The sequence below is a fragment of the Terriglobales bacterium genome, from assembly GCA_035567895.1.
Lineage (GTDB): Bacteria > Acidobacteriota > Terriglobia > Terriglobales > Acidobacteriaceae > Gp1-AA112.
Genome location: DATMPC010000006.1, coordinates 1 through 57,671, shown reverse-complemented (window position 1 = coordinate 57,671; position 57,671 = coordinate 1). Strand labels below are relative to the sequence as shown.

Sequence of the window (57,671 nt, the reverse complement as noted above, 5' to 3'; positions counted from 1 at the left end):
AACCGATTAAGATCAAAGCCAAGACCGTCGTGAAGTTCCGCGTCGCCAAGGCTGCAAAGGACTCCATCGCTCCCAAGAAGGGCTAGTTTCGAGTCTGTGAAAAAACAAAGGCCGGCAGCATGCCGGCCTTTTGCATCGCTCCGTCATTCCGACCCGGTATCCGCCGCAGTAAAGAATTCCTACACAGTAGTGCTCCAAACCACTCACGAGGCATCCGTCAAGTATCATGGAGTCAATAGAGATTCCTCTCTCCGCGTATGTCCGCGGCGGCGGATTGTACGCTCCGCTCGGAATGACAAAGAAGGCAAATGGATCGTCAGTACATCCGAAATTTCGCGATCATCGCGCATATCGATCATGGAAAATCCACGCTTTCCGATCGCCTGCTTGAGTTGACTGGCTCCCTCACCGAACGCGAGATGCAGGCGCAGGTGCTCGACGCAATGGATCTCGAGCGCGAGCGCGGCATCACCATCAAGGCTCATGCTGTCCGCATGATGTACACCGCCAAGGACGGCAAGCTATACCAACTCAACCTGATCGATACGCCCGGCCACGTGGACTTTAGCTACGAAGTCTCGCGCTCCCTGGCTTCCTGCGAAGGCACCCTGCTCATCGTCGATGCCTCGCAGGGGGTCGAGGCCCAGACTCTGGCTAATGCGTACCTGGCGATTCACAACGGACTAGAGATCATTCCTGTCATCAACAAGATCGATCTGCCCAGCGCCGACATTCCTCGGGTCAAGGAGATGATCGAGCATGCCGTTGGCCTCGATGCTTCCAACGCTCTGCTGGTTAGCGCCAAGACCGGCGAAGGCGTTCCCGACGTGCTCGAAGCCATCGTGAAGCGCCTTCCTCCGCCCAAAGGTCCCGCCGATGCTCCTCTGCAGGGCCTGATTTTCGATTCCTGGTTCGATCCCTATCGCGGCGTCATTGTGCTCACGAGAATCGTCGCGGGAACGCTGCGCAAAGGAATGAAGATCCGCCTCTGGTCGAACGGCGAAGTCTTCGACGTGGAACAGTTGGGCGTACTTACGCCGAAGCCGGTAGAGATCGATCAGCTCGAAGCCGGCGAAGTCGGCTTCCTGATGGCCAACATCAAGAATGTGGCGCACCCCAAGATCGGCGACACCATCACCGAGGACGCCCATCCCGCAATCGAAGCTTTGCCAGGATTCGAAGAACTCAAGCCGATGGTCTTCGCCGGCCTCTATACCGTCGACGCCCATGAGCACACGCTCTTGCGCGATGCTCTCGAAAAACTTCGCCTGAACGATTCATCCTTTTTCTTTGAGCCCGAAAGCTCGGCCGCGCTCGGTTTCGGATTCCGCTGCGGATTCCTCGGCCTGCTGCACATGGAGATCATCCAGGAGCGGCTGGAGCGCGAGTTTAATCTCGATCTCATCACGACTGCGCCAAGCGTGCGCTATCGCGTAACGAAGACAGACGGCACGGTGGTGGAGGTCGATAATCCATCAAAGTGGATCTCCCAGAGCGAAATTGCCAAGGTCGAAGAGCCAGTGATCACTGCAATGATCATGACCAACGAAGAGTACGTTGGCGGCATTCTCAAGCTTGTGGAAGAGAAGCGGGGCAAGCAAAAGAACTTTGAATACGTGAGCTCCAATCGGGTAATGCTCACCTATGAGCTGCCTCTCAACGAAATCGTGCTCGACTTTTATGACCGTCTGAAATCAGTTTCGCGAGGATACGCTTCACTCGACTATCACCTCTCGGGTACGTGGGAGTCGCCGGTAGTGAAACTCGATATTTTGATCTCTGGCGATCCGGTTGATGCTCTTTCGATCATCGTGCACCGCGACAGCGCTTACGAGCGCGGACGCGCTCTCGCCTCCAAAATGAAGGAGCTGATTCCACGGCAGATGTTTGAAGTTGCGATTCAAGCCGCCATTGGCGGCAAAGTCATCGCTCGCGAAACTGTTGCGGCAATTCGCAAGAACGTACTGGCAAAATGCTATGGTGGCGATATTACGCGCAAGCGCAAACTCCTCGAGAAACAGAAAGAGGGCAAGAAGCGTATGAAGCGCATCGGTCGCGTAGATATCCCGCAAGAGGCATTCTTGGCGGTACTGAAGGTCGGAGAATAAGGGAAGTACGGATCTTGTGGCACAGGCGCCCTCGCCTGTGTTGGCTTTGAGCAGAGCCACAGCCGAGGGCGGCGGTGCCACAAGTCCTGAATAGACTTTGGTTCATGAATAATCTGGTCGGCACTTCCACGTCGAAAATACTGCTGCACTGCGCCTTCCTCTTTGCTTCCGCACTGCCGCTGATGTGTCAAACGGGGAACAACACAGCATCCTTGAGTTGCTGGGAAGGCAAGGACCGCAGCAACTTCCAATCGCGCCGGGCGAAGACACCCACCGCAAAGTCGAGTGGAGGCTTTGCCTATGCCGAGGCGATCGCTGAAGCTACGAAAGACATGGGTGATGCGCAGTTTTGCAAGAACAAGGTGCAGCTCTTCTACTCCAAAGACGGAAGCGACTACAAAGTTGTTTATGAAAAGGCCGGGCTCGAAGATCAAGGTGTCGGCATACGTGTCCTTGGCTGGTCGCACACGGGAAACCAACTCCTGATCGAAGTTGCAGTGTGGGGCTACGACCGTGACGTCGATGTTGTGAAGTCAGCTCTGGCGCTTGATTCCACAACCGGCAAAGTGCGCGAGTTGCCACTGCCCGACGCGTTTGAGCGAGTGCTGGGCAAGGACTGCGAGTACGACTCTTCCGTAGTGGGGTGGGGAAGCGATGACAGCGTTCTGGTTCGTGTCGGAAAGACACCAACGACTACGCGGTACAACCAGACGTTTTGCGTCGACAAGCCGACTGTGTACGCTTTCAACCTGCAAAGCGGCAATTTGCAGCGAAGCGGACCGTGATCGCTGGGGCGCAACGATTTTGAAGCCGTGCTCCTTCCAAAATCGCTTCTGAGATAATCTCAGCCTTTACCATTCGATATGAGCCTCGAACCTCTCCTCGTCGTGATTCTTGGGCCGACTGCAAGCGGTAAGACCGCGCTGTCGCTGAGAATTGCCGAGCAATTCGGCGGCGAGATCGTAAGCTGCGACTCGGTAGCGGTATACCGCGAATTCGACATTGGAACAGCGAAGCCAAGCAAGGCGGAGCGTCAACGGGTTCGCCACCACTTGATCGATGTAGCATCGCCCATCGAAGAGTTTACTGCCGGCGATTATGCGCGTTTGGCTCGGAAGACGATCGCGGATATCCACAGTCGGGAGTGCTTACCGATCGTGGTTGGGGGTACGGGACTCTACTTGCGGGCCTTGCTTGAAGGGCTGTTCGAAGGCCCGGCCCGCTCAGAACAGCTGCGCATTCGCCTGCGGCGCCGGGCCGACCAGCGGACGATCGAACATCTGCATCGCATTTTGTCGCGACTGGATCCCGAAGCCGCAGCCAGGATTCATCCTAATGACACCCCTAAACTGATTCGAGCTATTGAGGTTTGCTTGCTGGCGGGTGAACGACTTACGGTGATGTGGGACAAGGGACGCGATCCACTAACGGGATTTCGCATTCTGCGCATTGGTCTGGAACCAGAACGGAACGTGCTATACGAGCGCATCAATACTCGTTGTGCTGGAATGTTCGAAGCGGGACTGATTGAGGAGACGCGGCGATTGCTCACCGCCTATCAGTCGCCGGATGCCACACACGACTCCGACCCGCGTCCCGTCGCTCGTCCTCTGGCGTCGTTGGGATATCGTCAGGCAACGCAGCACTTGCGGGGCGAGCTTACCGCAGATGTTGCTCTCCTGGCGGCTCAGCAAGCACACCGCAATTACGCAAAGCGCCAGCTCACGTGGTTTCGCCGCGAGCCGGACGTGAGTTGGTTTCCTGCGTTCGGCGACGATCCAGAGGTCCAGCAAGAAGTTCTTAAAATGATCGCGCGCGAGGTAGAGCAAACAAGTCGCCAGTCGCAGCAAGTCACATCCGAATCCCCGATGAGCTCGCAAGCACGAACCGACATTCTCGAGAAGCTTAAGATTTTCTAATGGTAGCCTTGAGATCGCGGAGTCTAGGGGCCTTCGTTCCACGCCGTCCCTGCCTATTCTTCTGATATCTTCGCTGCATGCTGAATCCCAGGCTGCGTGCCATCATCATCGCCCTCTTGTTTGTGCTTCCTGCTTTCGCAAAAGAAGAAAAATTCTCCAAGGCAGGACCCGTTCAACTGACCCTCGACGGAAACAAATGGGCGGAAAAAACGCTGAAGAAGATGTCGGTCGAAGAGAAGATTGGGCAGATGATCCAGATTCGCGCGTACGCGGATTTTCTCAACGAAGAGAGCGACGCATACCGGCAAGTCAGCGACGCTATTAAGAAGTACCACCTCGGCTCGATCATTCTGACGGTCCGCGTTTACGACGGACTCCTGCTGAAAGATCTTCCGTATGAGGCTGCCGCGATCACGAATCTTTTTCAGAAAGAATCGAAGTTGCCACTGCTGGTCGCGGCCGACTTTGAGCGGGGACTCTCCATGCGTCTGAACGAGACTCCGGCCTTTCCGCATGCGATGGCGTTCGGGGCCACACAGAATCCGGAGCTCGAGCAAAGATTCGCCGCGATCACCGCCCAGGAATCACGGGCCATCGGAGTGCACTGGAATTTCTTTCCTGTTGCTGACGTAAACATCAACCCTAAGAATCCCATCATCAACACGCGTTCATTCGGCGAGGACCCTCAGGCCGTTGCGGCCATGGTCGCAGCCTACATAAAAGGGTCGCGTGAGAATGGAATGCTGAGCACGGCCAAGCACTTTCCTGGACACGGAGACACTGCCACCGATTCCCATCTTGGCGTTGCTACGGTCTCCGGAGACACCCAGCGGCTTGAATCAGTCGAGCTCCCGCCCTTCCAGAAAGCTGTGGAGGCCGGAGTGGATTCCATCATGGTTGCGCACGTTACGATTCCTGCTTTGGAGCCCGATGCGGACAAGGTTGCGACTACGTCACACAAGATCGTGACGGACTTGCTAAGAGACAAGATGCATTTTCGGGGTCTCATCGTGACCGATGCCCTTGAGATGCATGGATTGACGCGTCTCTATCCCGAGAATGGACCCAATCCCGCCGGACGCGCCGCAGTGGATGCCGTGAAGGCTGGAAACGATATGGTTCTACTGCCCTCTGATCTCGAAGGGGCTTTCAAAGGTCTGGTTGAAGCAGTGAGGAGCAAAGAGATTTCGCAGCAGCAGATTGATGCCTCGGTGCTCAAAATTCTGCGTGCGAAGGCATCGCTTGGATTGCATAAGGCCAGGCGAGTAGATCTGGAAAATGTCGCGCGCGTCGTGAGCCTCCCGCAGAGCATCGATTTCGCACAGCAGGTTGCCGACTCGGCTGCAACTCTGGTCCGAGACAATCGACAAGTGCTCCCTCTGCCGCTTTCGACGCAACAGATTCCCGGAACCAGCGGGACGGGAGGCGCGTATCGTTCTCCAAGCGCCGGAATGGCATTGGTTGGCGTAGTGATCACCGACGACGTGCGCAGTGAGTACGGCCGGGTATTTGAAATTGAACTGCGGCGCCGAGCCCGTGGGACCAAAGTCTATGTTGTAGATGGGTCCATCGCGCGCGGAATGACGCCGGAAATCCTTGATGCCGTCAAGCAAGCTGAGAAGGTGGTAGTTGCGGCTTATGTGGTACCCACCGCAGCTAAGCAAACGATTGTCAACGGACAACTAACTAACACCGTCGGATTAAACGACGCCACAGGGAATCTGATGCAGCAGTTGTTGGACGTTGCGGGGCAAAAGACAGCTGTAATTGCCATGGGGAATCCATATCTAGCGTCCAACTTTCCCAGCGTGCAGACGTATATTTGCACATACTCGAATGCGCCGACTGCGGAACGCAGCGCAGTGAAGCTGCTTTTCGGCGAGATGCAACTCAAGGGTAAGCTTCCGGTTAGTCTGCCGGGCATCGCTGAACGTGGTTTCGGTTTGGAACTCAAGCCCGAAGAACTGCGCGTTGCCCAGCGCCCGTAAAGTCCACATCAGGAGCAGCTCAAATCGAATGAATTCGCGCATAGATGTAGTCTCTGGCTTCTTGTTGTTGAGTGCCGTGCTGGCGTTGAGCGCCTGCGTAAATGTCAAGAAGAGCGACAACGGCGATAACGTCGACGTGAAAACCCCCTTCGGTTCCGTGAGTGTTCGTACCGACCAGGTAAAGCCGGAGGAAACTGGATTGAGTGTTTATCCTGGCTCCCGGTTGGTTCCCAAGCGCGGTCACGATCACGACCAGGCGAATGTGAACATCGCAAGCCCATGGGGACAGTTGAAGGTAATCGCTCTCAACTACCACTCCGATGATGCTCCCGAGAAGGTCCTCGACTGGTACCGCAAGGATCTTCAGCAGAAATATGGCAAGTTTCTCGAGTGTAAGGGCGGAGATGTTTCGCTGCATGGTCGCAATGAGGATCAGGGGAATCAGCTCACATGCGGCAGTGAACGGAGCAACGGAAAGGACTTTACCTACTCTTCAGGCGACAGAAACACTCTTGAGCTGAAGACCGGCACCAACGACAAGCAGCACATCGTCGCCGTAAAACCGGAAGACGGCGGCAGCAACATCGCGCTGGTCTACGTACAGAAGCACGGCGAGAAAGATTCGATCTAAAGAAAAAGTATTGAATTTGCCCATAATGAGTAATGGGAGTTCGATCTTGCCGACGCCTGATTACCGACAACGGACTAGTCTCTTCCGCTTGCACACTCTTAAGCCACTGATTTAAGTTCGACGAGTGGAACAAACCTGCCATCGTTGCGGTGCCGTTTTGAGTGCCGATACTGCTTTTTGTAGCCAGTGCGGCGCCCCTCAGGTCCGTGTTCCGGAAGTCGCGATCTCAACTTCACCCACGGGCAATCCCGAGTCGGCAGCTTCGGACGCGCTACCACAGGGCTCCGGTCTATCGATGAACTGGAAGCACGCACTGCCCTCCGCCAGCACCGCCGGATTAGTAATGGCGATCGGCTCGATGCTACCCGTAGTAAGTGCGTTGTTCCCGTTATGGATGCTTGGTGGTGGCTGGCTGGCTGTGGTCCTATATCGACGGCGATCTCCATTGGTACTGTTGTCATCGACGATCGGTGGAAAGATCGGCGCTCTCGCCGGACTTCTGGGGTTTCTGTTCTTCGCAGTATTTACGTCGTCATACCTGGCCATCGCGACGCTGGTGATGCATCAAGGTGAGCAGATTCGCGCATTGCTGCGCAGCTCGCTGGATCAGGCCGCCGCGAACAATCACGATGTGCAGGCGATTTCCCAATGGGCCCAGACTCCCGAAGGACTCGCCGTGCTGGTTGTCTTCGGAATGTTTCTGTTTCTCATTGCCTTCCTGTTGCTCTCGACCGCCGGCGGTGTATTTGCCGCATCCCTCGGACGCCGGAAGCTCCCCTAGCGTGCCGCTCCGAGTGCAAGTTACTCAATGCTCCCAATGGACAGGTAGCGCAGTTGGCTGAACGATGTTAGAAATGTTGTTTAGTAACTCGCAGAGGTGACCGTCCTCCCCAGCCATGCCGATCCAAGATCGAGTTGCCGCCGCCCGACGTGTTGACGAAGTCCTGCGCAATACCATTCAGCTAGCTGGATTTCGCTTGAAGTATCGCATCAGCGCGAATCCTCCAGTGAATACTGACCTGGGAGAGAGTCCTGAAATCGTAGTCGATTTCGCCGGCCCGGATAGCCCGCTGCTCCTTGAGCGCAATGGCGAGCTCTTGCGCGCGCTGGAGCATGTCTCATTGAAAGTGCTACGCCTGGAGTCGGAGGAGCATGACAAGCTCAGCTTCGACTGCATGAACTTCAAAACGCTGCGCGCACAGGAGCTGAAACTGGCCGCGGAAGTCGCCGCCGAACGCGTGCGCAAGACCGGTCAACCCTATCAATTTGCTCCAATGTCCGCGCGCGAACGGCGCATGCTTCACCTAGCCATGCGCGACCAGGCCGACCTCCGAACCGAAAGCTCGGGGGAAGCCGAGCGCCGCTTCGTTGTCGTGTACCCGAGAGATTACAAGGGAGCTGCGCCAGTGCCGATGATGCGAGGACGTGGGAGACGATAGACAAGTTTTCAGTGGTCAGTTCAACGATTCAAACCAGGGAAACGCGGCCGTTTACCTGGAGCATGCTTTTGTCTCTACCATGCCGTCCGTGGAGGCGTGGCCGGAGGCGGAACTTACCAACGTAATCGTTAACGCGGTTACTAGTGATGATCGCGTGCTCATTTACGCTCAGAATCGAGCTAGAAGCCAAGTTATGTTAGGGCGACCTTGGTCCAGCCATGAGCAGCGATACCACCCCCACGCCTGTCAAGGAAACCGTCTACGACGGTCCTGAAATAGACCTCTTTAAGCCGAAGCATCCGAACGCCGGCGGAGCCTCCGTGAAGGAGACGGTTCATGGCGGCGATATTCCCGAGCACATCACCCGGAAGTACTCGGCGGCGCAGCTAACGCAACTCGGCAAGCCACAAACTGAGACAGTTCATGAAGGCGCCATTCCGGAGATGTTCGCCAAGCTAGGCCGCATTGCGCATGACCTGATCATGCCGGACAGGGAGACGATTTATCAAGGTCCCAACCTCAGGATCAAGAACGTAGAGGACGTCACTTATCTTGAGAAGAAGGCTGCAGAGACCTCCAAGGAAGAAGAGCCTCAAAAAGAAACTGTATTCAACGAGACTACTTTCATAGCCAAGAAAGTTGATACTTCGGCGTCTCGAAGCCTGGTCACGCGATTGGTTCAACGCGCTTCAGCGCGCTTCTTTGCAGTTGCTGCTCTGTCGCTCTTCGAAACCTATTTCAGCAGAGAGAATTTGCCGGTCGCCATCAGCTCGGGAATCGTTTTTGTCGCGTTCGCGATTGTCGGGGTGTACACCTATAAGTTGAACCTTAAGGCGTTGCTGTTCGCCATCGGCTTGTACACATGCAGGACCATATTCATTGTGGTAACCGCCATGATGGGCGACGGCATCTTTATGATGCTTCTGCCCCTGTTCTTACAGGGCTTCATGATATATAACCTGCTGAGGACGTACGGACTGCTCGTCGATCTGCATCTCCTCGAAGCGGAAATCTATTAAGGCGAGCGGTTGGTCTGCTCGCTATGATCTACGCTCTCGTTCGCTGGCTGTTAATGTCCCTGAGTCTGCTGATCGTTTCCTACGTCGTCCCCGGCTTTTCTGTGAACGGGCTCGGAGCGGCGTTAATCGGCGCACTGGTCTTTGGCTTCCTCAACGCCACGCTCGGACTCGTGCTCAAGGTCCTCACGTTCCCATTCACGATCCTCACGCTTGGACTCTTCTGGTTCGTGATCAACGCGATCATCCTGAAGATCACCTCGGCAATAGTGCCTGGATTCTTTATCCGGTCTTTCGGCTCTGCCCTTGTTGGCGCCATTCTGCTGACGCTCGTGAACATGCTGCTGAAGGCTTTGATCGGCAAGGCGGAACGGGCAAAGTAACAGGCTTCGATGCTGCACGGAGAGACGAATCCAGTTACCGCTTGTCGAAATTAACTGATGGGTGAGCTCCGAAGTTGGATTTTGCTCCGAATAGAACCTCGGTGGAACTGCCGTCACCATGCCGCCTCACGAGCAAAACTCGCTTTTTTGCTTGATCCCCAAATCCAAAGGACTTAGCGGATGGAATCCCCGAGGTATCCCCGGGGATTCGGGGATCAATCCCCGGGATGATCCCCGGCAACTTCGGGAATGATCCCCGAGAATCCCCGACGCCTCCGGGGATTGTTCGGGGATTCTTCGAAACCGAAGCGCCTGCCAGACAGCCATCAGGCCTGCTGCCGGTGATCGAGGAGGTCTTTACCAACAACCTGGGCATTCCTAAATTGGAATTCACACGCACCTCCGCATGATGCCGCAGGCAAGGAGGAAAAATCAATCTTCATCCGTTGCTCTATCACTTTTTCGCTTCAATCTGCTCAACAGCTTAGAAGCAAGCCAAGAAATATTTTCGCTATCCGTTGCTCTAACTAAAAAAGAAAAAGGCGCGATCACATCATGCCGCGTCTCTACTTCACCTTAGTCGCCGTCACCTCAAGCTGTAAGCGCCTGGTCCCGTCCACTTCGTCCGCGCTGGTGAGAAGCACTTGCTTCCCTACCGGGACGATGCTCTCAACTTGGATTTTCGATTGTCGAACTACTGGGTTGCCGACGCGATTCGCGTCTGTGAGGCTGGTCACCTCTGCGTTGGTAAAGAGATCGATTCCTGAATCGAGTTCTTCTGCGATGCGGCAATCGAGGTTGACGCCAATATCCATATATTGAACCTGGTTGCCGCTCCCGTCCTTTGCCGCTCCGACGGCCACCGGAATGCGGCTGCCAAGGCGGATGCTGCCGCGCTCGCGAACTCGAACAAGGGTGCTGTAGCTGCGGGCATTTACTTTCTTTCCGTCCTGGTTCTCTGAGAAGACGTAATCGAGCTTATAGGTACTCGTTGGCTGTGGTGCTCTTGGCTCTTGCGCAAAAAGCCCAGTGCCGACAAGAAAGATAATGAGACAGATTGCATATCTACCGACGTTCTTGTGAAGCATCTTTCCTCCCAAATTGGTCTGGTTGGACCAGGTCCGGCGGAGTTCCTTCCATCGGATCGACTTTCAATTCCGGAATCGATAGTTCTTTTAGGGGCGACGAATCAGTTGAGGCACTCGCGACCTCAACGATCTCTGGCTGTCCGGCAAGTTGCGCCAGCAGGCGTTCCTGCCTGGTCTCGGGACGCGGAGCAGGAAAGCTGGCTAGCTTCGGCAATGGTTCGGGTTCGCTGCGAACTGCGGGCGGCGTGTTCTTCGCCACCATCCTTTTGGAGACGCAGCATGCTGCGTCTCTAACGCTGGCGGCATGCGCTTGTGTCGCGGATTGCCGTTGCTCCGGTGTTAGCTCATTACGTCTCGTTTTGTGCTCCGGCGATACCGTCGGCGGTTGCTCATTAGCAACCTGATCATGGCGGCGCGGATAACTCAGCGCGAGCGTAAGAACGATCACGAAAATTGCCGCGGCAGCAGCCCACACTTGCCACCGGGCGAACTGTTGCTTCCGCGGCTGGGTGGCGAGCCGCGTCAGCACGCGCTCTTCAAGACCGCTTCGCGGTTCCGCATTCGCTCGCTCCCGTAGAGCAAGATTCAACCAGTGATCTAGGTCTTCGGATTCAGGCTTTCGGTTCTCACCGCCCATACTTCGTTCCTGCTACTTTCTGCAATTTTTCCGCGAGTTTCTGGCGGGCGCGAAATACTCGCGCACGGATGGATGTCTCGGTCGTGCCCAGCACCGTGGCAGCTTCAGCGCTGCTCATCTCTTCCACGGATGTGAGCAACAATGCATCACGTTCTTTTTTGGGCAGCACGGCTATCATGCGATCCAGCAAAGCCAGCATTTCCCGCGAGATGGTTTCCTGCTCGGTTCCTGACAGACGAGTGTGTGAAGCGTGAACCCGCTCGTCGAACTCCTCCTGATTCCTCCGGTCAAATTGCCGATAGCGATCTACAGAAGCGCGCCAGGCAATGCGCGAGATCCAGGCTTTTGTGTCCGCGATGCCGGCAGTTCCATGCTTTGCCACGCGCAGGAAAACCTCTTGCACCACATCCTCAGCGTCAGCATGATTGCGAACCACGGAATAGGCGATGCGAAAGACCAATCGAGAATGCTCCCGAACAAGCGCTTCGATCTCTGGAGCAACTGCATTATCCGCCATGCAGTCAGGCTCCCTTTCAGTGAGTTCGAAGACCATCGGACCGGGCATGTATCGCTCAAAGCCACCCATGCTACGTCTCATGACTGAAGAACGGGCTGTTTGGGAAATCGTTCAGAAATTTTGTGGTTGTCATTCCGAACCGCTGAAGTTGCGGTGAGGAATCCCTATGAACACGAGACTGGTGGGAGGAGGCAGGGATTCCTCGCTTCGCTTCGGAATGACAACAAAAAACTATTCGAGCTTGCGGGAGAGGATCTCGTTCACGAGAGCCGGATTCGCCTGTCCCTTGGAGGCTTTCATTACTTGCCCAACGAAGAAGTCTGCGACGGTCTTTTTTCCGGCGCGATACTGCTCCACCTGCTTGGGATTGGCAGCGATTACCTCATCGATCATCTTCTCGATTGCGGTGGTGTCAGTGATCTGTTGCGGCTTTTCCTGTTCGTAGACGGCGGGAAAATCTTGATTGCGCTCGAAAGCCAGGTCGTAGAGGTCTTTGAGCATTTTGCCTGAGATCGCGCCGCTGTCTACGAGATCGGCGGACATAGCAATGCCTTTCATGCTGATGGGCGACTGCTCAATTTCCAGGCCCCGGGCTTTGAGTCGCCCCATGATTTCGCTTTGTACGAGATTAGCCACCCGCTTGGGATTCTTTGCCGACTGAGCAGCTTGTTCGAACTGATCGGCGAGCGACTGCGTTGCCGTTAACACGCCAGCGTCGTAAGGCGTGATGCCGTATTCGGCGATTAGTCGTTGGCGGCGAGCCTCAGGCAATTCGGGAAGTGACGACCGAATCTGCGCCTGCCACTGCGCATCGACAACCAGCGGCATCAGGTCTGGCTCGGGAAAGTAGCGGTAGTCGTGCGCTTCTTCCTTCGAGCGCATGCTGTAGGTCTTGCTTTCGCTGGGGTTATACAGCCGCGTTTCCTGAACAACTTTTTCGCCTGACTCCACAACCTCGATCTGGCGCTCGATTTCGTATTCGAGAGCTTCCCGGATAAAACGGAAGGAATTTACGTTCTTTACCTCAGCCTTGGTGCCGAACTTCTGCTGGCCACGAGGACGCACGCTTACGTTGGCGTCGCAGCGCAACGAGCCCTCCTCCATGTTGCAGTCGCTCACGCCGGTATAAAGAATGATCTCCTTGAGGCGCGTGAGGTACTCGTAGGCTTCATCGGGAGAGCGCATGTCGGGCTCGCTGACGATCTCTACCAGCGGCACGCCCGAGCGGTTTAGATCGACGTAAGTATAGTGTGCCGAATCGGGAAGACCATCGTGCATGCTCTTGCCGGCATCTTCTTCGAGGTGGAGGCGCGTGATCCCGATCCGTCGCGGGGGGGCGTTTCCTCCTGCCACATCGATGTAACCATGCTCCGCGACTGGCTTGTCGTACTGTGAAATCTGGTAGCCCTTGGGAAGGTCAGGATAGAAGTAGTTCTTGCGGGCGAAGATTGAGGTCTCGCGGATCTCGCAATTCAGCGCCATGGCTGCACGAACCGCGTACTCCACTGCTTTACGATTCAAAACCGGCAGCGCCCCCGGAAGTCCCAGGCACACCGGACAGACATTCGCATTTGGAGGCGCACCAAATTTCGCAGAACATCCGCAGAATGCCTTTGTCACGGTAAGCAGCTGGACGTGGACTTCCAGCCCGATTACCGCTTCGTACTTCGTGCGAATGTCCGGTGAGACCGCAGTAGCCATCGAGAATGATTATAGAAGCCTGATGTCAGCCCATCCCGGCTTGCTACCATCGATGCAGGCGCCGAAGTCAAAGATCTTGGAGCCTGGAGGTCGCATGTCTGCAAGTGTAGTGCGTCCGGCAACGTCGGAATACGATCCTTACTATCACCGCTACATTTCCCTTGTTCTCGACGATGATGTGCTCGTTGCGCTCGATCAGCAACTTTCTGAGACTCTAATCCTGCTGCGCAACCTCTCTGAGCAACACAGTACCTTCCGCTACGAGCCGGGAAAATGGAGCGTCAAGGAAGTGCTAGGTCACCTCATCGACACTGAACGCGTCATGGCCTACCGTGCCTTGTGCATAGCACGACAAGATCGCACCCCTCTCCCTGGGTTCGAGCAGGATGACTACGTGAAGAACGGCAGCTTTGACCAGCGTAGCGTGGGGAATTTGGGGCGAGAATTCGAGCAAGTGCGGCGCGCAACCATCTCGCTATTTCGCAACCTGGAACCTGGAGCCTGGGAACGAACTGGAATAGCTAACAATGTCGAAGTCAGTGTGCGCGCGCTTGCCTACATCATCGCCGGACACGAACTTCACCACAAAGTGATATTGAAGGATCGGTACGGGCTGGGGATTTGAAAAGTATTCAGTGATCAGTTCTCAGTAACAGCAAGAGCCCGGTAAGCCCGGGCTCTCACCGAAAACTGAATACTGATTACTGAGAACTTCCCCTCATCCGTTTAGCGTCTCGGTGAGCTTGTTAATTAGCCGATTCAGATCTTTGTCGGCACGGCGCTGCTCATCGATCTTCGCGATTGAGTGCATCACGGTGGTGTGATGCTTTCCACCGAATTGCCGACCAATCTCCGGCAACGACGCTTCAGTCATCTGCTTGGCCAGGTACATCGCGATCTGGCGCGGCACCACAATCGATCGCGAGTTGTTCTTCTGCTTGATCTCCGGCGTCCGCAATCCAAATTGCTCGGCGACTGCCTTTTGAATGGCGTCAATGCTGATCTTTCGCGCCTGGGAGTCGATAAAGTTCTTCAGCACCTGCTGTGCGGTGCTCAAAGTAACTTCGGCTCCAGTCAAAGAGCAGTAGGCGATTAAACGAATTAACGCACCTTCGAGCTCGCGGACGTTGGTGCGAACATTCGAGGCGATATAGAGAGCCAGGTCAGTCGGCAGCGCCACACGCTCAGTCTCGCTCTTCTTCTGCAGAATCGCGACCTTTGTCTCGAGGTCCGGCGGCTGAATATCCGCGATCAGTCCCCATTCGAAGCGGCTGCGCAAGCGATCCTCGATTTCGGCCAGCTCTTTCGGCGGACGATCACTGGCGATCACAATCTGCTTCATCGACTCATGCAAGGCGTTAAAGGTATGGAAGAACTCTTCCTGCGTGCGCTCTTTCTGGGCCAGAAACTGAATGTCGTCGATGAGCAGTACATCGACATTGCGGAACTTGTCGCGGAAGCTGGTCATCTTGTCATAGCGCAACGAGTTGATCATCTCGTTGGTGAACTTCTCGCTCGACACATAGCAGATGGAAGCCTCCGGCATACGCTTCTTTACTTCATGTCCGATCGCCTGCATCAAGTGCGTCTTGCCCATTCCCACTCCGCCATACAGGAAGAGCGGGTTGTAGGCCTTTGAGGGACGTTCAGCGACCGCACGCGATGCAGCATGTGCGAATTGGTTCCCACTCCCGATAACGAAAGCCTCAAAGGTGTACTTGGGATTTAGTTGTGCCGCAGTCTCCCAATCAAAGCGCGATTGAGAGGGTCCAACTCCGGCACCCGACCTAAGTGCTGCGCCGCCATTTCCGGGATGATGCCCTGCTGATTGAACTGGAATTGGCTGCGAGGGTGGACGTTGCGCAACAACAGATGGATCCTCATCAACGGTAACGAACTGAAAATCTTCAAACTCCAGGCCCAGGTTGTCGACAGCCTCACAGATGAGGTCGCCGTACTTGTCGCCTATGTGGCGGAACTCCGCAGTCGGCACGCGGACAAACATCACCTTGCCCACGGCGTGACTGAAGCGAGTGGGCTTGAGCCAGGTTTCGTAGGAATGACGATTAATTTTCTTTTCCAGGGCGCCAAGAATTCGCATCCATGGATTCACTTGAGCTGCAGCGGAAGTTGAAAGGGACATTGATGCCTTACCAAAAAATGTCCGCAGTTCGGTCAGAACGGAAATTCCGTCTGGGAACAGCGGCTATTGGCGCCCGAACAGGGGAACGGAGACGCCGAATCAAATTTTTTTGAGCCTGAAAATTCCTTCGCGAATTGCTGTGAAGGTTGGAGGCTGAGCGTTCGTTGCTAAATCGTTAAAGTTTAAAAACTCAACGGATGGTAGCACAAAAAAACTCGATTGTGGAAAACTTCTAGACCCCGCATGTTCATTGTGTTTTGTTGCACTTACAGCGACTCGGGGTAATACCTGAGGTGAAGACCATTTTACGCGCCGATCGCCTCATGGATGGCACCGGCAATCGCCTCAATGTGCCGTTGCATCTTCTCTTGCGACTCAGCCTCAATCATCACTCTCGCCAACGGCTCAGTGCCGGAGTATCGGACCACAACGCGGCCGCTGCCTTCCAAGTCTTGCTCCGCTCGACGGATGGCCGACCTCACTGTATTGATTTCCTCGAGCGGCTGTTTTTCCCGAACTCGCACGTTCTTGATGAGCTGCGGAAAGACTTTCAGGTCGGCCACCAGTTCATCAAGCTGCTTTCCCGTGCGGGAAACGACATCGAGTACTACAAGAGCGGTTAGCAGTCCGTCGCCCGTAGTTGCAATTCGGGAAAAAATGATGTGTCCCGACTGCTCGCCGCCCAGGATCGCTCCGTTCTTCCGCATCTCCTCGAGGACGTACTTATCGCCAACTGGAGCGCGCAACATACGGATGCCAGAGCGTTTCAGAGCGGCCTCCAATCCCATATTGGACATCGTAGTGGCAACCACCATGGCCGCTTCAAGCTCATTCCGAGATTGCAGGTCCCGTGACGCCATCAGCAATACAGCATCCCCATTCACGACATTCCCATGACGATCGGCGAAGAGAGCGCGGTCGGCATCGCCGTCAAAAGTTACGCCCATCACTGCGCCGCGTTTCTTCACCGCCTCGGCCACAACCTGCGGGTAAAGAGCTCCGCAGTGGTCGTTGATGTTCTTGCCGTTGGGATCGTAATGAATGAACTCGGCCTCGATCCCGAGCATGGCAAAAAGCTCGGGAGCGCACGGGCTTGCCGCTCCATTGGCACAGTCAATGACGATCTTTCCCCGAACCTTGGGAACTGGGACGCGAGACTTCAGCCAGGTCTCGTAACGTTTGCGTAGGTCGTGATCTCCCGGCAGAGTCGGAAGTACTTGCGGTCGAGCTTCAGGGCTTCCGCCATTCTCAATGAGGCGAAAGATTTCCTTTTCGATGGAAAGCTCAATCTCATCGGAGAGCTTGTACCCATCGCCGCCGAACACCTTTATTCCGTTGTCGGTCCAGGGATTGTGTGAGGCCGAGATCACCACGCCTGCGTCGAAGCCGAGCTCGCGCGTCAGGTAGGCAATTCCCGGAGTGGTAATCACGCCAGCGGAAGAGACTTCAGCGGTCCAGGAGGCGAGACCGGCGGCAACGGCAGCCGCAATCCATGCGCTCGACTCACGTGTGTCCTGACCAATTACAACTCGCGGGCGTCGATTGCCGCGCGCGAGATGATGTCCGAGGGCCCGCCCGATGGCAAACACCGTGCCACCATCGAGGGGAAATTCGCCGGCAACTCCACGAATTCCATCAGTACCAAAGAGTTTTCTGCTCATGAGCGAAAGGAAAGTCTAAACCACAGAGGACACAGCGGGCACAGAGGACATGTGAGAGCGGCAACAAACGAGCAGGAAACGACAGGGCCGCATCCACTTCGAATTTCAGAATCGCAAAGGCTAAGCCGCAACTCCTCTGTGCCCTCCGTGTCCTGTTAAAAAAGCGGTTGCTGCTTCCTCGGTGCGGCGATCCCGAAATGGTCATAGGCCAATTGGGTAGCCACACGACCGCGTGGCGTGCGATCCAGGAATCCGATTTGGATCAAAAAGGGCTCATAGATATCTTCGATCGCGTCGGCTTCTTCAGCCAAAGCCGCAGCGAGTGTGTTGAGCCCCACCGGGCCACCTTGATACTTTTCGATAATGGCAAGCATTAATCGGCGATCCATTTCGTCGAAGCCGTGCTTGTCGACTTCGAGCATCTGGAGCGCTGCTTGTGCGGTCGGGCGATCGATATGGCCGGCTCCACGCACTTGCGCATAGTCACGACATCTCCGCAGCAAGCGATTTGCGATTCGCGGCGTGCCGCGCGCCCGGCTCGCGATCTCCAGTGCCCCTTCTTGGTCGATCGCTACATCGAGAATCTCCGCGGAGCGCGTAACAATAATTCTCAGGTCTTCGTCGGAATAAAACTCCAGGCGCAGTACGATGCCAAACCGTGAGCGTAACGGCGCAGACAGCAGACCTGCTCGCGTAGTAGCGGCCACGAACGTAAATGGCCTTACGTCGAGGGTATGTGTGCGGGCCGACGGTCCCTGGCCGACGATGATGTCGAGCTTGTAGTCCTCGAGCGCCGAGTACAGGATCTCTTCCAAAGCAGCCTGCAAACGGTGCACTTCGTCGAAGAAAAGAACCTGTTTCTCGCGAACGTTTGTCAGGATGGCGGTGAGGTCGCCCTTAATCTGTAGCGTGGGGCCTGAGGTCTGCTGATAATCGACGCCGAGCTCGTTGGCGATGATGGTTGCCAGTGTGGTCTTCCCTAATCCTGGCGGACCGTAGAGCAGAACGTGGTCAAGGGCTTCACCACGCGATTTTGCAGCTTGGATAGCAACTGCAAGATTATCTTTTACTTTCTTTTGCCCAATGAACTCCTGAAGTCTGCGCGGCCGAAGCTTCAATTCAAACGATGCATCGTCGTCCACCATTCCGGCTGAGACGACTCGCTCACGCATCTCTGAAGTAGTCTTTACGGTGGACACTCAGGGGCGATAGTAAAGCGAAATTCCCGACAACGCAATCAGGAGCATGAGCTCAGAAGAAATTCGCTAGGCTGTTTGCCGCGTTCGTCCGATTTCCGCGATCACATGATGTTCAGCCAGCTTGTTGCCTTCATAGACTGCACGAATCAGCCGAAGACTGTGGTCGCGTTGCCTCGCAACAGCTGAGGCCACATCGAAATCGCGAAACGCCGCCACGAGTTCCCAGCGCGAGTTTCCTGGGATCAGTTTCCAAATCTCGTATTGTTCCCAATGTTCCATGGCAGACCCTTAGATGCAGTTGCTTACCTGCAGGATAACGTGGATCTGGAGCGTCCTTACCCAGGTGTTTGCCTCAATGTTGTAAACGTCGATTCACCTATGGTTGACGGATATGACTCACAGTCTCTGGAGGAACCAAAGTCAAAACCCCGGGGAGGGCCCGCATTCACGTTCTGCGTCTCTACCTGCGAGCTGCCGCCTCTTTTGTCTGCGTCAAGAGCCACTCCCCTGCTCGCCGGACAAAGGTATCGGTAAAACGGACGCGCGCCGTTTGTACTCGGTTCCGATCAATGGGAATCGATTCCTCGCGCTCACCTGTCACGACGGCTCGATCACCATTCACCTGGACTTGCATGTTTTCAGGCTGCCCAAATGTTCCGGCGCGTCCCTTCTGAACGTCGCTGAGAAAATCGAACTTGCTCTCCGAGTCGCCGTTGGCGCTGATGAGTTGGTAGTCGTCGGTCAGAATGCGATTAAGGATCGAGACCTCCTTTTTCGTAATCACATCCGAAATCTCTCGTTCCAGAGACATTAGCGCCTGCTGCACATATTGCGCGGGCTGAGGCGGTGGGTTCACAGGCTGCTGTGGCGTACGCGAACGTTGCGCCGGAGCAGATTGCTGCGGATTTGCCGGCGGTGCGTTGTTCTGAGGACGATCATTCTGAGTGGGATACGACTGTGGCCCAGACTGCGGACTTGCGCTTCCACGTTGGTCGCGCGATTGCTGCGGCTCGTCCGAACCAATTTGTTTGCCGTCAAAAATAATGCGCGACTCGGCGCCGAAGCGCTTGTAGTTGATGTAGTCAACGGTCTCGACTACGTGTATGGAGTCGGTACTGAAATGCAGGTAGTCGTCGGACTTCGTATAAGACGGAAACCAGTACTTGCCGTCTACTAGTTCGCGATATGTAGCGAAGGTGGGAAAGAGGTTCTCGCCATTCTGGTTGTAGATGTCGGGCACGGCTTTCCCTGCGCTCTTCACGATCTGGTATTGGTTGGAATCAACCCAGATGCGGCCCTCGAAATAACGTCTGTTCTCTTCCATCGCCTTCGGAGAGATGTCGAATACGAAAGCGTGTGTTCCGCTCGTCTCTTGTTGGCCACGGTATCTGATGTTGTAATCCGGAATCTCATCAGTCGTGAGCACGAAAGGCAGACGATTGCGCATGTCGTCGATGTCTTCCTCGGTCACACGAATGCGCTTGAGCGTGTCGCGCGGATGGGAAACCTGCTTCGTTACTCGCTCGCCTTGATCGTTGAACGTGACGTCGAAAGTATCGTTGTATTCACCGTCGGGGAAGCCTCTATCGTCGAGCGTTTGCATCCTCACTACCTGGCGGTAGGTGTAGTGCTCGCGGGCTTGCTTGAAGGTCTGCTCCTGCGCAGCGAAGCGCTTGACGATGGACCGGACGGTGACGCCCTCCGGCAAGGACGAATCAAGAGGTCCATCTTCTTTCTCCTGTGGGAATGCAGAGATGACCAGGAGAAACGCCAGCATTACGAAGCAGCACGGCCGTGGAGAACACGGGGTCATCATTGAGCGCCGCCCACTATTCGTACCCATACATTCAGAGAACACGAGGTTTACGGATTAGATGCCCTCGGGGTCTCCGCCAGACCCTTGCTTTCCCCGATCTGGGTGTGAGCCGGCGCCGGCCCTGTGGAGACCGATGGGATGCCACATTCATCTATCTATTTATAATCGTAAGATTCAGGAATTTATAACGACATGGCCATAGCGCAGACGATCGACCGAACGCAGCCCCTAACCACCAACAAACATTTAGTCCGCTGGGTAGAGAAGATGGCGGAGCTGACCCAGCCTATGAACATCCACTGGGTAGATGGTTCCCAGGAGGAATACGAACGGCTGTGCTCGCAGTTGGTCGAGAATGGCACCTTCGTAAAGCTGAATGAGAAACTCTGGCCCGGTTGTTATTACGCGCGCTCCGATGCCAGCGATGTTGCCAGAGTCGAAGATCGCACCTTTATCAGTTCTTTCTCCAAAGACGGCGCCGGTCCCACGAACAACTGGGAAGAGCCTTTCTCGATGCGGCGGAAGCTGAAGGGACTATTTGATGGCTGCATGCGCGGACGCACCATGTACGTCCTGCCCTTCTGCATGGGGCCGATTGATTCGCCGATGTCACAGATCGGTGTCCAGCTCACTGATTCGGCCTACGTGGTCGTCAGCATGCGGATCATGACGCGGATCGGGCTTCCGGTTTTTCGCGAGATCGACAAAGACGTGAAGCGCGTAGTTCCCTGCATGCACAGCGTTGGCGTGCCATTGGCTCCGGGACAGAAAGATGTTCCCTGGCCCTGCAACAAAGAAAAGTACATCGTGCATTTTCCCGAGGGCCGCGAGATCTGGTCGTTTGGCTCCGGATACGGCGGGAACGCTCTGCTGGGAAAGAAGTGCTTCGCTCTTCGCATCGCATCGACCATTGCACGCGACGAAGGCTGGATGGCCGAGCACATGCTCATCCTCGGCGTGGAGTCTCCGCAGGGAGAAAAAACCTTCGTAGCCGCGGCATTTCCCAGTGCCTGCGGAAAGACCAATTTCGCCATGCTGGTCCCGCCCAAAGGCTTCGAGGGCTGGAAGGTTTGGACGGTTGGTGATGACATTGCCTGGATTCGTCCTGACGAAAAAGGTCAGCTGCGCGCTATCAATCCCGAGGCGGGATTCTTCGGCGTCGCTCCCGGAACTTCCTGGGAGACAAATCCAAATGCGATGGCGACGCTGTCGCGCAATACCATCTTCACCAACGTCGCGCTCACGCCGGATGGCGGAGTTTGGTGGGAAGGTATGACGAAAGAGCCGCCCGCCGAGTGTCTGGACTGGCAGGGGAATCGCTGGACTCCGGAGATTGCCAAGCAAACCGGCGCGAAAGCAGCCCATCCGAATGCGCGCTTCACAGCACCGGCATCGCAGTGTCCGACAATCGATCCCCTATGGCAAGACCCGCACGGCGTGCCGATCAGTGCCTTCATCTTTGGCGGCCGCCGCGCCACGGTTATGCCGCTCGTCTACCAGGCTTTCAATTGGAGCGCCGGAGTCTATGCCGGCGCCACGATGGGGTCGGAGATGACTGCAGCGGCAGCCGGCACAATAGGCAAAGTTCGCCGCGATCCCATGGCTATGATCCCGTTCTGCGGATATCACATGGGCGATTATTTCCGTCACTGGCTGAAGATGCAGAAGCACCTCAGCATGACCCCGCGCATCTTCCACGTGAACTGGTTCCGCAAAGACCAGAATGGAAACTTTCTCTGGCCCGGGTACCGCGAGAACATGCGGGTACTGAAGTGGATCGTCGATCGCGTCCATGGATGTGTGGTCGGCCGCGAGACTCCCATCGGCTGGGTGCCGCGCTACGAAGACATCGAATGGCGCGCTCTGGATTTTCCTCGCGAAAAATTCGAAGAGCTGCAGACAGTCGATCGCGAAGCCTGGAAATCAGAGGTAATCGGCCACGAAGAGCTGTTCATCAAATTGCACGATCACCTTCCTCCCGAAATGGTATATGAGAGAGAGCTGCTGATCTGTCGATTGTGAACTAGAGGCAGGCACCGCTCTTCAATCAGAGGCGAATCGCTTTTCTCTACAGCGCCCCGAGCTGAACCTCTCGGGACAGATCAGATGGGGTTTATCCAGGTGGCTTACGTGTCCCGGCGGTCTTTGCAGTTAGTTTGCCACTTCCCTCCCTTACCGTGTTGATCGTGTCTACTTTTGCATCAAAGCTCTCAACCAGGCCGCCGGGCCATCGCACTTCTAGCGAATCGATTCTCGCTGCTGTGCCTAAACCGAAGTGCACGCGCATGTCGTTTGAGGAGTTATAGCTCGAACCGCTGCGTACCTCATCTGCGAAAATCCTCCCACCCGTTTTCACCGTTATGCGCGCGCCGATGCCGTCGCGGTTGGACTTTGTCCCCACGGCCTTTATGGCAATCCAGTGATTGGGATAGCTCATTTGGTTCATCAGCAAGCTGGGAGCCTGTCCCATATTAGTAATCACTGCGGAGATCTTGCCGTTATTCCACAGATCTCCGATGGCCAGCCCACGACCGGACGCTTTGCGCAGGATCGCTGGTCCGGCTGCGCTCGACACGTCTTCGAAGGTCCCCTTGCCGGTGTTGTGATAAAGGATGCGTGGTTCCTGGTAATCCGAACCGAGCTTGTATTTATCGACTTCGGGGTACACATGGCCGTTTACCAGCAGGAGATCCGGCCAGCCATCGTTGTCGAAGTCAAGAAACATTGTCCCCCAGCCCAGGTACTGCGTGTGCAATCCGAGGCCGGATGAGTAGGTCGCATCCGTAAAGGTGCCGTCGCCGTTATTGCGGTACAGCGTGGAGCTGTCGTCGGAGAAATTGGTTTTGAAGATGTCGAGCTTGCCATCGCCATCAAAGTCACCGACCGTGGATCCCATGCCGGCCTGTTCGCGTCCGTCTTCGTTGAAGGCTGCGCCTGCAACGACGGCGACATCGGTAAATGTTCCGTCGTGATTATTGCGGTAGAGAATGCTGGGCGTGCTGTCGCAGGCGACGTAGATGTCGGGCCAGCCGTCGTCATCGAAGTCGATGGTCGAAACGCTGAACGCGTAATGGCCAGAGGTCTTATCGATGCCGGCTTTCTTGCTTACATCCTCAAATTTGCCGTTGCCAAGGTTGTGGTACAGCACATTCGGCGCACTCTTCAAGCCGCGGGGGCCGCACATCACGGGAACGCCTTTCCACATGCATGACGTGCCCTGGCCCGGAGCCGGAGTATTGGCGAGATCGAAATCGACATAGTTGGCGACAACGATGTCGAGAAGCCCATCGCGATCGTAGTCAACGAACGCGCACCCTGTGCCCCACTCTTTGCCCGTTCCTGAAACACCCGCAGCGTCGGCTACTTCCTTGAACGTGCCATTTCCCATGTTGTGATAAAGGCGGTTCTTGCCGTAGTAGGTCACGTACAGGTCGTCGAAGCCGTCATTGTCGTAGTCGCCCGCGCAGACACCCTGTCCCCAGCCACTCGACCGAAGGCCGGCCCTCTCCGTCACGTCGGTGAAGGTTCCATCGTGGTTGTTGTGAAATAAATGGCTGGTAGGCGACGGGCCGTCAGGCTTCGCGTCGAGAGTGGTTCCGTTGACGATGAAGATGTCGGGCCAGCCGTCGTTGTCGTAGTCAATAATCGCGACGCCCGTACCGGTGGTCTCGATAATGTATTTCTTGCTTTCTTTGTCGCCGGAGACGATCTCGAATTTCAGACCAGCTTTCTCGGCGACATCTTGAAAGTCGGCGACAGGCTTCTGCGGCTTGGGCGCTTGTGCCTGGACGGGAGAGAACGATACAAGGAGCAGAAGTGAGCCGATGGTTCGACCGCTAGGAAGCATTCGAGCCATTTTAGCTGCGATTTGTCCTGAGCCAGTTTCAACCCGATGCACAGGGCGGCAGGTCGTGAAGTCTCACGATTGTTCGGTGTGCCTGATAAAGTAGCAGGTATCGCTCCTTCTCCAACTCCGTGCCGGTTCCTAACGCATTCTGCGGTTCCCGACTCCTTCTGACTATCGCCTTTGGGTTAGCTTCAATTTCTTTTGCGCAAAGCCAGACTCACGCGCCTACTCGAGAGAACCACTATCAGAAGGGCTTAACCGCCTGGCGGTCGGGCGATTTCAAGACCGCTCGCTTTGAATTTGAGAGCGCAGTGAAGGTGAACCCACGCGACACGGACGCACAAAACGCACTCGGGCAAATCCTCCTACAGCAAGGAGAGATAGACGCTGCCATTCCTCATCTGAGATCCGTTACGCGCCTGAAACCAGAGCTTGCAATCGGTCACGTGTACCTGGGCCAAGCGCTCTCGTTGCATGGCGAAAAAGATGCTGCCATTGCTGAGTTGAGGACTGGAGTCCAGCTTGCTCCGCAACAGTCTGAGGCGCATGAAGCACTAGCGCGGGTCCTCAGTGCAAACGGTGAATCGCCTGAGGCGCTCGCTGAGATGCAGAGGGCGCTGGAACTTGCCCCGAACCGCCCTGAGCTCCACGATGCGCTTGGTTCGTTGCTGGCGCAGGAGAAGAAGTATCCCGAGGCGGAAAAAGAGTTTCGAGCCGCGCTGGATTTGGACTCGCGATATCAGCCGGCGCTTCTGCACCTGGGAGTCACTTTTCTTGATTCCGGAAAAGCGCAAGAAGCGAAGCCATTTATTTCGCAAGCCGTGCAAATCAATCCTGGAGATGGACTGGCTCATTTTTATTTGGCGACGATCCTGGAGGCGGAACATGACTCAAGAGGCGCGCTCAGCGAATATGCAACCGCGTCCAAGCTTGTTCCGAATGTGGCAATGGTGCAGACGCGCCTTGGATTGCTCGCGCAAAGAGCAGGAGACACGTCACTGGCGATTAGTTCGTTCCGTGCAGCCATTACCCTTCAGCCCAGTGAAGCTGAGGCACACAACAATCTGGGCTTGGCCCTGCTGCAAACCGCACAAGTCGATAACGCAATTCAAGAATTTCAGCAGGCGATCGCTCTTGCTCCGAGCGACAGCAGTTTCAGAAACAATTTGGGAGCGGCATACTTAGGGAAGGCAGACTTTGAAGAGGCCATTCGACAGTATCAAGAGGGATTGAAGATTGCTCCGGCCAATGCCGAGCTTCACTACAATCTAGGACTTGCGTACAAGCTGAAGGACGATATTCCGTCAGCTCTCGAAGAGCTGCGCAAGACGATTGCGCTAAATCCCAACCTTCCCGATCCTCACTACACGATCGGCGTCACGCTTTGGCAGAGCGGCAAGTTCGATGAAGCGGCTAAGGAACTCAACGAAGTCATCCGCCTGAAGCCCGATTATGCCGAGGCGTACTACACGTTGGGAACCGTGTACAAGCAGGCAGGTGATCTGCCCAGGGCGGCCAGTGCGCTGAGGAAAGCGATCGAACTTCAACCTGATTTTGCCGGCGCGCACACCACGCTGGCGGCGGTGCTGAATCAGCAAGGCGACGCGCAAGGTGCCGCTGCGGAGCGCAAGCTCGGCGCCCAACTGACGCAGGAGAAAATGACTCTGCAAACTGCGACTTTCGCGACCAACTCCGGAACCAAGCTCATGAATGCAGGCGATCTGGATGGTGCGATCACTCAGTTTGAATCCGCCATCAAAGCAGATTCTTCCTATGCTCCCGCTCATCAGCAGTTAGCAGTTGCGCTTGATCGCAAGGGGGAAAAAGAGCGGGCGGAGAAGGAACGTGAGGTGTTCAAGAAGCTGCAGGAGGGCGGATCTTTGCGGAAATAGCTGAGACGCGGATCTAATGCTGAGAAACACTCTTGCGTAGCGCCACAATCTCACTTTCTATCGGCACGCCGCGGGTTACTTTTACGTGCAGTACAGCCTCGAACGGTTCTACTTCGCCGGTGGGTGCGACTGACAAGCGCAGCAGCAATTGCTCCACGGAGCTCTGGCGGCAAACGTATTCCACCGCAGCTTGAGTTCCCAGTGTGGTTGTGCCTGCCAGGATGAGGATCGAACGGGAGGGATTCAATCCTCTTGCGAGTGCGATGACGGCGTAGTCATCGATAAGCTGCAAATTGTTGGGTGTTCCGAGAAATTCACCGGGTTCTCCAGCCTGTGAGTGAACGCTGACGATTGCTAAGTCGCCCTTGCGCGGTCCATTTGTGAGTCGCCGAAAGACAAATTCCCTGGTGCCCGGAATGTCGCGCAGGGTGAGGTTCTCTGCAGGAGAACCAACGAAGATCACGTCGTTGTTCTTTACGTCATCCAGAGAGAGCAGGCTGCCGCGCTTCACGCGAAGCTGACGGTGAAGGGTGGCGAATACCCGATCAAGCTCGTGCACGGCCAGAACTTCGCCCACACCCGTATAGTGATCGAGAATTTTAGGCTGCGTGTCCCGGACAGGGTCCAGATATCGCATTCCAGTTTCGGGTCGCCCTACAAACGATGCATTGCTGAAAACGACCCAGGGCTCTTCGCTACCCACGAGGAAGGTCTTCCAAAAGATACGCAAAGCCGGTGGCGAGTAGTTTTCCGCGGCCTCGGCGGCCTTGTTGCCTGTTATGCGCTGGCCGACGATGACAGCTACGGCCAATGCCAAGAGCAGAGAGAGGACCGTAACTGCTATCGCCCAACTTCGTTGACCAAGGACCGACGGACTAGGAGCAACCGTTGGTTCTGTTTCTTTCGCAACGGGCGTGGGAATCGGAGCAGGGTCCCGGCGATGTAATCCGAGTGCGTAGGAGCCCTTCGGCAGCTCGATCAGGATAGAATCGCCGACGCCTTCGGACGCGTAGTACTCGTGAAGCTTCTGGCGAAGGCGCCCAACCTGAACGCGGACGGTCGAATCCATTTGGGGATCGAAGTCGGACGAACGCCCAAAGACCTCAGTCGCGATCTGATATTCCTTGGGATGACCACCAGGATGATCGACCGCGTTTCGGGCTAGGTAGCGCAGCAGCTTGCAGAGGGACTCTGAACCATGCAGCAAACTGCTGCTTGCAATCTTCTCGATTTGGGCTAAATACTGCTCTCTATCGCTCAAGAACGCACTGTTACAAGATGGTTTATCAAGTGAGTAACAAAGCCTAACAGGGGTAGGAAAACACCGCAAGAGCAAGAAACATAAGTACGTAACTGTATCAATCACTGGCGAAACTGCCAGGGTCTTGACTTCGTTAATAAACCTAAACTAACGTCCGCCCCTACGGGCTACTCTGTTCAAAAAAAGCCTGCGCTGGAAGTGCGTAACGTCTCTGCGTCTGCAATCGAGCGGGGGCGAAGATCTTACATTTAGAGTCCACATCCAGGACTCTTTCGATTCGAGAGGTCCCGACCAACGAGGTCCTCCCGGGCAAGTTGAGGTCAAAAAAAATGATCCGTGCGAGATTTGCCTCCCTCCTTATTCTCCTTTGCAGTTTCATGCTGTTGTTACCAGGACAGAGCTTCGGACAGGCGGTATATGGCTCCATTTTTGGAACGGTAAGCGATCCTTCGGGAGCTGTCATCCCGAATGCAAAGGTCACAGTGACCGACGTCCGAAAAGGAACATCGGAGACAGTAACAACTGACGCTGCAGGAAATTACAGCGTCACCCACCTGATTCCCGACATATATCAGGTGAAGGTAGAGTCGCAGGGCTTCCAAACTGCAGTCTCCGACAACCTGCAGGTGTCTGCCGATACCGGGGCGAAATTCGACACCACCCTGAAGACCGGCGCACAGACTGAAACCGTTCAGGTAACCGCGGAAGCGCCACAGCTCAAGACCGACCGAGCGGATGTGGCCACGATCTTCAACGAGAGATCGCTTGAGCAACTTCCCACTTTCAATCGAAATTTCACCAACTTCCTCCTGCTAAGCCCCGGTACTACGAAGATGGGCTGGTCGCATGCCAGCTCGGAGAACCCGCAAGGCAGCCAGCAGATTTTTGTCAACGGTCAGCAGTTCGCGGGAACGGCGTACGAACTCGATGGAACGGATAATCAGGATCCGATTCTTGGAATTATTGTCGTGAATCCCAATCTGGATTCGGTGAGCGAAACCAAAATTACCAGCCAGAACTATGACGCCGAGTTTGGAAAAGCGATAGCAGGCATCGTCACGGCGCAGACTAAGTCAGGCAGCAACAATCTTCATGGCTCCGGCTTTTGGTACCGACGCACTGATGCTTTCCAGGCTCGAGACCCGTTCACACAATTCCAGCCAGATCCAATCACTCATCGTCTCATTCCAGCAGCACTGTGGAACCAGTTCGGCGGATCGGTCGGCGGCCCGATTCTCAAGGACAAGCTGTTCTTTTTCGGCGACTATCAAGGCACCCGCGAGAAGACCGGTAACTCGTTCTTTGAGACCGTGCCGACGAATCTTGTGCGAAGCACTTGTTTAAGCGGAGCGGCCTGCAACCTGAGCGAGTACCTAAACGGTGGTCAAAACCAGATCTATCAACCGGGAACAACTACGCCTTTTGCGGGCAACATCATTCCCGCGAGTCAAATCTCTGCTCAGGCGGTGGCGTTGCTCAAGCAACTACCCGCCCCGACCACGAGCGGAACGCTCAACAACTATGTTGCGAGCGGGTTCGGAGTCTTCAATCGTGACGCGTTCGACGCGCGCGCCGATTACAACACAACTCAAAACCTGCACATATTTGGTAGATACAGCTTCCAGAACTTTAGTTTGAACGGCAAGGGCGCATTCGGCGTCGCTGGCGGCAATGGATTTGGGCCTGGAGGATTTGCCGGTCAATCAAAGACTCGCAACCAGAGCTTGGCTTCAGGCTTTGATTATGTCCTTGGTCCGAGTCTCATCACGGACTTCCGCTTCGCTTATTTCCGATACCACGTGAATGTAAGTCCGAATGATGCCTCCCTCACTCCGATGAAGGATGCGGGTGTCCCGGGCATCAACCTTGGAGATACCTTCACTCAAGGATTCTCTCAGCTTAGCTTTGCCGGCAATGGCGCGAGCGACATTCAGAAGGCTGCGGGCATCAGCGAGTTCGGCGAAGGTCTCGATGTTGGCCGCTGCAATTGCCCCTTGCTTGAAAGTGAGAACCAGATTCAGTTTGTAAACAACTGGACAAAAACCTTCGGCCTCCATTCCTTCAAGTTCGGTGGCGACATTCGATATGCGCTAAATTTGCGCGTGCCGAGCGATCGTCATCGGACGGGCGAGCTTTCCTTCGACAAGGGCTTCACGTCCAATCCGGCTAACACTGCTCAGCCCGGCGGATCAGCACTTGCGACGATGTTGCTGGGCGAGACGACAAGCATTGCGCGCTATGTAAGTAGCACGACAAGCGCTGCCGAGCGCCAGAAGCGGTGGTTCTTTTACGGGCAGGATACCTGGCGAATTAGTCCCAAGCTGACGCTGAATTACGGGTTGCGATGGGAGATTTATTTTCCAGAAACTGTCAATGACAAAGGTAACGGAGGCTTGCTGAATTTGAGTGACGGCAACGTCCATGTTGCCGGCATCGGTGGCGTAGATCTCAATATGGGTGTTGAGAATAGCTTCAAGAATCTTGCTCCCCGTTTGGGACTAGCGTACCAATTCGACGACAAGACGGTCGTACGCATGGGTTACGGCCGTAGCTTCGACATTGGAGTGTTCGGCTCAATCTTCGGCCACACGGTTACCCAAAACTTGCCAGTGCTGGCGAGTCAACAACTCAATGCTCCAAGCTCCACCACAGGCGTGTTCACGCTGGCTCAGGGCCCGCCTGCGCCCACTCCGATCGTTGTTCCGACGAACGGCTTGCTCCGTTTGCCAGACGGGATCAACGGTCGTGCTCGCCCTTTCCGTGTCCGCATTCCCACGCTTGATGCCTACAACCTGACGATTCAGCGCCAACTTTCTAATTCGGTGAGCGCAGAGATCGGCTATGTCGGTAACAAGGGAACCCACGTGTTCGCGGGCAACAATCCGGACATCAATCCAAATGAGCCTAACGTTATCGGCTTCCACCCACAGCTTGCGAATTGCGTAGGCGCAGCAACGACGAACTGCAACGTGGCCAAGAACAATCGCAGGGCTTTCTTTGCGCCCTTCGGTTGGACGCAGGACATCACCTATTTTGCCAATGCTGCCAGCAGTAATTACAACGCTCTGCAGACGAAAATCGAGAAGCGCTTTACGAATGGCTTGCAGATGCTGGCGCATTACACCTGGGCGAAGGCTCTGAATTTCGATCAGGACTACTTCGCCATCCAGCCGCATCACGGGTTGGTCGACTTCAACCGCAAGCACGTGTTTGTTTTGTCCAGTGTGTATGACCTACCGTTTGGACACGGCAAGGCATATGCGTCCAACATCCCAAAGTGGGCTGATTATGTGATTGGCGGTCTTCAGGCGAGTGGAAATCTGACCTGGAGCAGCGGCCTGCCATTCAGCGTGAGTTACAACGAGTGCGGTTCCGATATCGATGCTGGTCCGTGCTGGGCAGCAAAGACCGGAAGCGTGAGCACCAACGTCACCGGATTGCGAACTCCCGCGACTGGAGCCCCCTTCAGACAATTCTTCACTCCAGTGGCAGCGTTCACTACAAATGGGGCGTCTGGCGGTGGATTCACGCGTCCTGCCCAGGATACGTTTGGTAGCCGGAACTCTCTCTACGGACCGCGGTATGCGAACGTTGATTTCTCAATCGCCAAGAACTTTAACATTACGGAACGAGCCAACGCACAGTTCCGCGCCGAGATCTTCAACCTGTTCAACCATCCGCAACTGGGGAATCCTAACTCTTGTATTGATTGCGCTGGCTCAGGCACGATTACCGGTCTCGCCGGTAATATTGCCCAAATGCGCAACATTCAGTTGGGTTTGAGACTCCAGTTCTAAGCGACGTTTCTTAATACTTCTTAACCGGAGAGCGGCATTGCTCTCCGGTTTTTGTTTGTAGGATGTTGCCGGTTGTATTGTTCGGCAAACATCTCACGCCGTCGATTTGCAGCCAGGCTCGGCCTTGTCTTGCTGATCTGGGTTGGCCTCGCTTCAGCCTCTCCTCATGCGCGCGCGGCCGCTACTCGGTCGCTGTCTTCGGACTATGCGAACCAAGATGCACTATGCTCGAAGTGTCACTTCGGGATTGCATCTGCATACGCGAAGACCGCTATGGCTCATGCCAGCGGACCCGCATCCGAGGGACCCATTCAAGGTCATTTTTCTCACAATCGCTCGATAGTCGACTATCGACCGGAGGAGGGAGGTGGCAAACCCCGGCTTGATTTTGACCGCTACGATGGCCACAAGCTAAACGGAAGCCGCGACTAAACTGGGCGTAATCGAGGCTAAAGCAGGACATCTACGGCGTGCGGTCGCTATGGCAGACGGTCTTTAAAGAAGCCCCATGGCGCAGCAGTGTTGGACTCGAGATCGCTCTTGGATACTGCGCCGCGAACCGCTACGATGAAGCCAAGGTCTACGTGAAGCGCGTGCTGGAGTTCGATCCAGACTTTGCCATGGGCAGGTCACTATTAGACCGATTGTCAGCAAACCCGCCTGACTGTTCGCTGAGCCGCTGAGCCGCAAAGTAGATCAGCGGCGTGCGGGAATTCCTCGCTACAAAATGGATGATGCGTAAACGTTTCCTACTTTTGGCGTTCGCGACTGTAGCGTTCTGTGCTGGAAGCTCCGGCGTGCGGGCGCAGACTGCGTCGCCCGCAAATCAGAATGGTTCCCCCGAACCGCGTGCGCCCGATTCGGATTCTCTGTCAGATGCCAAGCGTCTGATCGATGAAGGCAAGCTCGATGACGCTATTCAGAACCTGAACGCCCTTCAGCAGCAACATCCCGAAACCCGCGGTCTTCAGTATCAGCTTGGGCTGGCGTATTACCGCAAGGGCGACTTTGCTCAAGCCCAGTCGGCACTCGGTAAAGCCATGGATCAAGACCCTCAAAATCGTGAGGCCGTGCAACTGCGGGGCTTGAGCCTCGTTCAGATGGGACGCCCAGCAGAGGCAATTCCCTATTTGAAGCAGGTGCAGTCCTGGATGGGCTCGGTGAACGTCGATGCCGTCTATGTCCTCGGGCTCTGCTATGTCCATACGCAGAACTATGACGAGGCTCGCCGGTCCTTTGCCCAGATGTATGGGGTTCCTCCCGACTCGGCACAAGCGCATCTATTTCTCGCGCGCATGCTGCTGCGGCAGGGATATGATCCGGTGGCGGAGCAAAACGCGCAGCGGGCGGCTGCGATGGATCCAAAGTTGCCGCTCGTTCATTACCTGCTCGGCGAGTTTTACCTTTACAAGTCCAACGTTCAGAAAGCCATTGATGAATTCGAGGCAGAGCAAAAGCTCAATCCAGCTTACGCGGGCACATACGATCGTCTTGGCGATTCCTACTCTCGTCTCAGCCGATATGATGATGCGCAGCGCGCTCTACAACGCGCGATCCTTCTCGACGCAACTGCTACCGGTCCATACATCCTCATGGGCAAGGTTCTGATTAAAAAGAAAGACTTCGCGTCTGCCTCGAACTATTTACAAAAAGCATTGCGAATGGATCCTTCGAATTACATGTCTCATCATCTGATGGGGGAAGCGTATCGTGGTTTGGGTCGCACTGCGGATGCGGAACGAGAACTGAAGAAAGCTGAGGAACTGCAGTCAGCACAAGGCTCAAAGCCAGAGTAGTTGAGTGGATCATCAGCGTAGGTTAAAAGGGGAGTAAGCAAGCAAACGGCCTCGGCGATTCCATGCTAAGAACTGTTTTGCTCTCGACATCGTTTTTGGCCGGCGGTCTGGCACTCGCTTATGCATACGCCACGGAAGCTCCGGTTCAGATTACCGTCGAGTGGAGCAGCCCGACTCCGCTGATCTCTCCAACTCCATCCGGGCCTGCTTCAGCCGGAGTATTCAATCCTGCTGCAGTGCGTGTTGATGGCAAGACGATCCTTCTCTACCGCGAACAGGACGCCGCGGGAACATCGCGCATTGGATATGCCTCAAGCGCTGACGGCCTTCACTTCACAATTCGAGAGGAACCGGTTCTGACGCCCGCAACCGACTATGAGAGAGAAGGAGGAGTTGAGGACCCGCGCATACTGAAGATCGCCGACACGTATTACATGACCTACACCGGCTACAACAAGAAAGACGCCCAGCTCTGCCTGGCAACTTCCAAAGACCTGATTCATTGGGAGCGCAAGGGCATCTTGCTTCCCGCGTACAAGGGAAACTGGAATACTGGCTGGACCAAATCGGGAGCCATCGTTCCACAGAAGATCAATGGCAAATGGTGGATGTACTACCTTGGAACTGCGCCTGACAAGCGCGACTATATGGGATTGGCGTCGTCTGACGATCTGCTTCACTGGGCCGATGCCACAACTCGCCCTGTGCTTTCCAGGCGTGCGGGAGCTTTCGATTCGAGAGTAATGGAACCCGGGCCGCCCCCGATCATCACAAGTGCCGGAATTCTCCTCATCTATAACGGAGCCGACGACAATCTCGTTTACACCACAGCTTGGGCGCTCTTCGATAAGAACGACCCAAGCAAACTGCTGGCGCGGGCTGGCGAACCATTCCTGCGCCCCGAAACGGCGTGGCAACGCGTTGGCCAGGTTCCCAATGTGGTCTTCACTGAGGGCATGGTGCACGACAATAACAACCAGTGGTGGATCTACTACGGCGCCGCCGACAAATACATCGGAGCTTCGCGGGTTCGAGTCTCGATCAAACATTGAAATCTTCACGAGCATTCCTCCCGCTGACGAGAACAGCAGATGTCTACTAATTCCGGCAAGCCAGCGATCGTCCTCTCTGCGACGGTGATTTTTGTTTACGGAACGGTCGCTTCGTTACTCGGAACACTTCTACCGAGCCTCTCGGCTCGCTTTCATCTTTCGCCGGAGCAGAATGGCTACATAGCTGCTGTCCAAGCTGTCGGTGTGGCTCTTGCGACTCTGGTCGCGGGACCTCTTATGGATAGCAAGGGCGTAAAGGTCACGCTGGTTGGCGGCCTAGCGTTAATGCTGGTTTCTCTCATAGGGCTGTTGGCGGCTGTCGGGGGGAGCACATTAATCGTTGCCATTCTTATTCTCGGGGTTGGAAGCGGCACAGTGATCGTTGCTGCCAACCATCTCGCTGGACAGGTAGATGAGAGACAACGCGCGTCTGCAGTCAATCTCGCTAACACTTTCTTCGGACTCGGCGGACTGGCAACACCGTTCATCGCAGCAAATCTTCTTTCCGGTAATCCAATTCGGCTCGCCTATCTCGTCGCAGCGCTCACGGCAGGCGCTCTTCTGATGACGTTGAGCGCGCGCACCCCAATCCGCGCAAAGGAAAGCTTCCACATATCTCAGCTAGCGAAGATCGAACCAAAGAACCTCCTCTTGCTTCTTTGCTCAGTGTCTTTCCTCTATGTTGGTTGCGAGATTGCATTTTGGAACTGGCTGCCGAAGTACCTGATGAGTCGCGGCAACGATGCCCGAACTGCACTCAACATCCTGGGATTCGGCTTTGCTTGCGGCATGATCGCCGGGCGTTTGCTCGCGTTGCCGCTGTTGCGCCGGCTTTCGGCTGCTGCAGTATGCATCCTTGCCGGCATCGGAATGGCTGCCGCAACGTTTGCCGTGGTACACATTGCCAGTTCCACTTTGGCATTTGTTGCGGTTTTTCTTTCCGGCGTCGCGATGGGACCAGTCTTTCCCAGCGCTCTTGGGATTACCAGTGACTCATTCCCGCTCATGACAGGCACGTGCATCGGTCTCGTGATTACGGCTGGTTGGTGCGGAGCCGCCATCTCTTCCTGGATTATTGGAAGCATCGCTGGCTCCGATCCCTCCCGCTTGGGGCTTGCCCTCTGCGTAGTGCCGCTCTTTTCGGTGTTAATCGTCGTATTGAGTCTGGCGGTGAGGCGGATGGCGCCGAAGGCAAGAACAATAGTGGCCGAGCCGATAGCGACATAGATGCCGATCTGATTTGTTACCCGCTGATACTGCCTGCCATGCGCTCGAGACTCTGCAAGCCTTCCCCGACGACCTCCTCTACCGTTTTCCCGCTGGTATCGATCGAGGCATCGGCTCTTCGATACAGCTCCTCGCGTTCTTGCAGAATGCGCTCGAGATCTTCCATCGCCTCGGGATTCTGTGCCATCGGGCGCATGTCTCCTTGCGCGATCACGCGCGACATATGCTCGCTCGGAGTAGCCTGAAGCCAGATGGTGTAGCAATTCGCCAACAGCCGCTCGTAAGTGTCGGGCTCCGAAACCAGACTGCCACCAGTGGCGACAACAAATCGCGGTTGTGTGTTCAACAGATCGTCAAGACAGCGGCGCTCAAACCGGCGAAATCCGCTCTGCCCATAGAGGTCGAAGATCATGCTGAGAGAGATGCCACTTGTTTGCTCGATCAGGCGGTCGAGTTCGAAGAACTGTAATTCTAACTTTCTGGCAAGAAGCTTGCCGACAGTCGATTTGCCTGCGCCGCGCAGTCCAATGAGCGCGACTCGCTGATGGCGATCGCTCTCGGTGTACTTGGGGCCAAATCGTTGGAGTAAGAACCCTCGCGCTTCCGTTAATTCAACCGGCTCGAGCCGCTGCAGAAGCTCCACTGCACTCTTCATCTCGGCAGAAGCATCTTGTGCACCAGGCAGCATGGCTTCCAGAGAGAGGCCTAGTGCCTGCGAAATCTGACGCAAAATCAACACTGAAGCGTTCCCAGTCCCACTCTCAAGTTGGGCAAGAAACCGTTCCGAAACGCCAGACTGGCTCGCAAGCATCTTGCGCGTCATGCCACGCCGAGTACGGATCGCGCGAACTGTCTCGCCCAGCAATCGGAGATATTCGGAGTCGCTCGGGCGCGGCCGTTCGTCCGTCTTTCGAGCGGACGTATGGTCAAATGCAGAGCCTGTTCCGTTGTGGGACGATCTCTTCATGGCAGCAGTTCGAAGCGCAGGTCAACGATGATGTCGCGCAGCGGAACCTTCTCCACCTCGGAAAATTGGTAGATTGCGGCCAGAGCATTCCAGCCGGAGGCGCAAGGCAGAATCTTTATATCCTCAAAGGGATACGGATCCTCGACTGCGATCAGTCGCTCCGCTTGCAACTCCTGCAATAGCGTGTACATCGACTCGACATCCAGCCCGGTGGATTCGTAGAGCTCGGGTAGATAAGCAACATCCGCCTGTCGCTCCTGCCCACGGCCGTGGTGAGCCATCTCGGCGATAGATGCGAGCAGCTTGCGCGCTCGTTCCGAAACGGAACGGAGGCGGGCAGCCAGGTCGAGCAGGTCTGCGGCTTGTTTCGTGCGCTCTTCCTTTGTCAGCGCGATGCGTTCGAGATTGGCTTTTGTATGTGTCACTCTATGTTCTCGGCAAGCCGGGCGAGGGCGCCCGGGCGCTCTGTTTGAAAACTAACAGCTGGCAGCAAGCCGCTAGTTGAACCGCACATACTCAAAGTCGATCGGCTTGCCGTTGATGCCGCGCGCAGGCGGGGCAATCCAGTTGGCGAACTTGCCAGGTTCCATCACCTGGCCCATCAACGACTCGATAAATTGATGATCACTCTCCGACGGCATCCAGTTATCGCGTTGCTGGTTCCATTCCGCTTCGGTTATCACCTGCCCATCGGGGCTGATGAACTGACCAGCGAAGTTTCCGATCTTGCGATGGAATCCCAGGTGGGGCAGCTTGAACCGAAATGGGATTCCATGCTGTTCGGGAATACGGTTCCAGCGATTGAGTCCGCCCTGAATCTCCTCTATATAGTCGTCGCGGAGCCTTGCATTCAACGCTGTCAGTGCCGGAACGGACTTTTCGGCGATCTTTCCGTTCTCCATGTCGAGCATTTTGTATTCGTCAGAAGAGAGCTTGTGATCGTCATCGCGCTTGCCCTCTTCGTACCGGCCTTTCAAGCCAGTCGTGTAATACGTGGCTGCATTCGAAGAGACGTCGGAGCCGAACAGGTCGAGGGTTACGCTGTAGTGGAAGTTCACGAACTTCTGTAGGGTGTGGAGATCGATTACGCCGAACTGTCGTCCTTCTTTCGGATCCGTGATCCCGTGCTCCTTCATGACTTCGCAGGTCCGCTGCACTGCGCGCGCCACGCCGGATTCCCCGACAAACATGTGGTGCGCCTCTTCCGTCAGCATGAAGCGGCAGGTACGCGAGAGGGGATCGAAGGCCGACTCCGCCAGTGAAGAGAGCTGGAACTTGCCGTCACGATCGGTGAAGAAAGCGAACATGAAGAACGCCAGCCAGTGGCGTGTCTGCTCGTTGAAAGCGGTCAGAATGCGAGGATTGTTGGTATCGCCAGAACGGCGCTCGAGCAGGTACTCGGCTTCCTCGCGTCCGTCTTTTCCGAAGTAACGATGCAGGAGATAGACCATTGCCCACAGATGACGTCCTTCTTCGACGTTTACCTGGAAGAGATTGCGCATGTCGTAGAGCGAAGGCGCGGTCTTCCCGAGCAGACGCTGTTGCTCGACCGATGCGGGCTCAGTGTCACCTTGCGTGACGATGATGCGGCGCAGCGTGGAGCGGTATTCGCCGGGAACGTCCTGCCACGCCGGCTCACCCTGATGATCGCCGAAGTGAATCTTGCGCTGCTCATCGCGCGGGACCAGGAAAATTCCCCAGCGATACTCAGGCATGCGCACGTAGCCGAAATTCGCCCAGCCGTCTTTCTCCACGCTGGTCGCCGTGCGCAGATAGACCTGCAGGTCAGAAGTCTTGGCTGGTCCGGTATCGTTCCACCAGCCAAGGAATGCGGGTTGCCAGCGTTCAAGCGCACGCTGAAGTGCGCGGTCGCCGGCTAACTCGACGTTATTGGGGATGAGTTGTGAATAGTCGATGTTCATTACTTCTCCACGAAATGATCCGTTGTCGCCTTCTATGCGAAAGACAACTACCCTCGCAGATTAACGCTGATTCATGGATATACGCAGATAAGGGAAATGCTCTTGAATTTGGTTCGCCCAAACAAATCTGCGTTAATCCATAAATCTGTGTTCATCTGCGTGTGTAGTTGCTTTTTGTTCCTGAGGATTACAGCAATTCCATGCTCACGCGCGCTCCCAATTGAACTTAGCTTTGCTCCCGCTGCCATACACCTTCAGCGCGCCGGTCTGTCCAACCGCGTTCGGGCGAATAAAAATCCAGTTCTGCCATGCCGAAAGGCGACCGAAGATGCGCGTCAGCATGGACTCGGGCTGCGCGAACCGGAGATTGGCTTCGAGCCCTGTGAGTGCGTCGGGCGAGAGCGCTACCCGAGATTCGATCGCCAGGCGAAGCTCGTCTGCCCAATCCAGATCGTCGGGTGCTGCTGTTACCAGACCTACTTCAGCGGCCTCCTCGGCGAGAATCTTCTTGCCAATCAAAGCGCGCAAGGACTCAATCTTGTCGCGGTCGCCATAGAACCGCGAAACCAATCGTGTCATTCCGCTCACTGATTCCAGCAGGCAGCATGGTGAGGCCGCTGCGGCGGACTGCGTCTCTACGTCGCGGCGTATGTCAAAGTTGATCTCCGACAGAGCAATGAAGGTGCCCTCAGGATTTTCCGGATTGTTCAGCATGTAGGTGCGATCGGCGGCCAGCGCGAGCTCGAAGAGCGTGCCCGCAAAACATGAGCCCTCTTCTATGACCGCATACATCGATCGCGAAGCGACATCGAGCCGCGCGAACGTACGCCGCAGCATATTGATCACTTCGCGGACGAACCAGTTCGAGCGATGCTCCACGAGTTGACGATCAATCGCGAGCATGGCATCGGCGTTGCCGCTGGTTTTCAAAATCCACAAGCCAAGCTCAAGTTCGTTCGTACGCAGGCTGAGTATGGCATCGTCGAGCTCTCGCGACATTTGCAGTGGCCACCAGTTCGCCCCTGCGGCCGTAATTTCAGAAAGGGATTTCGCTGTAACCGATTGCGGAGCGCGCACAGTGATGGTCGCGGTGCGTCCCTCGCGGTCGAAGACTACATCGACATATTCGTAGTGATAGCCGTGGTCGTCGACGTTACGTTTGAGCGGCGCGAGCTCCACCCCGCTCTCGTTGGTGGGACGATTACTTTGCGCGGCCAGCTCCTGGACACGCTTCTGGATATGCTCATTCCACTGCGCCGGCTTCACCACCTCGTCCACAAGCCGCCAATCTCTCGCGCGCTGCCCCTGAATCCCTTCGGAAACCGTACAGAAAATATCTGCCAGATCGCGGCGCACTTGCCGTTTGTCGGTCACTCGAGTCAGTCCTCCCGTTCCGGGAAGAACGCCGAGCAGTGGAACTTCAGGCAGACTCACCGCGGAAGAGCGGTCATCGATCAGGATGATTTTGTCGCAGGCAAGAGCGAGTTCGTATCCACCACCTGCGGTTGTGCCATTGCATGCCGCCAGGAACTTGATGCCGGAGTTATGGCTGGCGTCTTCAATCCCATTTCGGGTTTCATTGGTGAACTTGCAGAAATTCACCTTCCAGGCATGCGACGAGCTGCCCAGCATATAAATGTTTGCGCCGGAGCAGAAGACGCGCTGCTTGGCGCTGGTGAGGACGACAGCGCGAACCTCGGGATGCTCGAAGCGGATGCGCTGCAGAGCGTCGTGCAACTCGATGTCGACCCCAAGATCGTATGAGTTCAGCTTGAGCTTGTATCCGGGGCGAATCCCGCCGTCCTCCTTTGTATCCATCATCAAAGTGGCGACCGGTCCATCGAACTTGAGCTGCCAGTGCTGGTAGCGCAAAGGATGCGTCTGGAAATCGACGAATTGCGTCTGTTTGTCTGGATCAACGGCGAGCGCGAAGTCCATTCAAGAAACTCCTAAATCTCTTAACTAATCTCTTAAAATAAAGATGCACTATACATCATGTCAAACCGTTGACGGTCGGACGCATATGCAGTATCGTGCAGCGAGACCGATCTTCAGGGAACTAGACTACCCCCGCCCCCCTGGGTGCCCGATCAAACCCTTTTCAGGGAATGGGTTACGTTGATTTCTGACTGCATTTCCCGCGTCTAAACCGGAAGATGTTGCGGTTTGCATAGTGTCGAACCGGAAGATCTTGCGGCTCTGGCCTTTTATCATTTTGCTCCATCGTGAAAAGGAGTCCGAGATTGAGCTGCACAATGCTTCCTGCTCGCCGCATTTACCGCAGAGCCAGAGCACTGCCTCAGTGTGCTTATTCCTGTCATATGTCGAACTCTTTTGTGGTACTCCGAAAACGGGAGCGATGGCAAGGTTTGTCCGTTGCTCTAAGATTTGTTGGAGCCAAGCAGATCAGCGGGTTACAAGGGCGATCAAAATATTTTTTTGAAATCCGTTGTTCTAAAGGAAATGCTTGGCCGTTCTGAGGAAACGAATTGCCAACTCTCATCTCTCAGCCAACGCGCATTCAAGCCGTGGGCACGAAACCGAAGCTAATCGACGAATACGTTGGCCGTGTGAATAGCAAGACCCAGACCGCGAGCGTGGCGCATATGCGTAGTCCAGCGGGATGGGAAGAGCCGGGACAGCGTCCGGAGTTCGATGAATTTACGATCGTGCTCGAGGGCACGGTGCGCGTGAAGCACGCAGATGGAGCGTTCGATGTGCGAGCTGGGCAGGCCGTGATTGCCCACAGAGGAGAGTGGATTCAGTACTCGACTCCCGAAGGAGCCGAATACATCGCCGTGTGCCTGCCGGCGTTTTCACCGGAGACGGTACACCGCGATTCGTAGTGCAACACACGAGCCTTACGGCAGCGGTCCCAACCGGGCAGGAGGCGTATGAGTATTTGCTGAAAGAAGGCCGTTTGTCTCGTGTCGAGCATCCATCGCAAGACCAAGAGGCGCGGCGTTTTCCGCCTCCTCGGTTAAGCCTGCTGATTGGAAATAACCTTAGGCCGGTGCGCCGCGCCTGACGCGTTGGGATCCATACTGAACTCTGCGCGTGCGTCGGACTGGAGACCCAGCCTTCGAGCGCAGTCCAGCAAGATTTCGTGTTCCCAGTTCGGGCGAAGAGGATTCTTTGGATGAGAACGATCTGAAGGAATGCGACCGGTCAAGTGCAAAAATACCGCGGCAGAGTGCTTGTAAGCCGGAACCGGCTCGCGAAACGCTATGTTGCCCAGATGCTGCAGCGCGTCAGAAAGCGCGTAGTACGCCGGATCTCCTGCTTCCCAGAGGCGATCTCGTTCGGCGAACTTCTCAGGGGCGAACGTCGCAAGGCCTAGCAGGTAATCTGAGCCGTACTCGATCATGTTGATTCCCAGGTCATTGCCTGTGTAGATCGCGAAGTCCGGGCGTTTCTGGTCCCGCAGCGTGAGTCGGCTGAGTTCCTCCAGCCGATCGAGCGACGAATGCTTCATCCCTTTCAACTCGGGAATCTCAAGCAATCCCTTAACGATCTCGTCCTCGAAGATCTCGCCGTTCGGAGCGAACACGCGCCCAAGTTCAAACGCCAGAACCTTCTCGTATCCTTTGCAGACTGCTTCATAAACCGCAATCTTCTCGCGCGCAGATTTGCCGTGCAGCCGTGCCGTCTGAAACAGAATTGGCGTGCCGCCGAGCTCGGCGATGCGATCCATCTCGCGGCGGTAGAGCGCGACTACATCGCCATCCTCTCCTTCTATATACGCGCCGGCCACGAATGGCGTGTTCTTGCCTAGGGCCTCTTGCGTCCATTGCAAGACACTATGCTTTTCTGCCCCGCTCAAGTAGTTGACATAGCCGGTATCCATGTTTACGGCGTTCATCAAACCAGCTCGCTGTGTTAATAGAAGATGGTGCTGAAAGGCCTCAACTGCAATTCTGCTGTCTGGCGAATAGGGCAGCAGCGCGGCGGCGATGCCCTGCACCTTTCGCCGCAGCTTCTGTCGATCACGAATCGCCTCAATCGTCATTGCTTGTTTCCTGAACGGAGGTTAAGGCTGCCGTGGGTACGTCAGCATTCGGTGACTTTGCTGGACCAGATTTGGTCTTGGCCTGCCTCAAGAGTTGTCCCAATTCGGAATTCTTGTAGTAGCTGTCCAGCGGATAGCAGCCTGAGGGTAAACCATTTCGCGGAGCCGTTGTGCAATCGCTGAAGGTGCGGCAAACAAGCTTTCGCTGCATCGGGTGACCTTGCAATGCGTCCCACAGGACTTCGGGATAAGACAGCACGACTCTGCCAAGGCCCACAAAATCGATCCAACCGTCGCGCACCACAGCCTGGGCGACGGCTGGAAGAAAGTCCTGAAGGTAGCTGTAACCGGAGCCAACAAATACCATTTCGGGAAACTGCGCTTTTAACTGTTGAGCAACCTTTAATTGCCGCGCGACACCAACCAATGGATCCTCTGGCGGGAGGTATCCATCGGAAGGCGGATACAGGGCCGGACGCTGCACGTGCGGATTGTAATAAGGACTTCCAGCAGTGATGTTCACGAGCGAGATTCCTAACTCCTTAAGCAACGACAAGAACTGAATCGGCTCACGAAGGTCCGGTTCGGTCGGCTGTCGTTCATTGACACCGAAGCCGAATTTGTAGGGAAGGAGTCCATCGTAATCTTCGGGAATGCCTGGGCCAGGCTTTTCTGGTGACGAGAGCTCCGGATCGGGCCGGAATGGGACGAGATCAAACGCTGACAGGCGCACGCCGATCTTCAGTCCTGGAGCGGATGTGCGAACTCCCTCCACAACTTCGCGCAGGAATCTGGTGCGGTTGTCGAAGCCGCCTCCATATTTTCCTGTGCGCGTGTGCGCGCTTAGGAACTCGTGGCCAAGATATCCGTGGCAGTGCTTCACATCGACAAAGTCGAAGCCAAGCTCCCATGCCATCCGCGCGGCGCCGTGGAAGTCGGCAATGATCCCCTCGATGTCGGCATCGCTTAGTGTTGGATAGTCACTCGATAATCCCAAGCGGCGATCCAAAATGGGATGGCGGTATAAGATGCGCGGCTCCGCGCGCTGCTTCACATTGGGACGGCTGAAGCGCCCGGAATGCGTGAGTTGCAGGCCGATCAGCAATCCATCGTCAGAGCCGGTGGTTTGGCGATGCTCGAGCAGTAGTGCCGAGCGCAGACGTTCCAGTCCCTTTCGCGTGTGCTCGGCTGCTACCAACTGATTCGGACTGGCGCGACCACTATGTGAAACCGCGACCGCCTCTCCGCCCCAAATTAATTTCGCGCCACTGCGTCCGAAGCGCTGCCAGCGGCGCAGGGTATTTTCCGTGGGATTGCCATCGGCAGTACCGTCCCAGCCTTCCATTGGCTGAACCGCGATTCGATTTGCAATCCTGATCCCGTCACGCTCGAGTGGCCTTGAGAGCGGGGAATCCGGCGCAGTCAGCGGCTCGCGATCGCAGGGGATCGTTACTCCCAAGGACCGCAAATGCGCTTCAAAGCGCTCGACGGTATGCATGCCTCCGAGGCGGGCGATCGCGTTTGTGTTCATGCTTTGGCCTTCTTCGGTAACGCTATCGCGATGCCGGCCCCCGACAGCGCCATCACCACCAGGAGACTGAATCCTGCGGCGTAACTACCAGTCACGTCGCGCAGATGTCCCACCAGCCAGGGCGAGGCGGCCTCTGCGACTCCATCTGCAGTTAGTATCACGCCGAGCAGCGTTCCCAAAATCTGTAGACCAAAGATTTCCGCTGTCATGAGCGGAATGATCATGTAGTCTCCGCCCAATCCGATGCCAAACAGGACTGCGAACACATACATGGGAGCGGCATCGGGAGCGAAAAACAGGAAGGGGATGGCAGCCGCCACCAACGCATAAATCAAAAGCATTACATACTTGATGGGGAAACGATCGGCCAGCCAGCCCATGAGCAATCGTCCCACCATGCTGAACGTCAGGACCAGCGACAGGATTCGGGTCGACGCGGCCTGCGAATAGTGCTGATCGAGGCTCAAAAATAGCTTCAGATTCTGCTGAGTTCCGCTGACGGCAGCTATCGAGCACATGCTGGCGGCTATCAGCAGGTAGAGTGTCGCTCTCTTGAACGCCTCTCGTATGCCGGGCGATGCCGTGCGCGCTGAAATCAAACGCTGCGCAGGCACATCCTTCACCAGGAAGGCCAGCGGAAATGCAATGACCACGATCAACACACCTAGCAGCTTCAACGCCGCCTGCCATCCGTATCGCTGCACCAGCAGATGTGAGATCCACGGTGACACGGCCCCACCGAGTCCTATTCCGAGGTAGGCGATCCCCATAGCCTTTCCCCGTGACTTGTCGAACCACCGCGAGAGCAGTACTTGGTTCGGCAGCGGTCCACCGCAGACGTAGCCCAGCGCATTGAATACGTAAAACAGGTAGAACATTCCCAAACTGGAAACGCTTCCGAGTCCCACAAGTGCCAGCCCAGCCAATAGGATCCCGGTCATCATCAGCCGTCGCGGCCCAAAGCGGTCCACCATCCATCCGGCGAAGAATCCGAATGCCGGTCCAACGATGAGCTTGCTGATGGCGTTGCCCGATGTAACCTGCGCGCGCGTCCATCCGAACTGGCGCACCATGAAGTCGTAAAAGAACGGCAGCCCCCACAAGGACAGGCCCACGATGCAGAACAACGCAAAAAACGCGGTCACGAGCGCCTGAACAGCACCTCGTTCGGCGATGACTTCGCGATCAATGGCAGTGGAGGCAGAGTTCATCTGAAAAGACGGAACGGTTATGCCCTCAGGCGATTCGAATTCGCCCCATGTACCCGTATTCTCCGACATCCCCACAGGTTCGCATTGCGAAATCATTCCGTAAAACCGGAAATTCGCAGGGAATTCGAGGTTGGTGTTCACTAAGGCACTACCGCGTACCGCTCGTATGCGGAATCATGGCCTTTAACGCTCTTAAATTGGAGGAGGCGATGAAGATGCCGGAGTACGGAAGCGAAAAGCAGATGAATGTTGGTGGCTTGTCACGAGTGGTGTTGAGTGTCGTGATTCTGGTGCTGCTCTTCTTTATGGGAGCATGCTCGATCACGAAAGTAGATACAGGTAATGTCGGTGTTCTGACGAAGTTCGGCCGGGTGACTGGCGATGTGTTGCCGGAAGGTATTCACCTGATCGATCCGCTTAAGTCTTCGAATCAGCTGTCGGTCAGGACACAGGAACAAAAAGAGACCGCGTCGGTTCCCTCCAGCGAGGGATTGATCATGACGTTGGAGGCTTCTCTGCTGTTCCATCTCGACAAGGACAAGGCAGCCGACGTCTATCAGCGTCTAGGTGCTGACTATCAAATCAAGATTGTCGAGCCTACGCTTCGCTCCTCGATTCGTGAAGCCACTTCGTCCCATGGAGCAAACGCGCTTTACACCGGGGAAAGAGAGCAGGTAGCAAAAGAAATAGAGTCAAACTTGGCGTCCCAACTTGCGTCCAGAGGAATCGTGGTTGAGAAAGTCTTGCTGAGAGACATTCAATTACCCGAGGCCTTAAAACGGTCGATCGAGCTGAAGCAATCGGCCGAGCAGGAATCCCTCGCAATGCAGTTCAAGTTGCAAAAAGAGAAACAGGAAGCCGACCGCAAGAGAATCGAGGCCCAAGGCATTAAGGACTTCCAGACGATCGTGGCGCAAGGCATCACGCCGGGACTGCTGGAGTGGAAAGGAATCGAAGCGACGGAAAAGGTCGCAGCATCACCGAACTCAAAGATTGTAATCGTCGGCAATCAAAAGAATGGCTTGCCGTTGGTCCTAGGCGGAAGCTAGCCTCGTGCCCAACGGACGTAATGTTGGTGATGTCACGAAAGCGGAACGTAGAGGAGAGTTGAATGGAGCCCAGTGAGCTTAAGGAAGCAGAAGAACGCGCTGAGGTTCAGGGTGAGAAGCGCATTGGCGTAACCATGGCCGTGGTTGCGGTCTTTCTTGCCCTGGCGACGATGCTTGCCCACAGAATGCACACCGAAGAGGTGGTCTTGCAAACTCGCGCAGCCGATCAGTGGGGATACTACCAGGCAAAAAACTCGCGCTCACATATGTACGAAGCCGATTCCAGGCTGGCGATGCTGACAGCATCGGGCAAAGATCTGGCGAGTCAACTGGCGGGAACCGGCAAGAAGGAATCGGAAGACGCAGAAAGGATCCGGCAAAAAGCTGAACACCTCGAAGCGGAGACGGAGTCTGCAGCCCACCGCGCCACATACTTTGACGTTGCCGAAGTCATGCTGGAGGTCAGTCTCGTACTCTGCTCAGTAACACTACTGACGACATTGTCAGTGTTCTGGCTCTCGTCCTTTATTAGCACTCTCGCCGGACTTGGATTGATTCTGTTTGGGATGATGCGTTGAGCCAGGTGAGCCGCTTTTGTGGAGGCAGTAACGATCGCCAAGCTTTCGATGGGCTGGGCTGCACCATAAAAAGCCCATCATTCGCCGCTCTCTGCTTGCCTTGATCACGTCTCGCGTGTCAGGCTACTGGTACGATTCGTGCTAAGCTCGCAGGCGGAAATCAGGGACAATGGCGGGGAAAAACCATAATTCATCCCGGAATGGGAACGGCGACCGGGTCACGCTGAAGCATCTCGCGCAACATCTGGAGCTTTCGCCCACTACGATTTCCGTGGTTATCAGCGACTCCCCACTGGCTGCTACCATTGCGGAAAAGACGAAGAAAAGAATCTGGGAGGCCGTGCGGCAATTCAATTACCGGCCGAACGTCTTTGCGCGCTACCTGCATGGTAAGCGGACTTATTGCGTCGCGGTCCTCGTCCCGGATATCGGCGATGAGTTTTCTTCATCGCTGATCAGCGGAATTGAGAAGCGGCTTGCCCAGCAGGGCTACTTCTATTTCGTAGTAAGCCACCGAGGTGCTCCCGAGCTGATCGAGAAGTCGCCGGACACGCTTTTGGACCGCGGAGTTGAAGGCATGATCTTCATCAACACTCCGCTGGGACGCAATCTGCCGGTACCCGTGGTTGCTGTCTCTGACATCACCGAAGCCTCAGACGTGAGCAGCATCGTCATCGACAATGCCCGTGCCGCGCGGTTGGCGCTCAAGCATTTGCGTACCCTGGGACATCGCAAAATCGCGTTCTTCCGCGGTCCCGAGGGCAATGGCGATACCGAAGATCGATGGGAGAGCGTGCAGAAAGCGGCGGCTGACCTACGTATTCGGATTTCTCCCAGGTTGACGCGCGGGTTAGGCAAGTATCCCGAATGTAACGACACCACCATGGCCGACCTGGGCTATCACGCGGCAAAAGAGCTGTTGAAGGCTTCGCGCGATTTCACTGCTCTTGTCGCCTTCAATGACGGTTCTGCCATCGGAGCGATTCGCGCATTTCGCGATGCCGGCCTCAAAGTGCCGAAAGACGTCTCGGTGATCGGCTTCGATGACATCGACCAGGCTGCCTTCAACGTGCCTCGATTGACGACCATTCGCCAACCGCTGATTCGTATGGGTGAGCTGGCGGCAAACACGCTGATCAAGAGAATCGAGCATCCCGAGGAAAAGCCTGCCGAGATCCTGGTTGAACCCATGCTTGTAGTTCGTGAATCTACGCGCGCTCTTGCCAGCACTGAAATGACTCCAGGCAACTCGCGAGGGCGTAAAACCGCGCGGTCCTGATAATCTCCTCTCCTTCCCTCGTTGGTAATTCAAATCCCGCCCCAAAAATGGTTTGACAACCCCTGCCTGCTCGTGGCAGAGTTTCGGGCCGAGAAAAAATCTAAATCGATTTAGATTTAGATCTATAAGGTTTTAGTCAAATTCGTGAGCAGCAAAAATCTCCTTTTGGAGGCTGGCAATGAAGCTTTCGTCCACGTATGCCGAGAGTCTTATTCAGGCCGCGAAGCCGCGCCGCAAACACTTTCTCCTGATACTCAGTTTGGTTTTGGGAATGTCTGCCGTGCAGGCCTTTGCGCAAGACGCCACACTCGTAGGCACAGTCACTGACAGTTCGGGAGCGGTAGTCCCGAATGCCGCGATCACTATTACCAACATGGCAACGGGGCAGTCCCGTAAACTGACGAGCAATGATGCTGGTCAATACGTTGCGAGCGCACTGCCGATCGGGAACTATGACGTAAAAGTCCAGGCCTCCGGCTTCAGCCTGGCAGACACGACCGGAGTCGTGCTGAACGTAGCCGACCGTCGACGCGTCGACTTCACTCTCAAGGTCGGCGCAACCCAGACGTCGATCACGGTCGAAGCTGCTCCCATTGTCGTCAAGACTGAGAACGGCGAGGTCAGCAGCATCATTACCGGCGAGCAGATCACGCAGCTCGAGACTAACGGTCGCAGCCTGTACTCCATCGTCAACCTGACTCCAGGAGCGAGCAGCCTGCAAGGGGACTTCCAAGTTCCGACTCCAATGGGCGGCGACCAGAACGTAGCCTTTAACGGTCAACGCGTAGCCCACAACTTGTACATGATCGATGGCGCCGAAGCTGCAGATAGAGGCGGTTCAGGCGCGATTGTGATGCCTTCCATCGATGCTATTGCCGAGTTTCGGCAGTTGACCTCCAACTACAGCGCGGAATACGGGCTGTCATCTTCGGCAACCGTGACTTCGGCGCTCAAGTCCGGCACCAGGACGCTGCATGCCGCAGCCTGGTGGTTCGGGCGCAACGATGCCTTCAACGCTCGAAATTTCTTTACTCCAAGATTCAACGCGAACGGCTCAGAAAACAAGATGCCGAAGCTGCGGTTTAACACTTACGGCTTCAACGTTGGTGGTCCAGTCAAATTCAAGAGCGGCTCTGAGCCCAAGACGTTTTTCTTTTACAACATGGAGTGGCGCGATCTGATTCAGGGCGGCGCCCTGCGGACGAATGTGCCATTTACCAGCACCTATGGCGGTAATATGAACGACGCCCTCAACTTTGGCGGCGTTCTCAACACCGGCCAGACCACGCTGCACGTACCCAACTTCTCCACGCTCTCTTCCTCGCAGCAAGCGAAGTTCACCGCTGCCGGTCTCAGTTCGGGTCAGCCCTTCCCTAACAATACGATCCCCGCATCTCTGCTCGATCCCAACGCGCAGGCGTTACTTAAGGCCGGAATATTCCCAGCTCCCACTTCGGGACGCACATTCATTGGCGGCGCCGATTCACCCACAAACGTGAAAGAGGAACTGGTCCGGGTTGACCATACCTTCAACGAGAAGTTTTCTGTCTTCGGCCACTTCATCGCAGAGCAGATTCTGCAGACCGACATTCCCACGCGCTGGAGTGGCGGCGCTAACTTGCCGACCGTTTTCGATACGTTTGGCAATCCGTCGTACAGCGGGGTTGTTCATGCTACGCACATCATCGGTCCAACATTGCTCAACGAAGTGGCGTTTAACTACGGCGGAAACCGGATCAACATCCTTCCCGCCGGCAAATACAAGCTCACAGATACAGGTTTCTCCCAGCACAAGCTCTTCGGCAGCCCGACAGACGTTACTCCAATCATCAATCTGAACGCGGGTGGAAAGACTGGGTCGCGTTACGATGCGAACTGGTGGCCCTGGAGCAACGTTGCCGACAGCTATCAGATTCGCGATGATCTCTCTTGGACACGCGGCGCACATCAGTTCAAGTTTGGCGCCGGCTGGCTAAACTTCCGGAAGCTGCAACCATTGCAGACCACCACGCAGGGAAACTTCGGATTCAACGGGAATTTCACTGGCTATGATTTTGCCGACTTCCTGCTCGGTCTCTCCAGCGGCTACAGCGAAGCTGCTCTCAAAGACGACCGAAACTGGAACAGCGTTTCCTGGTTTGGATACGTGCAGGACAACTGGCATGCCACCAGGCGTCTGACGCTGAACCTCGGCCTGCGCTGGGACGGAATGCCGCACACGGCAGAAATCAACGGACAGATGTCGAACTTCTATCCGGCTCTGTACAACCCGGCGAATGCTCCGCTGTTCGCAAATACCAACGGTACGGCGATCTGCGCTGGAGCTGGTATTCCGAATTCCTCCTGCACAGCTGCGAGCCCAGCGTTGGCCACCGGTCCCAACCCTGCACTCAATGGGCTCTTGCAATATGCAAATGGTCTTGGCGTGCCCGGCCAGACTCCTGGGGTAACCAACGCCCTGGTGGACAATCATTGGAACAACTTCGGTCCTCGGTTGGGCTTCGCCTACGATCTGACGGGACGTGGAACGACGGTGCTTCGTGGAGGACTCGGCATCATGTTCGAGCGCATCCAGGGCAACGATATGTACCAGGCTGGCGGGAATAACCTGTTCGGTGGATCAGCTTCGATAAGCAACGTTTCTCTCTCCGATCCCCACGTCGGGGTTGATCAAACCAACGCAACAATCAGCAGCGCGACTCTTCCGGTTACGGTTAACAGCATTCAGGAGCTCGACGCCAAACACTACAAGAATCCAACCAGCTATCAGTACAGTCTTGGCATTCAACACCAGCTTGGCCGGCAAACTGTATTGTCCACATCGTATGTAGGAAACCAAAACCGGTATTTGAGCTTCCGGCAGGAACTCAATTTGCCCAATGCAAGCCTGCTGCCGACCTTCATCACCAATTCAACGGCAGCCGCGCAGTACAACAAGGCCGTTCCCTTTTTGGGATACCGCAGCATCAATGTAGACCAAAATGGAGCGAACTCGAACTATAACTCGCTTCAAGTTGAGTTGCGATCGAAGATACGTGACCTCTCACTGCAGGGAGCGTACACGTGGTCTCGCGCTCTGGATCCCACAACCGGCACCGGCGGCGATGGTTTTGATCTCAACAACACGTCGAATCCGTATCTCGGATGGAAAAACGATTGGGGTCCGTCGATCTTCGACCGTACCCATGTTGCATTCGTCAACTTCATCTACAACGTTCCATTCTTCCGCTCCAGTTCCAACAATTTGCTGAAGAACACCGTCGGAGGATGGGAGTTGTCAGGAATCGTGACGATGGAAACGGGCGCGCCGATCAACCTTGGCGTCTCCGGTAACAATGTGTGCCAAACGGTTCAGAACTGCTCCGTGCGGCCAAATCAGGTTGGAGCGATCAGCTATCCCCACACAGCGACAACCTTGAGTAGTGGAAACAACACGATTCAATGGTTTGATCCCTCAGCCTTTGCCATCAATCTCATACCGGGCAGCACAACCGCGATCTTCGGCAACATGCGCAAGAACGCGTTACGCGGTCCCGGGCGAGACAACTGGAACATGGCGCTCTTCAAGAACATCGCCTTCACCGAGCGTCTACACACCGAACTCCGTTTCGAGGCCTACAACATTTGGAACCACACGCAGTTCCGCGGAGACGTAAATGGTGGAGGTATCAACAGCGCGATCGGCGGTACTGACGTTGGTAAGATCACCAGCGCCAACGATGCTCGAACTCTGCAGCTCGGAGCGAAGGTGATCTTTTAGCCTTGGTTGTATGGGAACCCTCTCGCACGCCCGCCTGGTGGGAGCCAGGCGGGTTTTTTCTTGGTGCTCTGTTTCTGCGATCAGGAACGTCGATGATCTGATCGGTATAGCCAGGTTTTTAGACTGTCATCCCTCGCGCCGTCGCAACCTTGTATGATGCACCGAGAATTTGGCTGTTGCGGCGCCGGGATCTGTTGTGCCTCATCGTGACAGAGAAGAACAGCAGATCCCCCGGGCCGCATTTGCTTCGACGGCATACTTACTTCTCCGCGGCGGCCGAGGGATGACAGTCTCAAAGAGAATGAGACATCGTTGTGAAACGCTGCTCGCCGTTCGACTGACGTCTGCAGACATTCAATGAAGCTCCGGGTGTCGATATCTCTGATCGCTCTTCTGTGGCTTGCTCCTGCCCAGGCACAGACGATGCCTTCTGACGCAACGGCTCTCGAGCGCCAGGGAAGGCTTGCGGACGCAACCAAGGCGTGGCGCGCCGTCACAGCACAGAATCCCCGTGACGCTGCGGCCTTCGCGAGCCTGGGCGTCGTGCTATCCAAACAGCAAGAATACGAGGAAGCGGTCGTTGCCTATCGACAGGCTCTCGCGCTAGATCCAAAGCTGAATGGGATTCAACTCAATCTTGGCTTAGCTCTCTTCAAGCTGGGCAAGTTCCAGGCAGCGATCGCCCCATTTCGCGCTGCGCTGGCAGCAGATCCGAAAAACATGCAGGCGAGAACTCTGCTTGGTATGAGCTATTACGGAGCCAGGCAGTTCGACGCGGCCGCTAAACAACTGGAACTTGCAACGAAGGCCGATCCAGCGAATCTCGAGCTGCAACAGATGCTGGCTCAGAGTTGTTTGTTCGTGAAGAACTATCCCTGCGCGATCGATACATTCCGTCACATCCTCCAACAGAATCCTGACTCGGCAGCCATTCACATGCTGCTTGGCGGAGCTTTGGATAGTTCGGATCGAACGCTGGACGCGATCACCGAATTCAAGCAGGCAGCGCGAGTTGCTCCACGAGAGCCTAATGTTCATTTCGGACTCGGCTTCCTGTATTGGAAGTCGAATCGCTTCGATGAGGCAAAGCAGGAGTTCGAGAATGAACTCGCCAACGATCCGGCTAACGCGCAGGCGATCGGCTATCTCGGCGATATAGAAATGAAGAGGACGAATCCGGACGGAGCCGTTCCTCTGCTTAAGAAGGCACTTCAGTTAAAACCTGATCTGCGGATGGCATACATGGATCTGGGCACAATCTACACGCGTCAGAAAAACTATGCCGATGCCATCGACGCACTTCAGCACGCCCGGGACCTCGATCCGGCCGAACCTGACGCGCACTATCGGCTGGCGCGCATTTACCAGACCTTGGGGAAAACCGAAGATTCACGGAGGGAATTCGCCAAGGTAGAGCAGCATTATCAGAAGAAGGACGAAAGCCTCATCGAAAAGCTGCCCCAGCCACCTCAGCCGCGTTGAGCAGCCGGGCAAAAGGGAACATTTCTTCGGGGTTTGGTGTTCCGCAAGCTGGCATGGATGCTCCATATGCCTGCGGAAAGAGCGAACACGAAGGTCACGAAGTTAACGGCGAAGGTCACGCAGAAAAGAGCCATGGCCCTCCGTGACCTTTTGTCTTGCCTTCGCGGCCTTCGTGTTCGCCTCTCCTGGTCCTAACGCTTTGCTCATCGGGAACAATACTTCGGGACCAAATTGCCAGACTGAGCTTTCGTCTCAGTACTCCGCCTATACACTACGTGACACTCCATAATCTGCGTGTGCCGCGATTGCGGTAAACTCAGCGCGGAAAATTCAGACGGTCAGCGAGGGGTCACAGGGATGGACGACAAGAACGATAACAACGAGATTTCGCGCCGTGGTTTTCTCGAACTCGGCTCGGCCGCAGTGGCAGGCGTTGCGGGAATTCTGGCCATAAACGATGTTGCGGCAGCGCAGTCATCGTCAGGAGAAGTAAAGACCGGCAGAACGACGCGCGTGAGCGATCCCGGTCCGACAAACAAAGCTCTTGATGCCGCCAATCGGGATGTAAGTGTCCCGCCCTTGACTGACGCCGGTGGTGTGCCCACTTTTAAGTATCCGTTCTCGCTCTCCAACCGGCGCGTCTTCGAAGGTGGATGGTCGCGCGAGGTCACAGTCCGAGAGCTGCCTGTTTCCAAATCCATGGCCGGAGTGAACATGAGACTCACGGCTGGCGGCGTTCGTGAGCTGCATTGGCACACCGCCGCTGAGTGGGCCATCATGCTTTACGGCTCCGCAAGAATCACCGCCATCGATAACGAAGGCCGAAGTTTTGTCCGGGACACGGAGCAGGGCGATCTCTGGTACTTTCCGACCGGCATTCCCCACTCCATCCAGGGACTCGGCCCTGATGGCGCAGAATTTTTGCTGGTATTCGACGACGGCGACTTCTCCGAGTACGCGACGGTGCTGCTGTCTGACATCGTGACGCATACGCCGAAGGAGGTCCTGCTAAAGAATTTTGGAATCTCCAAGCAATCTGTCGATCAGATGTTCAACGGCGAACTCTTCATCTTCCAGGCTCCAATGCCCGGCTCGCTCGGAGACGATCAAAAGCTTGCTGCAGGAAAGCTTGGTCCATCGCCCCACGATTTCTCGTTTCGAACCAGCCAACTTGCGCCCGCGAAGAAAACAAAAGGTGGCGAGGTTCTCATTGTTGACTCGAACACGTTCAAGGTATCAACAACGATCGCCGCGGCAATCGTGACGATCCATCCTGGGGGCATGCGGGAACTGCACTGGCACCAGAACGCCGACGAATGGCAATATTTCATCAGCGGCACGGGCAGGATGACCGTGCTTTCCACCGGCCACCGCGCTCGCACGATGAATTTTGAAGCCGGCGACGTGGGTTATGTGCAACACACGTTACCGCATTACATCGAGAACACCGGCAACACAGACCTTCGATTTCTGGAAATGTTCAAGGCGAGCCGATATCAGGATCTCTCGCTTTCCGAGTGGCTGGCGCACACTCCTCCGGAACTCGTGATGGCGCACCTGAGCATCGACAGAGCTGCTTACGATGCGATCCCGAGGGAGAAAGCAGTCATCTTGCCGGAATGATCGATTTAGACAGCGGAGTACCGCTGAAGCCAGCCGGAGGAAAAGAAAGAATGGAGGCGCGGGTCGGAATCGAACCGACGCATAAAGGTTTTGCAGACCTCTCCCTTACCACTTGGGTACCGCGCCCTCTCTAAGACGGCTTGCCTAACACCGAAAACCCTCGCCCACAGCGAGGGTTAACTTAAACAGCTTCAGCAAGTTGGAGCGGGAGACGGGATTTGAACCCGCGACTTCGACCTTGGCAAGGTCGCACTCTACCGCTGAGTTACTCCCGCTCGGAACCAACTGATTATAACAAAGCAGACTGCCGCGCTCTCGTTTGATCGGGCCATCGGGTGATCGGGTCATCGGGTGAAGTAAGACCAAAAGGCCTGCACGGTTGTCCTACTTCCAAGACTGTCGTCCCTCGACCAAAGGGAGGGGATCGGAAGGGCGAGCCTCTTGTCTCTTACTTCACCCGATCACCCGATTCTTTCTCACCCTTCAACTTTCAGTCCGCCGATCAGCTCCTTCACATCTCTCACGCGATGCTCGATGCACCAGCGATAGAGCTGATCGATGATGTGTTCGGTCGCGCAGGGATCGAAGTAGCTTGCAGTGCCAACCTGAACTGCGGCTGCGCCTGCGAGCAAAAACTCTACGACGTCACTGCCGGTCGCGATTCCACCCATGCCGATGACCGGGATGTTCACCGCGCGGGAGGCCTCATACACCATGCGCAGAGCGATCGGCTTGATCGCGGGACCCGAGAGGCCGGCAGTAATATTCGAGATACGCGGCTTGCGGGTTTCAGGATCGATCGCGAGCGCAACGAAAGTATTGATCAACGAAATTGCGTCCGCCCCGGCCTCTTCGGCCACCTTGGCCATCAGAGGGATGCTGGTCACGTTAGGTGACAGTTTCACGATCAGGGGACGCCGCGAGAGCCGCTTACAGGCGGATACTACTTCTTCCAATGCATGTACGTCACTGCCGAAACTAATGCCGCCCTGCTTTGTGTTAGGACAGGATACGTTCAGTTCGTAAGCTGAGATGTTTTCGCCTTCATTCAGGATGCGGATTACGGCTTCGTAGTCCTCTCGCGCATAGCCGAAGACGTTAGCGATAACGATCAGGTTCTTTTTGCGTGCCAGAATGGGAAGCTTCTCGCGCAGGAAAGCTTCGGCGCCAATGTTCTGCAGCCCAATTGCGTTGAGCATGCCTGCGGCTGTCTCGAACATGCGTGGCGGAGGATTGCCGGCCATCGGCTCAAGTGAGAGTCCCTTAACGACAAAGCCGCCGAGCTTGTCGAGTGCGACGATGTCTTCGAACTCTACGCCGTATCCGAAGGTCCCGCTCGCGGCGATGATTGGGTTTTTGAAAGTCAGGCCGCAGAAACTAATGCTGAGATCGGGGCCGCTGCGCGGTAATGCAGGGGAGCTCATTCTAGAAACGATTTAACCACGGAGACAGAAAGGGCGGAAGTCGAATCGGGTGATCGGGCCATCGGGTGAAGTAAGACGCCAAATATCCGATTGCTTGTAGGCCGAGATGTTCGCGCAAATCCGCAAAATCCGCGTTCATCCGCAAAATCGGAGTGAATCCGCGTGAGCTTTTGCTGTTGCTCTTGCTTCTGTCACCGGGATGTCGTCAGGGCCTCGGTCAAGACTCGCCCAATTGAATGCGTCGGACGTTCAATCCCGAGCAGTGCGCTGAAAGTCGCGACCATATCAACTGGTTCTGAATGCCCACGATAGGTGCCGGGCTTAAACGGTGCACCATAAAAGGCCAGCGGCACGTGAGCATCGTAGTTATAGGGAGTCGAGTGGTCTGTGCCGGAAGGGCTGCCGATGAAGAATGGCGCCGGCTGCCCTACGACGTACCACCCCCCGTACGCACTGATGCTGTGCAGGTACTGCTCGCTGTAAGGAGTAGCCGGCAGCGTGCCTCGCGTGAGTTGTGTGCGCGTGTAGACGGCGCGCAGGAACGCTACCTGTTTGAAGGTATCGCCGACTAATTGTTCAGCCTCAGCCTCACCGACCTTCGCGACATCGAAGTCGTCTTTGCATAAATACGCGATCGGCCATGTCATCCACGCGACGAAATCCGGCGTGCCTTCACGATTGGTGCGCTTGGCATCCTCCGGGCGCAAGCAGCGCGGTCCGCCGGTGACCTGCGGGAAGCGAGCCGTCAGCCGCTGATTGATTTGCTGCGCCATGCTCGATTCATCGAGATATCCGCCGGGAATGCGCATGGCCTGCGCGTCATCGACCAGCGGCGCGATGCCGTGATCGGCTGAGAGCGCGATCCATACGTTGTCCAGTCCAACCTGCTGCTTTAGAAAACCAAAGAACTCGGCAAGCTGCCGGTCGAGCGCTAGCGCCATCGCTGCCATTTTGGGATCGTTCGGTCCAACCTTGTGGCCTAGGATGTCGTTCGCGGAAAGACTGATAGATAAGAGATCAGTGGTCGGACCGCTGCCCAGCTTCTCCTGTTTGATCAGTTCCTTTACGAAATCGAGTTCGTAGTCGTTTGCGAATGGCGTCTTGCCGACCAAGTCGTAGAATCCGAGGGGTTGTCCGGTGCTGTTGGTTGCAGGCGCTGTGTTGTCGAGCACAGTGCCATCGGGTCCCTTCCACTCCTGGTTGAGATATTTCTTGCCCGGACCGCTCGCGTCGAAGTCCACCACCCATTGCGGCAATGCCTTCATGTAGTAGCTGGAGCTTACCCACAACCCATCTATCCGATCGATCCAGTAGCCGGCGTTTCCGGAATAGCCGGCAGGGAAGATGGACGCGCGATCCTTCATGGAAATACCGAAGACGCGTGATTTGCCTGCTGTCGCCAGCTTGAGTTCGTCGCCAATCGTGTCGGCCATTAAGTTGTGCGGAGAGGTGCCTATCTCCTGCGATCCACCAGGCTTCAGTGTTTCGTAATGATCGTCTTCGACTGAAGTAACGACTTTGCGCAACACGGGGTCCCACCACTCATTGCCCGCGATGCCGTGTCCATCGGAGTACGCGCCGGAGAAAAGAGTCGCGTGACCGGGAGCTGTGCGCGTGTTCGCATAATCGTAGCGACAGTCAGTGAAGTTGGCGCCGTGATCCATGAGAAGCCGAAAGCCGCCTTCACCGAACTTGTCGTAGTAGCGCTCCAGGTAGTC

At 55.7% G+C, this 57,671-nt stretch carries 45 protein-coding genes and 2 tRNA genes (1 of these 47 running past the window's edge); 25 read left to right on the top strand and 22 right to left on the bottom strand.

The features are described from left to right. The 10 genes from VNX88_01345 to VNX88_01300 form a co-directional block, all read left to right on the top strand. Nucleotides 1-86: the 3' portion of an HU family DNA-binding protein gene (locus tag VNX88_01345; protein HWY67273.1), read on the top strand. 211 nt of this gene lie to the left of the window's left edge; 86 of the gene's 297 nt are visible here — the last part of the coding sequence; its start codon lies beyond the left edge, outside the window; the stop codon is at nucleotides 84-86. A 222-nt stretch (nucleotides 87-308) separates the two neighbouring features. Next, nucleotides 309-2,108 carry a translation elongation factor 4 gene (gene lepA / locus VNX88_01340; protein ID HWY67272.1) on the top strand — a complete coding sequence of 600 codons (1,800 nt, stop codon included), beginning with the start codon at nucleotides 309-311 and terminating at the stop codon, nucleotides 2,106-2,108. Nucleotides 2,109-2,212: 104 nt separating this feature from the next. Beyond that, nucleotides 2,213-2,893 carry a hypothetical protein gene (locus VNX88_01335; protein ID HWY67271.1) on the top strand — a complete coding sequence of 227 codons (681 nt, stop codon included), beginning with the start codon at nucleotides 2,213-2,215 and terminating at the stop codon, nucleotides 2,891-2,893. Between the two features lie 78 nt (nucleotides 2,894-2,971). After that, nucleotides 2,972-4,027, top strand: a complete 1,056-nt coding sequence (miaA, locus tag VNX88_01330; protein ID HWY67270.1) for a tRNA (adenosine(37)-N6)-dimethylallyltransferase MiaA — start codon at nucleotides 2,972-2,974, stop codon at nucleotides 4,025-4,027. Between the two features lie 77 nt (nucleotides 4,028-4,104). After that, nucleotides 4,105-6,015 carry a glycoside hydrolase family 3 protein gene (locus VNX88_01325; protein ID HWY67269.1) on the top strand — a complete coding sequence of 637 codons (1,911 nt, stop codon included), beginning with the start codon at nucleotides 4,105-4,107 and terminating at the stop codon, nucleotides 6,013-6,015. A gap of 28 nt (nucleotides 6,016-6,043) precedes the next feature. After that, nucleotides 6,044-6,646, top strand: a complete 603-nt coding sequence (locus VNX88_01320; GenBank protein ID HWY67268.1) for a hypothetical protein — start codon at nucleotides 6,044-6,046, stop codon at nucleotides 6,644-6,646. Between the two features lie 157 nt (nucleotides 6,647-6,803). After that, entirely contained in the window at nucleotides 6,804-7,427 is a 624-nt protein-coding gene (locus VNX88_01315) for a hypothetical protein (protein HWY67267.1), read from the top strand. 115 nt (nucleotides 7,428-7,542) lie between these two features. Further along, entirely contained in the window at nucleotides 7,543-8,085 is a 543-nt protein-coding gene (locus tag VNX88_01310; GenBank protein HWY67266.1) for a R3H domain-containing nucleic acid-binding protein, read from the top strand. 218 nt (nucleotides 8,086-8,303) lie between these two features. Next, entirely contained in the window at nucleotides 8,304-9,104 is an 801-nt protein-coding gene (locus tag VNX88_01305; protein HWY67265.1) for a hypothetical protein, read from the top strand. A gap of 23 nt (nucleotides 9,105-9,127) precedes the next feature. After that, the gene (locus tag VNX88_01300) at nucleotides 9,128-9,484 is read left to right on the top strand and encodes a phage holin family protein (GenBank protein ID HWY67264.1); all 357 of its coding nucleotides are present in this window, start codon (nucleotides 9,128-9,130) and stop codon (nucleotides 9,482-9,484) included. A gap of 566 nt (nucleotides 9,485-10,050) precedes the next feature. Here the strand turns inward: VNX88_01300 and VNX88_01295 are convergent. The 4 genes from VNX88_01295 to gatB all read right to left on the bottom strand — a co-directional run bounded on the left by VNX88_01295 (nucleotide 10,051) and on the right by gatB (nucleotide 13,427). Next, nucleotides 10,051-10,572 (bottom strand): hypothetical protein, encoded by a 522-nt coding sequence (locus VNX88_01295; protein ID HWY67263.1) that lies wholly within the window; start codon nucleotides 10,570-10,572, stop codon nucleotides 10,051-10,053. After that, nucleotides 10,550-11,209 carry a hypothetical protein gene (locus VNX88_01290; protein HWY67262.1) on the bottom strand — a complete coding sequence of 220 codons (660 nt, stop codon included), beginning with the start codon at nucleotides 11,207-11,209 and terminating at the stop codon, nucleotides 10,550-10,552. The genes VNX88_01295 and VNX88_01290 overlap by 23 nt, the downstream gene beginning before the upstream one ends. Beyond that, the gene (locus VNX88_01285) at nucleotides 11,199-11,795 is read right to left on the bottom strand and encodes an RNA polymerase sigma factor (protein HWY67261.1); all 597 of its coding nucleotides are present in this window, start codon (nucleotides 11,793-11,795) and stop codon (nucleotides 11,199-11,201) included. The genes VNX88_01290 and VNX88_01285 overlap by 11 nt, the downstream gene beginning before the upstream one ends. A 162-nt stretch (nucleotides 11,796-11,957) precedes the next feature. Continuing rightward, complete coding sequence (gatB, locus tag VNX88_01280) at nucleotides 11,958-13,427, bottom strand: Asp-tRNA(Asn)/Glu-tRNA(Gln) amidotransferase subunit GatB (protein ID HWY67260.1); 1,470 nt, start codon at nucleotides 13,425-13,427, stop codon at nucleotides 11,958-11,960. A 94-nt stretch (nucleotides 13,428-13,521) separates the two neighbouring features. Between gatB and VNX88_01275 the strand changes: the two genes are divergently transcribed. Then, nucleotides 13,522-14,052: a DinB family protein gene (locus VNX88_01275; GenBank protein ID HWY67259.1), complete on the top strand. Its 531-nt coding sequence runs from the start codon at nucleotides 13,522-13,524 to the stop codon at nucleotides 14,050-14,052. Between the two features lie 93 nt (nucleotides 14,053-14,145). Here the strand turns inward: VNX88_01275 and dnaA are convergent, their stop codons facing one another. From dnaA to VNX88_01250, 5 genes are all read right to left on the bottom strand, one after another. Then, the gene (dnaA, locus tag VNX88_01270; GenBank protein HWY67258.1) at nucleotides 14,146-15,570 is read right to left on the bottom strand and encodes a chromosomal replication initiator protein DnaA; all 1,425 of its coding nucleotides are present in this window, start codon (nucleotides 15,568-15,570) and stop codon (nucleotides 14,146-14,148) included. A gap of 305 nt (nucleotides 15,571-15,875) precedes the next feature. Beyond that, nucleotides 15,876-17,231, bottom strand: coding sequence for a phosphoglucosamine mutase (glmM, locus tag VNX88_01265; protein ID HWY67257.1), 1,356 nt, complete (start codon nucleotides 17,229-17,231; stop codon nucleotides 15,876-15,878). A gap of 155 nt (nucleotides 17,232-17,386) precedes the next feature. Continuing rightward, nucleotides 17,387-18,403, bottom strand: coding sequence for a Holliday junction branch migration DNA helicase RuvB (gene ruvB, locus VNX88_01260; GenBank protein ID HWY67256.1), 1,017 nt, complete (start codon nucleotides 18,401-18,403; stop codon nucleotides 17,387-17,389). 93 nt (nucleotides 18,404-18,496) lie between these two features. Further along, on the bottom strand, nucleotides 18,497-18,709 hold the full coding sequence (locus VNX88_01255) for a hypothetical protein (GenBank protein ID HWY67255.1): 213 nt from the start codon (nucleotides 18,707-18,709) through the stop codon (nucleotides 18,497-18,499). Between the two features lie 181 nt (nucleotides 18,710-18,890). Beyond that, nucleotides 18,891-20,207: a nuclear transport factor 2 family protein gene (locus VNX88_01250; protein HWY67254.1), complete on the bottom strand. Its 1,317-nt coding sequence runs from the start codon at nucleotides 20,205-20,207 to the stop codon at nucleotides 18,891-18,893. Nucleotides 20,208-20,438: 231 nt separating this feature from the next. Here VNX88_01250 and VNX88_01245 point away from each other — a divergent pair, with 231 nt between their 5' ends. Beyond that, nucleotides 20,439-22,268: a phosphoenolpyruvate carboxykinase (GTP) gene (locus tag VNX88_01245; protein HWY67253.1), complete on the top strand. Its 1,830-nt coding sequence runs from the start codon at nucleotides 20,439-20,441 to the stop codon at nucleotides 22,266-22,268. A 91-nt stretch (nucleotides 22,269-22,359) separates the two neighbouring features. Here VNX88_01245 and VNX88_01240 read toward each other — a convergent pair whose 3' ends face one another. Beyond that, nucleotides 22,360-24,102: a CRTAC1 family protein gene (locus tag VNX88_01240; protein ID HWY67252.1), complete on the bottom strand. Its 1,743-nt coding sequence runs from the start codon at nucleotides 24,100-24,102 to the stop codon at nucleotides 22,360-22,362. Between the two features lie 119 nt (nucleotides 24,103-24,221). Between VNX88_01240 and VNX88_01235 the strand changes: the two genes are divergently transcribed. Next, nucleotides 24,222-25,985, top strand: a complete 1,764-nt coding sequence (locus VNX88_01235) for a tetratricopeptide repeat protein (GenBank protein HWY67251.1) — start codon at nucleotides 24,222-24,224, stop codon at nucleotides 25,983-25,985. A gap of 13 nt (nucleotides 25,986-25,998) precedes the next feature. On the opposite strand, the gene VNX88_01230 is transcribed toward VNX88_01235, so the two are convergent. Then, complete coding sequence (locus tag VNX88_01230) at nucleotides 25,999-27,246, bottom strand: helix-turn-helix domain-containing protein (protein HWY67250.1); 1,248 nt, start codon at nucleotides 27,244-27,246, stop codon at nucleotides 25,999-26,001. A gap of 377 nt (nucleotides 27,247-27,623) precedes the next feature. Here VNX88_01230 and VNX88_01225 point away from each other — a divergent pair, with 377 nt between their 5' ends. The 5 genes from VNX88_01225 to VNX88_01205 all read left to right on the top strand — a co-directional run bounded on the left by VNX88_01225 (nucleotide 27,624) and on the right by VNX88_01205 (nucleotide 35,118). Beyond that, a complete protein-coding gene (locus VNX88_01225; GenBank protein ID HWY67249.1) occupies nucleotides 27,624-31,043 on the top strand; it encodes a TonB-dependent receptor in 3,420 nt (1,139 codons plus the stop codon). A 470-nt stretch (nucleotides 31,044-31,513) separates the two neighbouring features. Further along, nucleotides 31,514-31,726: a hypothetical protein gene (locus tag VNX88_01220; GenBank protein ID HWY67248.1), complete on the top strand. Its 213-nt coding sequence runs from the start codon at nucleotides 31,514-31,516 to the stop codon at nucleotides 31,724-31,726. Nucleotides 31,727-31,774: 48 nt separating this feature from the next. Continuing rightward, the gene (locus VNX88_01215) at nucleotides 31,775-32,839 is read left to right on the top strand and encodes a tetratricopeptide repeat protein (GenBank protein HWY67247.1); all 1,065 of its coding nucleotides are present in this window, start codon (nucleotides 31,775-31,777) and stop codon (nucleotides 32,837-32,839) included. A gap of 62 nt (nucleotides 32,840-32,901) precedes the next feature. Further along, entirely contained in the window at nucleotides 32,902-33,891 is a 990-nt protein-coding gene (locus VNX88_01210; protein ID HWY67246.1) for a glycoside hydrolase family 130 protein, read from the top strand. A 39-nt stretch (nucleotides 33,892-33,930) separates the two neighbouring features. Then, the gene (locus VNX88_01205; GenBank protein HWY67245.1) at nucleotides 33,931-35,118 is read left to right on the top strand and encodes an MFS transporter; all 1,188 of its coding nucleotides are present in this window, start codon (nucleotides 33,931-33,933) and stop codon (nucleotides 35,116-35,118) included. A gap of 16 nt (nucleotides 35,119-35,134) precedes the next feature. On the opposite strand, the gene VNX88_01200 is transcribed toward VNX88_01205, so the two are convergent. From VNX88_01200 to boxC, 4 genes are all read right to left on the bottom strand, one after another. Beyond that, complete coding sequence (locus tag VNX88_01200; protein ID HWY67244.1) at nucleotides 35,135-36,085, bottom strand: helix-turn-helix transcriptional regulator; 951 nt, start codon at nucleotides 36,083-36,085, stop codon at nucleotides 35,135-35,137. Continuing rightward, nucleotides 36,082-36,510 carry a hypothetical protein gene (locus VNX88_01195; protein ID HWY67243.1) on the bottom strand — a complete coding sequence of 143 codons (429 nt, stop codon included), beginning with the start codon at nucleotides 36,508-36,510 and terminating at the stop codon, nucleotides 36,082-36,084. Before VNX88_01195 ends, VNX88_01200 begins: the two co-directional genes overlap by 4 nt. A 72-nt stretch (nucleotides 36,511-36,582) precedes the next feature. Further along, on the bottom strand, nucleotides 36,583-38,007 hold the full coding sequence (gene boxB, locus VNX88_01190; GenBank protein HWY67242.1) for a benzoyl-CoA 2,3-epoxidase subunit BoxB: 1,425 nt from the start codon (nucleotides 38,005-38,007) through the stop codon (nucleotides 36,583-36,585). 204 nt (nucleotides 38,008-38,211) lie between these two features. Beyond that, a complete protein-coding gene (gene boxC / locus VNX88_01185; GenBank protein ID HWY67241.1) occupies nucleotides 38,212-39,945 on the bottom strand; it encodes a 2,3-epoxybenzoyl-CoA dihydrolase in 1,734 nt (577 codons plus the stop codon). A gap of 551 nt (nucleotides 39,946-40,496) precedes the next feature. Here boxC and VNX88_01180 point away from each other — a divergent pair. Then, on the top strand, nucleotides 40,497-40,853 hold the full coding sequence (locus VNX88_01180) for a hypothetical protein (protein ID HWY67240.1): 357 nt from the start codon (nucleotides 40,497-40,499) through the stop codon (nucleotides 40,851-40,853). 134 nt (nucleotides 40,854-40,987) lie between these two features. Here VNX88_01180 and VNX88_01175 read toward each other — a convergent pair whose 3' ends face one another. From VNX88_01175 to VNX88_01165, 3 genes are read right to left on the bottom strand one after another with little or no spacing between them, the layout of a single operon-like run. Beyond that, the gene (locus VNX88_01175) at nucleotides 40,988-42,016 is read right to left on the bottom strand and encodes a dihydrodipicolinate synthase family protein (GenBank protein ID HWY67239.1); all 1,029 of its coding nucleotides are present in this window, start codon (nucleotides 42,014-42,016) and stop codon (nucleotides 40,988-40,990) included. Continuing rightward, a complete protein-coding gene (locus VNX88_01170; GenBank protein HWY67238.1) occupies nucleotides 42,006-43,547 on the bottom strand; it encodes a hypothetical protein in 1,542 nt (513 codons plus the stop codon). Before VNX88_01170 ends, VNX88_01175 begins: the two co-directional genes overlap by 11 nt. Beyond that, nucleotides 43,544-44,899, bottom strand: a complete 1,356-nt coding sequence (locus tag VNX88_01165) for an MFS transporter (GenBank protein ID HWY67237.1) — start codon at nucleotides 44,897-44,899, stop codon at nucleotides 43,544-43,546. Before VNX88_01165 ends, VNX88_01170 begins: the two co-directional genes overlap by 4 nt. Before the next feature lie 68 nt (nucleotides 44,900-44,967). Here VNX88_01165 and VNX88_01160 point away from each other — a divergent pair, with 68 nt between their 5' ends. The 6 genes from VNX88_01160 (at nucleotide 44,968) to VNX88_01135 (ending at nucleotide 54,529) form a co-directional block, all read left to right on the top strand. Next, nucleotides 44,968-45,807 (top strand): prohibitin family protein, encoded by an 840-nt coding sequence (locus VNX88_01160; protein HWY67236.1) that lies wholly within the window; start codon nucleotides 44,968-44,970, stop codon nucleotides 45,805-45,807. 62 nt (nucleotides 45,808-45,869) lie between these two features. Next, entirely contained in the window at nucleotides 45,870-46,385 is a 516-nt protein-coding gene (locus VNX88_01155) for a DUF4337 domain-containing protein (GenBank protein ID HWY67235.1), read from the top strand. A 169-nt stretch (nucleotides 46,386-46,554) separates the two neighbouring features. Further along, the gene (locus VNX88_01150) at nucleotides 46,555-47,664 is read left to right on the top strand and encodes a LacI family DNA-binding transcriptional regulator (protein ID HWY67234.1); all 1,110 of its coding nucleotides are present in this window, start codon (nucleotides 46,555-46,557) and stop codon (nucleotides 47,662-47,664) included. A gap of 178 nt (nucleotides 47,665-47,842) precedes the next feature. Beyond that, nucleotides 47,843-51,424 carry a carboxypeptidase regulatory-like domain-containing protein gene (locus tag VNX88_01145; protein HWY67233.1) on the top strand — a complete coding sequence of 1,194 codons (3,582 nt, stop codon included), beginning with the start codon at nucleotides 47,843-47,845 and terminating at the stop codon, nucleotides 51,422-51,424. Nucleotides 51,425-51,781: 357 nt separating this feature from the next. Further along, the gene (locus VNX88_01140) at nucleotides 51,782-52,906 is read left to right on the top strand and encodes a tetratricopeptide repeat protein (protein HWY67232.1); all 1,125 of its coding nucleotides are present in this window, start codon (nucleotides 51,782-51,784) and stop codon (nucleotides 52,904-52,906) included. 357 nt (nucleotides 52,907-53,263) lie between these two features. Beyond that, entirely contained in the window at nucleotides 53,264-54,529 is a 1,266-nt protein-coding gene (locus VNX88_01135; GenBank protein ID HWY67231.1) for a cupin domain-containing protein, read from the top strand. 51 nt (nucleotides 54,530-54,580) lie between these two features. On the opposite strand, the gene VNX88_01130 is transcribed toward VNX88_01135, so the two are convergent. The 4 genes from VNX88_01130 to VNX88_01115 form a co-directional block, all read right to left on the bottom strand. Then, nucleotides 54,581-54,655, bottom strand: a tRNA-Cys gene (locus VNX88_01130). A gap of 74 nt (nucleotides 54,656-54,729) precedes the next feature. After that, nucleotides 54,730-54,804: transfer RNA gene (locus VNX88_01125), tRNA-Gly, on the bottom strand. Nucleotides 54,805-55,005: 201 nt separating this feature from the next. Further along, entirely contained in the window at nucleotides 55,006-55,953 is a 948-nt protein-coding gene (locus VNX88_01120) for a dihydroorotate dehydrogenase (protein ID HWY67230.1), read from the bottom strand. A 191-nt stretch (nucleotides 55,954-56,144) separates the two neighbouring features. Then, nucleotides 56,145-57,671: alkaline phosphatase family protein (locus tag VNX88_01115; protein HWY67229.1), on the bottom strand; the 1,527-nt coding region annotated here is incomplete at its 5' end.

Coding starts and splice junctions, on each gene's coding strand:
- lepA (HWY67272.1), top strand. CDS start 309: ATGGATCGTCAGTACATCCGAAATTTCGCGATCATCGCGCATATCGAT.
- VNX88_01335 (HWY67271.1), top strand. CDS start 2,213: ATGAATAATCTGGTCGGCACTTCCACGTCGAAAATACTGCTGCACTGC.
- miaA (HWY67270.1), top strand. CDS start 2,972: ATGAGCCTCGAACCTCTCCTCGTCGTGATTCTTGGGCCGACTGCAAGC.
- VNX88_01325 (HWY67269.1), top strand. CDS start 4,105: ATGCTGAATCCCAGGCTGCGTGCCATCATCATCGCCCTCTTGTTTGTG.
- VNX88_01320 (HWY67268.1), top strand. CDS start 6,044: ATGAATTCGCGCATAGATGTAGTCTCTGGCTTCTTGTTGTTGAGTGCC.
- VNX88_01310 (HWY67266.1), top strand. CDS start 7,543: ATGCCGATCCAAGATCGAGTTGCCGCCGCCCGACGTGTTGACGAAGTC.
- VNX88_01305 (HWY67265.1), top strand. CDS start 8,304: ATGAGCAGCGATACCACCCCCACGCCTGTCAAGGAAACCGTCTACGAC.
- VNX88_01300 (HWY67264.1), top strand. CDS start 9,128: ATGATCTACGCTCTCGTTCGCTGGCTGTTAATGTCCCTGAGTCTGCTG.
- VNX88_01295 (HWY67263.1), bottom strand. CDS start 10,572: ATGCTTCACAAGAACGTCGGTAGATATGCAATCTGTCTCATTATCTTT.
- VNX88_01290 (HWY67262.1), bottom strand. CDS start 11,209: ATGGGCGGTGAGAACCGAAAGCCTGAATCCGAAGACCTAGATCACTGG.
- VNX88_01285 (HWY67261.1), bottom strand. CDS start 11,795: ATGGGTGGCTTTGAGCGATACATGCCCGGTCCGATGGTCTTCGAACTC.
- gatB (HWY67260.1), bottom strand. CDS start 13,427: ATGGCTACTGCGGTCTCACCGGACATTCGCACGAAGTACGAAGCGGTA.
- VNX88_01275 (HWY67259.1), top strand. CDS start 13,522: ATGTCTGCAAGTGTAGTGCGTCCGGCAACGTCGGAATACGATCCTTAC.
- dnaA (HWY67258.1), bottom strand. CDS start 15,570: ATGTCCCTTTCAACTTCCGCTGCAGCTCAAGTGAATCCATGGATGCGA.
- glmM (HWY67257.1), bottom strand. CDS start 17,231: ATGAGCAGAAAACTCTTTGGTACTGATGGAATTCGTGGAGTTGCCGGC.
- ruvB (HWY67256.1), bottom strand. CDS start 18,403: ATGCGTGAGCGAGTCGTCTCAGCCGGAATGGTGGACGACGATGCATCG.
- VNX88_01255 (HWY67255.1), bottom strand. CDS start 18,709: ATGGAACATTGGGAACAATACGAGATTTGGAAACTGATCCCAGGAAAC.
- VNX88_01250 (HWY67254.1), bottom strand. CDS start 20,207: ATGCTGGCGTTTCTCCTGGTCATCTCTGCATTCCCACAGGAGAAAGAA.
- VNX88_01245 (HWY67253.1), top strand. CDS start 20,439: ATGGCCATAGCGCAGACGATCGACCGAACGCAGCCCCTAACCACCAAC.
- VNX88_01240 (HWY67252.1), bottom strand. CDS start 24,102: ATGGCTCGAATGCTTCCTAGCGGTCGAACCATCGGCTCACTTCTGCTC.
- VNX88_01225 (HWY67249.1), top strand. CDS start 27,624: ATGCTGTTGTTACCAGGACAGAGCTTCGGACAGGCGGTATATGGCTCC.
- VNX88_01215 (HWY67247.1), top strand. CDS start 31,775: ATGATGCGTAAACGTTTCCTACTTTTGGCGTTCGCGACTGTAGCGTTC.
- VNX88_01210 (HWY67246.1), top strand. CDS start 32,902: ATGCTAAGAACTGTTTTGCTCTCGACATCGTTTTTGGCCGGCGGTCTG.
- VNX88_01205 (HWY67245.1), top strand. CDS start 33,931: ATGTCTACTAATTCCGGCAAGCCAGCGATCGTCCTCTCTGCGACGGTG.
- VNX88_01200 (HWY67244.1), bottom strand. CDS start 36,085: ATGAAGAGATCGTCCCACAACGGAACAGGCTCTGCATTTGACCATACG.
- boxB (HWY67242.1), bottom strand. CDS start 38,007: ATGAACATCGACTATTCACAACTCATCCCCAATAACGTCGAGTTAGCC.
- boxC (HWY67241.1), bottom strand. CDS start 39,945: ATGGACTTCGCGCTCGCCGTTGATCCAGACAAACAGACGCAATTCGTC.
- VNX88_01175 (HWY67239.1), bottom strand. CDS start 42,016: ATGACGATTGAGGCGATTCGTGATCGACAGAAGCTGCGGCGAAAGGTG.
- VNX88_01170 (HWY67238.1), bottom strand. CDS start 43,547: ATGAACACAAACGCGATCGCCCGCCTCGGAGGCATGCATACCGTCGAG.
- VNX88_01160 (HWY67236.1), top strand. CDS start 44,968: ATGAAGATGCCGGAGTACGGAAGCGAAAAGCAGATGAATGTTGGTGGC.
- VNX88_01155 (HWY67235.1), top strand. CDS start 45,870: ATGGAGCCCAGTGAGCTTAAGGAAGCAGAAGAACGCGCTGAGGTTCAG.
- VNX88_01150 (HWY67234.1), top strand. CDS start 46,555: ATGGCGGGGAAAAACCATAATTCATCCCGGAATGGGAACGGCGACCGG.
- VNX88_01145 (HWY67233.1), top strand. CDS start 47,843: ATGAAGCTTTCGTCCACGTATGCCGAGAGTCTTATTCAGGCCGCGAAG.
- VNX88_01140 (HWY67232.1), top strand. CDS start 51,782: ATGAAGCTCCGGGTGTCGATATCTCTGATCGCTCTTCTGTGGCTTGCT.
- VNX88_01135 (HWY67231.1), top strand. CDS start 53,264: ATGGACGACAAGAACGATAACAACGAGATTTCGCGCCGTGGTTTTCTC.
- VNX88_01120 (HWY67230.1), bottom strand. CDS start 55,953: ATGAGCTCCCCTGCATTACCGCGCAGCGGCCCCGATCTCAGCATTAGT.